Origin of the sequence: Micromonospora coerulea (assembly GCF_016598485.1) — a bacterium.
GTDB lineage: Bacteria > Actinomycetota > Actinomycetes > Mycobacteriales > Micromonosporaceae > Micromonospora > Micromonospora coerulea.
The window spans coordinates 57672-112841 of the sequence record NZ_JAEMUW010000015.1; the positions used below are offsets into that span (position 1 = coordinate 57672).

A 55170-nucleotide genomic window follows, 5' to 3' on the forward strand; every position below is an offset into this window, starting at 1 on the left:
CGGCCACGACCCGCTGAGAGGAGGCACCGACATGAAGATCATCCTGACTCAGGAGGTGTCCGGCCTCGGTGCCCCGGGCGACATCGTCGAGGTGAAGAACGGCTACGGCCGTAACTACCTGCTGCCGCAGGGCTTCGCGATCGCCTGGACCAAGGGCGCGGAGAAGCAGGTCACGGTCATCAAGCGGGCCCGTTCGGCCCGCGAGATCCGCGACCTCGACCACGCCAACGAGGTCAAGGCCCAGCTCGAGGGTCTCAAGGTCACCCTGAAGGCCCGCGCCGGCGACGGCGGGCGGCTCTTCGGCTCGGTCACCCCGGCCGAGATCGTCGATGCCGTGAAGGCGGCCGGCGGCCCGATCCTGGACCGCCGTCGGCTGGAGGTGCCCGGTCACATCAAGTCGACCGGCGGCTACCCGGTGCGGATCAAGCTGCACCCCGAGGTGTCCGCGAAGTTCGACCTGCACGTCGTCCAGGGCTGACACCCGACAGCACCAACGAAAGGGCCCGCACCGGCAACGGTGCGGGCCCTTTCCGCATCGCCCGCGACCGCGCCCCGCCCCGCCCCCAGCATCGCAGGGACCTCATGCTCCTCGACGCGGGCGGCGTGACGTGGGCGCGGCGCAGGTTGGGCCCGGGGGTCAGCCGATTGGTTGGCCGGTTACCGCGCTGATCAGCACGGTGGAGAGGCCGCCGCCGACCACGGCCGCCGCGAGCGCCACCGTCGCCGACCGCCAGGTCGTCCCGACCCGGCGCAGCAGCACGGCGATGACCAGGCTGCTCACCAGCGCCAGCCCGAACCGCGGCGCCCCCGCAATCAGCGAGCCGAGGGCGTGCGCCCGGGGCGAGTCGCAACCCCCACCGGTGATGTCGGTGACGCAGCCCGGCGGCGCCTGCCCGTCGAGTGTCAGCAGCCAGAGGAAGACCAGCACTGCGGGCACCAGATAGCAGGCGGCCGTGTAGATCAGCGGGCGGATCGGCCCACCCGGGTCCGGGTCGAGCAGGTCGTCCTCGAGGCGACGGGTCCACGACCCACCGCCGATCGTCTCCATCCGCCGCCGGATCGACGCCCCGCCGGCCGTGGTGACCGGTGCGACCCGGCGCCGCGGGGCGGGACGGGGGCGCGGGGCGCTGTAGGCCACCGCCGGTGAGCGGGGCGCCGACGACGGGGCGGCCACCCAGCGGGGGTCGTCCCCGGCCAGCCGCGTCCCGGACCAGAAGCCATCGGCCGGCTCCGTCGACGACCACCCCTCGGCCGCCCGGTCCCGTAGCGGTGTCGGCGGGACCGTCCGGTCCCACTCGTCGGCCTGCGCGTACCGGTCCCAGCGACCCGGGTCGCCGTACCGGTCCCACTGGCCCGTGTCGGTCAACCGGTCCCACTCGCCGGTGTGGTCGGAGCGGTCCCAGCGCCCGGTGCCGTCCGCCTGGTCCCACTGCCCGCCGGTCGCGGACCGGTCCCAGGCGTGCACTCCGGAGGCGTCCCACGGGTCGACCGCCGGCTGGTCGGCCGGATCCGGCCCGACCGTCCGGCCGCGCTCCCACGAGCCGGTCGCTGGGCGCGACCACGATTCGTCGGCGGTCCGTCGGCTGCGCCGGGCGGGCCGCCCGGTGTCCCACCGGTCGCCCTCCCGCTCGGACGGGGGCGCGTCCTCCACGCCCGACCAGATCACCTGGGGGCGACGGGACGGGGCACGTCGCGGCCGGCTCCGCGGGGCCGCCCCGGAGACCGGCTCGTCCTCGTCGAAATCGGCCCGCCGGCTGCCGACGTACCCCCGCTCCTGCGGCGCGTCGAGGGTCCACTCGGCGGTGTGTTCGGCGGCCGGGCCGACGCCGATGGCGCGCGGCTCGCGCTCCCGACGCCAGCCGGTGTCGGCAGCGGCGGGCCACCCGTCGTCGGTGGTCGGGCGGTCGTCGTCGTCGGGGGCGGCGTGCCGGCCTCCGCCGTCCGCCCGGCTGACGCCCGACTCGACGGCCCAGCGGGGCAGGTACGGGTCGACCGGTTCCGCCTCGCCCCGCTCGACGGCCGATCGGCGGCTGGAGGCGCGGCTGCGGCCGGCGGCGTACGGCTCGACCGGGCAGGGCTCGGCGGGATCGTCCCAGGGGGCGATCGGGTGATCGCGCGGGCTGCCCTCCCCGCTTCCCCAGTCCCGGTAACTCACGGCCGGAGCGTGACCCTTCTCAACCGAAAGTGCAATCCGCTGTCCAGGTGTAGCCGTTCGCTGAGATAGTACGGGACGATCGGCCCCGGAGCTCGACCCGAAATCTTCCGTCCACAGGGTGGGGATTGCAAAACCGCAGGTCAGGGCGGCAACGGCCGGAATTCCCCAGCTCTTGTCCACATGCTGTGCACACCCTGCGCACATGCCTGTGCACCGACGTCCACAGGTTGTCCCGAGGCTCGTCCACCGGCGTTGTTGAGTGGCTGACCTCGTGGTCCGTATCGTTGGCCCCCGACCGTCCGGCCGGTGGCCCCCGATCGACCGGAAGGTCGGCGGAAGTTGTCAGACGCCGGCGGTAGACCTGGACCAGATCCGAACGCAGTGAGGGGGACCCGTGTCGGTCACCGACGACATGCGGACGGAGCGGTCCGGTGGGCAGTCGCCCGCGCCGGCGCCACGGGACGGGCAGTTCGAGCGGACCCCGCCCCAGGACGTGGCGGCCGAGCAGTGCGTCCTCGGCGGGATGCTGCTCTCCAAGGACGCCATCGCCGACGTCGTCGAGATCCTGAAGTCCGCCGACTTCTACCGCCCGGTGCACGCCACGATCTTCGACGCGATCCTCGACATCTACGGCCGGGGTGAGCCGGCCGACCCGATCACCGTCGCTGCCGCCCTCGCCGACTCCGGTGACCTGGCCCGGATCGGCGGCGCCCCCTACCTGCACACGCTGATCGCCAGCGTGCCGACGGCGGCGAACGCCGCGTACTACGCGCGGATCGTGGGCGAGCGGGCGGTGCTCCGCCGCCTGGTCGCGGCCGGCACCAAGATCGTCCAGCTCGGGTACGGCACCGGTCAGGGCGGCAGCCGGGACGTGGACGACATCGTCGACCTGGCCCAGCAGGCCGTCTACGACATCACCGAGCGGCGGGTCAACGAGGACTTCGCGGTCCTCGCCGACATGCTCCAGCCGACCCTCGACGAGATCGAGGCCGTGGGCGCCCACGGCGGGGTGATGACCGGGGTGCCGACGGGCTTCAGCGACCTCGACCGGCTGCTCAACGGCCTGCATCCCGGCCAACTCATTATCGTGGCGGGCAGGCCTGGTTTGGGGAAGTCAACGGCAAGTATGGACTTTGCCCGAAATGCGGCTATCCGCGCCAACCAGGCCGCCGCGATCTTCTCGCTGGAAATGAGCAAGGTCGAGATCGTCATGCGACTCCTCTCGGCCGAGGCCCGCGTCCCGTTGCACGTGCTGCGCAGCGGGCAGCTCTCCGACGACGACTGGACGAAGCTGGCCCGGTGCATGGGCGAGATCAGCGAGGCGCCGCTCTTCGTCGACGACACGCCGAGCATGAACCTGATGGAGATCCGGGCCAAGGCGCGGCGACTCAAGCAGAAACACGACCTCAAGATGATCGTGGTCGACTATCTCCAGCTGATGACCTCGCCGAAGCGCACCGAGAGTCGGCAGCAGGAGGTCGCCGACCTCTCCCGTGGCCTGAAGCTGCTGGCCAAGGAGGTCGAGTGCCCGGTGATCGCGGTGAGCCAGCTGAACCGTGGCCCCGAGCAGCGGACCGACAAGCGTCCTCAGCTCTCCGACCTGCGTGAATCCGGTTCGATCGAGCAGGACGCCGACGTGGTCATCCTGCTGCACCGCGACGACTACTACGACAAGGAGTCGCCGCGGGCCGGCGAGGCGGATTTCATTGTTGCCAAGCACCGGAACGGCCCGACCGACACCGTGACGGTCGCCGCGCAGCTGCACCTGTCCCGCTTCGTCGACATGGCCATCGGCTGAGCCGCACCGAGCGACGGTGCCCCGGCCGGTCGGCCCGCCCAGCGGCGGTCAGCCGATCAGCGGGAACCAGCCGGCGGCCTCGCCCAGTTCCAGCCGGTCCCGGTCGCTGAGCGGTACCCGCCCGGCCGCCCGGAGCAGGTAGTCCCGGTCGTCCCAGCCGGCCGGGCGGACGGCCTCGTCACTGAGCAGGCCGTCCATGGTGGTGACCGCGACCCGGGTGGGCAGTTCGGCCGGCGGCGGCGCGTCGGGCAGACCCACCACCAGGTCGAGGTGGTGGATCACTGCCTCGGTGGTCAGCGTGGCCAGCAGGTCGGCGACCCGCAGCACGTGCCCCTGGGTGGTGACGAAGCCGTCCGGGTCGGCGGCGGCGGCCGCCCGTACGGCGGCGGGAGCGGTGTCCGACCAGATCCGGACCACCCCGCTGGGCCGGTCGAAGGCGGCCGCCGAGCGCCGGGCCCACCAGGCGTGCCGGGCGCCGTCGCCGCCGGTCGGGACGGCGCGCCAGTAGCTGACGTCGTCCACGTCGGCGGGGCCGGCCGCGGGGCTGGCCAGCGCGACCAGGGCCCGCTGGGCGTCGCAGAGGACGTGGAAGAGCAGGTCCGCCACCAGCCAGCCCTGGCAGCGTGTCGGTGTCTGCAACTCCGCGTCGTCGAGGCCGGTGACCACGGCGGTGATGCCCTCGTACGCCTGGCGCAGGGCTTCGTCCTGCCGGATGGCCGTCATGCGGTGCAGAATGCCACGGCCGGGGTCGCTCGGCACGGCGGCCGGAACGGGTGAGGGCCGGGCCGGCAGGTCGCCGACCCGGCCGTTCCGGGTTCAGTCGAAGAGTTCGCCGAGGAAGCCGCCGTGGTGCTTCTTCCGCTTGTAGTGGCCGTGGTAGCCGTAGTGCTGGCCCTGGCCGTACGCGGGCTGCGCGTAGCCGTGGCCGGGCGGCGGCGGGGGCGGCGGGACGGCACCGTACCCGGGCTGGTGCGGTGCGGGGGGCGGGGGCGGGTACCCGCCACCGGCGGGCTGGGCGGCCGGCTTGGGGGCGCCGTGCTGCTGGTTCCAGGTCGCCTCGGCCTCGAAGAGCTTCTCGAGTTCACCGCGGTCGAGGAAGATGCCGCGGCATTCGCCGCACTGGTCGATGATGACGCCGCTGCGCTCGTACTGGCGCATGTCTCCGTGACATTTGGGGCAGGTGAGCTGCATGACATCGAAGGTACCCGGTGAGTTCACGCGGTGGCGGTCAGCGCCTCCGTGACCTCGTCGTCGGAGACCTCGTGGAAGTCGTCGTAGTACGCCCCGACCGCACCGAAGTCCGGCGGGGTCTGGGCGCAGACCACCTGGTCGGCGTCGGCGGCCACCATCTCGTACGCCTGCTGGGAGCCGACCGGGACGGCGACCACCACGCGGGCGGCGCCCAGGTGCCGGGCCACCTGTACGGCGGCCCGCGCGGTGGCGCCGGTGGCCAGCCCGTCGTCGACGATGACCGCGGTCCGGCCGGTCAGCTCCAGCGGTGGCCGGCCGGCGCGGTAGCGGCGTTCCCGTCGGTCCAGTTCGGCCTGCTCCCGCTGCCGGACCTCGGCCCGGTCGTCCTCGCTCAGCCCGCCGGCGATCATCTCGTTGAGCACCTGCACCCCGCCGGGGCCGAGCGCGCCGTAGGCCACCTCGGGCGCCATGGGCATGCCGAGCTTGCGGACCACCAGCACGTCCAGCGGCGCGCCGAGCCGCTCCGCGACGACTTGGGCCACCGGGACGCCGCCGCGGACCAGCCCGAGCACGATGACATCCGATTGCCCGGTGAGTCCGCTGAGCCGGTCGGCGAGCATCCGGCCGGCCTCGGCGCGGTCGCGATAGGTGGTCATGTCCTCAGGTCTACGCCCTGCCGGCCGGCCGCGCCCGGAACTTTCCGGGAAAGGTCAGCCGGTGGGCACCGGGCGGCGGGCGGCCCGGGCCCCGGCGAGCGCCAGCGCGGGCGCCCAGACCAGCAGGGCCAGCGGGTAGAGCAGGTAGCCGAATCGGGTCGAGGGCATCAGCAGGATCGCCGCGAGCAGCCCGTACCCGCAGATCAGCGCCGCGGCGGCGGCCGTGCGTGGCGGGCGGCGCAGGAGCCGGACGGCGATCGCCACCCCGACGGCCACCAGCAGCGCGGCGGCGATCGCCCGGCCGGCGGGGAGCTGCGTGGCGATCAGGTGGCCGGGGAACGGCGACTGCGCCGGACTGGTCACCAGCCCGTGCCCGAGTGGGAAGCGGAGCACGTTCTCCACCAGGGCGTCCCGGTCCACCAGCAGCGCGGGCACCAGCGCGGCCACCGGCAGTCCGACCGCGCCGAGGGCGGCGCGGGCACCGGCCCGGCGGGTGCCGGCCCAGCAGATCAACACGACGGCCACCGGCCAGGCGAAGAGCTTCAGCGCGCCGGCCACCCCCACCGCGAGGCCGGCCCGGCCGGGCCGGTCGGCGGCGGCCAGGGCGAGGGCCAGCAGGCAGAGCGCCAGTACGGGCAGGTCGTCGCCGCCGGTGGCCAGGGTCAGCGCGCAGACCTGCAGCACGGTCGCCGCCTGTACGCCCCGCAGCACGGCGGCGTCCGGGCGTCCCGGCGCTGCGGCGGTCCCGGCCCGCAGGGTGCCCACGGCCAGGGCGAGCACCAGCGCGGTGGCCAGCGCGAACCAGACCCGCGAGTCGGTCCACCAGGCGTCGACGGCGGCCCGGGGCAGCCCGAACAGCGCCATCCCCGGCTGGTACGGGGTGTAGCCGAGCAGTTGCTCGGTGGGGGGCAGCGCGGCGATCGCGTCGTGCCCGAGGTACGGGGTGCCGTGCTCGGCGAGCCGAGCGCCGGCCTGCTCGACCACCACCACCTCCTCCTGCGCCCGGTCGGTACGCCCCGCCGCCCGCTGGATGCTGAGCACCGCCAACGGCAGCAGAGTGGTGGTCGCCCAGGCGACGGCGGTCACCGCCGCGCGGGCGGCGAGCCCGGCGGGCGCGGCGTCCGGTCGGCGCCGCCGGAGCAGCAGCTGACCGGTCACCGCGAGCGCCGCCACCAGGTAGCCCACGGCGGCGATGGTCCCCCAGCCGCGGTGCGGCGGGAGGGTGGAGGTGGCGGCGGTGACCGCGGCGAAGACCGCGGAGACCGCGTACAGGCCGAGGTCGAGGGCGAGGCCGCCGGCGGCGGAGTCCAGGGCCCGCCAGCGCTGGCGGCTGCGGGAGATCCGGTCGGGGGCGGCGGTCACGCGGGCAAGTCTGGCAGACGGCCGATTCGCCTCCGGTCAGCGTCGCCGGGGCTCGTCGGCGGTCTGGCCGGCGGCGGGTGCGGTGGCGCCGGCTGGGCGAGTGCGAGCGCCCTGGCGCCGGCCGGGGAGGCGGATCACGGCCCCCGCGTCGTGCAGCGCGGGCGCCAGGGTGCCCGGCCGTCCGCCCGCGCCACGCTGGAGGGCGGCGAGCAGCGCGCCGGCCGGCAGCGGCCGGGCGAAGAGATGACCCTGCCCGGCGGCGCAGCCCAGCTCCCACAGCGCGCGCCGCTGCGGCTCCCTCTCCACGCCCTCGGCGACCACCGCCAGGTCGAGGCTGCGGCCCAGGTCCAGGGTGGAGCGGATCACCGCGGCGGCCTCGGCCGAGGTCTCCATCGCGGTCACGAAGCTGCGGTCGATCTTCAGCTCGTGCACCGGGATGCGGGAGAGCAGGGAGAGTGACGAATAGCCGGTGCCGAAGTCGTCGAGGGCGAGCCGGACGCCGGAATCGCGGAGCCGGCTGAGCACCCGGTCGACCACGTCGAGCTGGCTCAGCGTCAGCGTCTCGGTCAGTTCCAGCACCAGCCGGTCCGGCGGCAGGTCGTGTGCCCGCAGCCGGGCCAGCACGGCGCCGGGGAAGCGGGCGTCGAGCAGGCTGCGCGGCGAGACGTTCACCGACACCGGCAGGTCGAAGCCGGCGGCGCGCCAGCTGCCGGCCGCGACGAGCGCCTGATCGAGGATCGCCTCCGCGAACGCGGGCAGCAGGCCGGAGCGTTCCACCGCCTCCAGGAAGCGCAGCGGGTCGATCAGGCCGTGCGTCGGGTGGTGCCAGCGGGCCAGCGCTTCCGCGCCGGTGACCTCGCCGCTGCCCAGGTCGACGATGGGCTGGAAGTTGACCGTGAATTCGTGGTCGGCCACCGCCCGGGGCAGCTCGCCGCCGAGGGTGAGCCGGCCCAGGTCGGCGGTGTCCCGCGTCGGGGCGTACGTGGAGATCCGCTGGCCGGCCCGTTTGGCCTGGTACATCGCGACGTCGGCGCGGCGCAGCAGCTCGGCGATCCCGCCGGTGGCCGGGGCGACGGCGATGCCGCCGCTGGCTTCCACGCTGATCCGCATGCCGTCCAGGTCGAGCGGCTCGTGCAGGACGGCCAGCAGGGCCTCCGCCCGGTGCGCGGCGACCGCCGGGGCCGGCAGTCCCCGCAGCAGTACGGCGAACTCGTCCCCGCCGAGCCGGGCCACCAGGTCACCCGGGCGGGTCGCGTCGCGCAACCGGTCGGCGACCTGCATCAGCACCTGGTCCCCGGCGCCGTGCCCGAGCGTGTCGTTGACCTCCTTGAAGTGGTTGAGGTCGATCAGCACCAGCGCGGTCACCCCGTCGGCGTGCCGGTTGGTGAGCTGCTCGGTGCCCTCGTCCAGCAGCTGACGCCGGTTGGCCAGCCCGGTCAGCGCGTCGTGCGCGGCGGCGTGGGCGTGCTCCTCGGCGATCCGGGCCAGCTCCGCGTACGCCTGCGCGTTGCGGACCGCCGTGCAGAGCGCGGAGGCGAAGGTACGCAGGGTGTACCGCTCCCGCTCGGAGAGCTCGACCGGGCCGGCGAAGCGCAGCCGCAGGACACCGAGGTCGATCGCCCGGTCGTGCCCCTCCAGGGCGACCGGGATGACCGTCCCGGTCACCGGGCTCGGCTCGTCGGCGTCCCCGTCGTACCCGATGCCGGCGGTGCCGCCGCGAACCGTTCGGCCGCTGTCCCGCAGCTCGATCTCGACCTGGTCGGCGGAGAAGAGTTCGGCGGCCTGGGTGACGGCGGTGGTGAGCACCTCGTCAAGGTCGACGACGTTGAGTGCGTCGGTGGTCCGGGCGAGCCGTTGCCAGGCCTGCTGCTCGGTGCGCGTGCGGATCCGGGTCGAGTACGCGAGGTGCAGGCTGAGCACCAGCGGCGGCACGGCAAGCAGCAGCCGGGCGTCGGCTCGGAGGATGACCAGGGTGCAGACGGCGACCACGAACCGGACGGCGAAGCCGGCGATCCGGAGGTCCAGGTTGCTGCGGAACTGGCGGGAGATCCGGGTCCCGGAGGCGAGCGCGATGACGGGAATGGCCAGCAGGTCGTCGAGGAGCGCGACCGCGAGATAGGCGATGCCCAGTGGCACCACCATGTCCAGCGGATCGCTGGGCGGCCAGGTCCAGCCCATGAGGGCCAGGGCGGTGCCGGCGCCCCAGGCGACCATGACGTTCTTGCCCACCCCGAAGGCCATCTTCATGGGTGAGAGGCGCAGCGAGGCGAGGGCGAGGCCGACGCCGGTGCAGAGCACGACCCAGGGAGTGGGCAGAATTGCGGCGCCGATGACGATGGCGGTCTCGTTCCAGCTGATCGACTGCGTGGTCGACCTGATCCGCACCCGGGCCTTCACCAGCGTGCCGACCGCGATCATGAAGGTCAGCATCACGAGCGTCGCCACGTCGTTCGCGGATCGCGGTGGGGCGTGGAACAGTGCGCCGGGTAGGGCGCCGGCGAGGACGACAGCGGCGACAACGACGACGAGACCGACTAGCAGCCTCAGCCGCCGATCGGTCTCATTCTTTCGCCGCTGCCGCTGGGAAAGAGTCATGCCGCCCCCAGAGCACTGCCTCTGCCGTATCCGCAGCCTACCGTCGGGGTACTCGTTCTCCCAGGCTCAGTTTCAGTTCCAGTCGGTGCCACGCATCGCGTTTCCCCCTTCATGACCCGGTGCCATTCGGGACCGTTTCGGAGGAGGGATGTTTCCCTCTGGCAAGCAGAGTAAGAGCGATCAGGGGAGTTCTGAAGCAATAAATGTCGCTATGCGCAACATTAGCCAAGCTCGGAGCGGTTTGTCACGGTGTGTCCACCGGTCCTGAGCGGAGCGAGAGGGCGTGTCTTCGCTCCGCGTCGGTGTGATCGCTCACCGCTGCCGTGACCGGTCCGGCCAGTGCCCTTCCTTCAGTGTCGCGGAAGGGAAAGGGTGTTCCATCCGCAGATCGGGCAGGTCGCCGGTCAATTCGGTCAGAAACGAGGGATACTCATTATCCCCTTCGATCCGTGGCTGCGCCGGTAACAACTCGAATCCGCACCATCGGCGGCTGCCGACGCTGACCCAGCCGGCGACGGTCGAGCGGCGCGGTGGGTCGTACCGGAAAGATAGGCTCGCGGCCGTGACCGAACCCGCGCAGCTCACCCACGTCGACCCGGCCGGCGCGGCCCGGATGGTCGACGTCTCCGCCAAGCCGGTCTCCGGCCGGCTCGCCGTCGCCGCCGGCCGGCTCCGCACCACCGCCGAGGTCATCGACCTGCTGCGCCGCGACGGCCTGCCCAAGGGCGACGCGCTCGCCGTAGGCCGGCTGGCCGGGATCATGGGCGCCAAGCGCACCCCGGACCTGATCCCGCTCTGCCACCCCATCGCCCTGCACGGGGTGACCGTCGACCTGCGACTGACCGACGACACGGTGGAGATCACCGCGACCGCGAAGACCGCCGACCGGACGGGGGTTGAGATGGAGGCGCTGACCGCGGTGGCCGTCGCCGGCCTCGCCCTGGTCGACATGGTGAAGGCCGTCGACCCGGCGGCCAGCGTGGACGCGGTCCGGGTGCTCCGCAAGTCCGGCGGCAAGACCGGCGAGTGGGTGCGGCCGGAGGACCGGCCGTGATCCGGGCCCGGGTGGTCGTTGCCTCCAACCGGGCGTCCGCCGGCGTCTACGCCGACACCAGCGGCCCGCTGCTGGTCGCGGGCCTGCGCGAGCTGGGCTGCGAGGTCGACGAGCCGGTCGTGGTGCCGGACGGCGACCCGGTCGGCGAGGCGCTGCGCGCGGCCCGGGCGGACGGCGTCGACGTGGTGCTGACCAGCGGCGGGACCGGCATCACGCCGACCGACCGGACGCCGGACGTGACTCGGGCGCTGCTGGACTACGAGATTCCCGGCATCGCCGAGGCGGTCCGGGCGCACAGCCGGGACCGGGTCCCCACCTCCGCGCTCTCCCGAGGAGTCGCCGGGGTGGCGGGCCGGATGCTGGTGGTCAACCTGCCCGGTTCCACCGGCGGCGCGAAGGACGGCCTCGCCGTGCTCGGGCCGATCCTGCGCCACGCCGTCGACCAGCTCCGCGGTGGCGACCACTGACGGCGCGGGGCAGCCGGCGATAGGCTCGCCGGATGAGCACGGAAACCGCAGCCGCCGCGGCCCAGCTGGCCGCGCCGCCGCCGGCCGGCTGGGAGGAGGCCCGCTCCCGGGTGTACGCCGTCGGCCTCGCCGCCGCGCTTCCCGCCGTCAACCGGCCGCTCGCCGACGCCGACGGCCACACCCTCGCCGAGCCACTGACCACCCGGACGGACCTGCCGGCCTTCCCCACCTCCAGCGTGGACGGCTGGGCGGTGCGCGGGGACGGGCCGTGGGAGGTCGTCGGGCGGGTGCTCGCGGGGAACACCCCGTCGCCGCTGACCGCCGACGGCACCACCGTCGAGATCGCCACCGGCGCGATGGTCCCGGAGGGCACCAGCGCCATCCTGCGTGTTGAGGAGTCCGACCGGACCGCCGACGGCCGGGTCACCGGCACGCCCCGCCCCACGCCGGAGTGGCGCCAGCCGGGCGAGGAGGCGGACGCCGGCGAGGAACTGCTCCCCACCGGCACCCCGGTCGACCCGGCGCTGATCGGGCTGGCCGCCTCCTGCGGCCACGACACCCTGCGGGTCCGTCGGCAGCCCCGTGCCGCGCTGCTGGTCTTCGGCGACGAGTTGCTGACCGCCGGCCCGCCGGCGGCCGGGCGGGTCCGCGACGCCCTCGGCCCGGCCGTGCCCGCCTGGCTGCGCCGGTACGGCTGCCAGGTGCGCCCGACCGACGTGGTCGGGCCGGTGGCGGACACCCTTCCCGCCCACGTGGCCGCCGTCCGGGCGGCGCTCGCCAACGCCGACCTGGTCTGCACCACCGGCGGCACCATGCACGGCCCGGTCGACCACCTGCACCCGACGCTGGAGGCGCTCGGCGCCGACTACGTGGTCAACACCGTCGCCGTCCGTCCCGGCTTCCCGATGCTGCTGGCCCGGCTGGTCGACGCCGACGGCCGGGTGCGGTTCGTCGCCGGCCTCCCCGGCAATCCGCAGTCCGCCATCGTCGCGCTGGTCTCACTGGTCGCGCCGCTGCTCGCCGGCCTCCAGGGCCGGCCGATGCCGGCGCTGCCGCAGGCCACCCTCGCCGAGCCGGTGCCCGGTCGCGGGGACTACACGCACCTCGCCCTGGTCCGGCTGGACCGGGCCGCCGGCACCGCCCATCCGGTACGCCACGTCGGCTCGGCGATGCTGCGCGGCCTGGCCGGCGCGGACGGCTTCGCGGTGATCCGGCCCGGCACCAGCGGCGAGGTCGGGGCGCGGGTGCCGGTCGTACCGCTGCCGTTGACCCCCGGGGAGCGGACGTGGTGAGCCCGGCCGGCACCATCGTCCACGGCACCGTCACCGAGCAGCCGCTCGACCTCGCCGCGCACGAGGCGGCGGTGGCCGACCAGCGGGCCGGCGCGGTGGTCTCCTTCCAGGGCGTGGTCCGCGACCACGACCACGGCCGCGCGGTGATCAGCCTGGAGTACGAGGGCCACCCGAGCGCCGGGACCGTGCTGCGGGAGGTCGCCGCCGAGGTGGCCGCGGACCCGGACGTCTACGCGGTGGCCGTCTCGCACCGGATCGGCCCGCTGGAGATCGGTGACGTGGCCCTCGTCGCGGCGGTCAGCACCGCCCACCGGGCCGTCGCGTTCGCGGCCTGCGCGCGGCTCGTCGACGAGGTGAAGGCGCGGTTGCCGATCTGGAAGCGGCAGGTCTTCGCGGACGGCACCGAGGAGTGGGTCAACTGCCCCTGACCGGCCGGTCGCGGCGGTGGCCGCCGGTGGTGGCCGTTCCGGGCGGGACGGTCAGCGGCGGCCGGTGAGCAGCCCGGCCCGGGCCAGCCGGTCGTGGTAGAACGCCGGCTCGGCGCCCGGCCGCCAGGGCAGCGCCGCGACCAGCACGATCAGCGAAATCGCCAGCGAGTTCTCCATCAGCGCGCCGAACAGGCCGTCCTGGTAGTGGGAGACCTCCGGCAGTTGGTGCTCGTACGGCCAGATGGGCGAGATCACGAAGAGCAGGTAGAGCCCGATCGCGGCGATGGCGTGCCGCAGGCCGGTGAGCGCCGGGTACCAGATCGGCGGGCGGAGCGCGGTGACCCCCGGCACCCCGCCGGCCGCGGTGGTGACCCGGGGCGGGAGGCCGCGGCTCGCGTCGCGGCGGCGGACCGCCGCGTCGGCCAGCACGATGATCGCCGGGATGACCCAGACCAGGTGGTGCGACCAGGAGATCGGGCTGATCACGTTGGCGGTGAGCCCGACCAGGGTGAACGCGGTCAGCTCGTCGCCGTCGGCCCGGGCGGCGGCCGCCCGGGAGAGCCCGAGCGCCAGCATCAGCACCGCGAAGGCCAGCCAGAGCAGGCCGGGCGTCTCGATCGAGTCGTAGAGCCGGGCCAGCAGGCCGGCGAGGGACTGGTTCGGCGTCATGTCCGCCGCGCCGACCCGCTCGGTCTGCCACAGCACGCTGCTGAAGTACGTCTGGAACTCCGTGCCGACCAGGGCGATCGTCCCCAGGGTGACGCCGACCGTCGTGCCGATGGCGGTCACCGCGGCCCGCCACTGCCGGGTGATCATCAGGTACCCGATGAACAGCGCCGGGGTGAGCTTGACCGCGGTGGCCAGGCCGATCCCCGCGCCGGCCCAGGCGCCGCTGTAGAGGAAGCGGGCCAGCGCCGAGTCGGCGGTGTCGTGGTGCGTGCCCCGCCTCGCCCGCCAGCGCAGCCCGACCAGGTCCGCCATGATCAGTGCGAAGAGCAGCAGGTTGACCTGGCCGTAGCCGAGAGTCTCCCGGGCCGGCTCCATGGCGACCGCCATCGGGGTGGCGATGCCGACGGTGAACCAGAGCGGCCAGCCCAGCCGATCCACGATCGGGCGCAGCAGCGCGGCCAGGACCACCGCCAGCGCACCGATGCTGGCCAGCGCGTTGAGCCAGCCGGCGGCCTCGACCGGCAGCCAGGACATCGGCAGCATGACCAGCCCGGCGAAGGGCGGGTAGGTGAAACCCAGCGTCGTCGAGGGTGCGATGAAGTCGTACAGCTCGTTGCCGCTCGCCCACCACACCACGGCACCGTGGTAGATCTTCATGTCGAAGAAGTTGTACGGCCGCCCGAACGCGCCGATGGCCAGCCATGCGGCGTAGGCGACGGCGGCCACGATGCCGGCCCGTACGACTGTCCTGCGATCGATCCCACGGGTCACGCGGTGGACTGGGGCGAGGCGGTTCAGCCGTCTACCGACGGTCGCCGGCATGGCGTGGCCACCCCCGTACCAAGGTCGTCCTACCCGTCCAGGTCCCGCACGGAGCCTAGAACGGCGCCTCACGTTGCTGCCTCCCGCGTTATGCGACCGTGTCCGATCCCACACATGTTTTTGACATTTCCACCGCGTTAACGGGTGTCTGGTGGTTCAGGTGATTCGCGGCCTTGCGGGGGGTGGTGGCCGTATTGATGCAGGTCAGCCGGGGATTCGGCGGGCGGTGGCCGCCGAGCGTACGGCGATCTTCGCCTCCCGGCGCGCGGTCCGGACGGCCCGCTGCACGGATCGTCGGGAGTGGCCGATCCGATGGCCGGCGCGCCAGCGCATCCCGGGCTTCCCCTCGGTGTCGGCCGCCGCCAGCAGCAGCCCGCCGAAGAGCCCGAGGTTCTTCAGGAAGTGGACCTGGTTGTTGTTTTGCGCCGCCGGGTCGTCGTTGTTCCAGAAGGGATGCCCGGCCGCCGTTGCCGGCACCAGGGTCCCGGCGAGGATCAGCGCGGCCGGACGGGTGAACTTGCCGGTGGCCAGCATCAGTCCGCCGATGAGCTGGGTGGCCGCGTTGGCCCGGACCAGCGTCTCGGCGTCGGTGGGGAACCGGGAGTGGACGTTCTTCTGGATCAGCGGGGCGACCCGGTCGGTCAGCGGCTTGGCGGCCGGGACCAGGCGACCGGGGTTCTGGAGGTTGCGGACGCCGCTGACCACGAAGATTCCGCTCAACATGACACGGGCGAGGGAGCGCACGGGTTTCATGGATCAGTCATACCCCGTGTCGGGGGCCGCTATCCCGGCAACACCCGAAAGGGATCGGCCGGCATGGACCTCCAGCACTACGTGCGGCACAGCGAATTCCAGCGACCGTCGCGGATGGACGTCTTTGGCCGGGTAAGGTCGCGCGGGTGACGACCCTGCGGCTGCGGCCCGAAGACCCGGCGGACGAGGCGCCGGTCGCCCAGGTGCTGGCGGCCGCCTTCGCGCGGCCCGACGTCGCCACCCCGCCCGAGGTGGGGCTGGTCGACGACCTTCGGCACAGCGAGGCCTGGCTTCCGCCGCTGGCCATGGTCGCCGAGTACGGCGGCGAGGTGGTCGGGTACGCACTGCTGACCCGGGTGCAGGTCCGGTCGGACGGTGGCGCGGCGCCGGCGCTGGCGCTCGGCCCGGTGGCGGTCGCGAAGCACCGGCAGCGGGTGGGGCACGGCACGGCGGTGGTACAGGCGGCGCTGGACGCCGCGACCGAGTTGGGCGAGCGGCTGGTGGTGGTGCTCGGTGACCCGGCCTTCTACCGCCGCTTCGGCTTCGAACGGGCCGACCGGATGGGGCTGACCAGCCCCTGGTCGGGGCTCGGGGAGCCGTGGCAGGCGCTGGTCCTGCCCCCGTCGGCCAGCGGCGACGCCCCGCCGCCGCGCGGCGAGGTGGTCTTCCCGCCACCGTGGTCGAAGGTCTGAGCCGCCCCGCCGGTCAGGCCGGCTGAGTGCGCAGGTACCGGCCGAAGTGCGGGACGGTGAAGGCGACCGTGCCCCGCTCCCCGGAGTAGATCAGCCCCTTCTTGATCAGCGCGTCGCGGGCCGGGGAGAGGCTCGCCGGCTTGCGGCCGAGCGAGCGGGCGATCTCCGCGGTGGGCACCGCCGCGTCCATGTCGTCGCGTCCGCTCTCCTCCCCCTCGATCAGGGAGAGGCTCGCCATTGCCCGCATGTACTCGCGCTCGGCGGGGGTGGCCCGCTCGAACCGGGAGCCGAAGAAGCCGACCGCCAGCTCGGCCTCCGCCTCCGGGGCGGCCACCCGGACGTCGGCGGCGGTGATCGGCGAGCGGGGGGCATGGTCCCAGGTGGCCTTGCCGTACGCCTGGACGAAGTAGGGGTAGCCGCCCGACTTCTCGTAGAGCAGATCGAGCGCCTTCTGCTCGTACTCGACCTCCTCGCGCTCGGCCGGCGCGCAGAGCGCCTGGTCGGCGGCGATCCGGTCCAGCCGGTCGATCCGCTGGTAGCGGAAGAGCCGTTCGGAGTACGACTTGGCGGCGCTCAGCACGGCGGGCAGGTGCGGCAGCCCGGCGCCGACCACGATCAGCGGCGCGCCGAGCTGCGACAGCTCGTGGCAGGCGGCGCAGAGCGCGGAGACGTCCTCCGCGCCGAGGTCCTGCATCTCGTCGATGAAGATGGCGATCCCGGTGCCCACGTCGGTGGCCACCGCCGCGGCGTCGGTGAGCAGCTCGACCAGGTCGATCTCGATGTCGCCGGAGTCGGCCCGGCCGCTGCTGGCTGGTACGTCGATGCCCGGCTGCCAGCGGTCGCGCAGCTTCGGCGCGGTGGCGCCGCGACCGGCCGGCGCGGAGCGCTGGGCGAACGCCTTCAGCACGCCGAGGAACCCGTCGATCCGGTCCGGCGCGCGGTGCCGGGGGGCGAGCTCGCGGACCGCCATGTGCAGGGCGGCGGCGACCGGCCGGCGCAGCGACTGGTCCGGGCGGGCCTCGATCTTGCCGGTGCCCCAGAGGTGGTTGATCGCCTCCGAGCGCAGCGTGTTGAGCAGGACCGTCTTGCCGACGCCGCGCAGGCCGGTGAGCATCAGGCTGCGCTCCGGGCGGCCCCGGGCGATGCGTTCCAGCACGACGTCGAAGACGTCCAGCTCCCGCCCCCGCCCGGCGAGCTCGGGCGGGCGCTGGCCGGCGCCCGGGGCGTACGGGTTGCGGACCGGATCCACGCATCGCACATTATCGGGCCGTCTAGCTGCGGGGCTAGACATGCATAGATGGGGCTACCGGCGTGTCGGCGTCGTCGAGATGAAACTAGGGCCGTCTAGCCAAAATGCTAGATAGCCCTAGTTTTGCCTACCGGTGGAATCAGCGCTGCTTGAGGCAGAGCACGAAGTCCAGGGTGTCCAGCTCGCTGTCGAAGAAGTACCAGTTGGTGTAGCCGGCCACCTTGGCGCACTTCGCCTTGGCGTCCTTCTCCCCGCTGGTGGCGCCGTCGAAGCGGCGCAACACCTGGTACGTCTTCGCGCCGCACTCGCTGATCAGCAGCTTGGGCTTGCCGCCGGCCGGGCCCTCGTTGCGGACGCACTGCCCCACCTTGACGAACCGGGGATCCGCCGAGGACGCGGGCGCCGGCGCCGTGGTCGCCGGGACCCGGGCGGCCGCCCCGCCGGACGGCTCGGGGGCCGGGGCGGCGGGCTGGGTCGGCCCGGCCGTCGGGGCCGGGTCGTCCCGGCCGAGCAGGTAGAGGGTGGCCGCGCCGCCGAGCACCAGTACCGCCAGCACGGCCAGCACCGCGATCAGCGGACCCTTACCGCGCTTGGGGGGCGGCGGATCGGCGTACGGCTGACCGTCGCCGCCGCCGTACGGCCCGGCCGGCGGGTAACCGGGCTGCCCGGCCGGCGGGTACCCCCGGTCCGGCGGGTACCCCTGGTCCGGCGGGTACCCCTGTGCGGGCGGGTATGGCTGGTAACCCGGCGTGGAGGCCGGCTGCGGGGCGGGCGGGCCCGCCCAACCCGTTCCCGCCGTCGGCTGGTACCGCTGGGTGGGCGGCTCGCCCCAGCCACCGGGCTGCGCGTCGTACCGTGGGTCGGCCGGCGGAGCGTAGGCGTCGTCGGGCCGCCGCCCACCCCACGGCTCCGAGGAGCCGCCGACCGGTGGTCCGAAGTTCGTCATGAACGCCCTCCTGCGTGCGCCAGTGTGAGAGGCCGGCCACCAACGGGGGACGCCGACGCCGTGGTCACCGTAGCGTGGTCCACCGATGAGCTCACGCCCAGCAAGTGCGACGCCGACCGGCCCCGGCCTCACCCCGCCCACCACGCCGGCCGGTCCGGGCCGCGCCGACCACTCCGTGAACCCGGCCCGACCTGCGCTGATCTGGACCGCGCTGATCCTGGTGTACGTGCTGTGGGGCTCCACCTACCTGGGCATCCGGGTCGCCGTCGAGTCGCTGCCGTCGCTCACCTCTGCGGCCGCCCGGTTCGCCGCCGCCGCCCTCGTGCTGGCGGCCGTGCTCCGGCTCCGGCGCGGTCCCGGCGCGCTCCGCGTGGACCGCCGGCAACTCGGCTCGGCCGCCCTGGTCGGGGTGCTCCTGCTGGCTGGCGGCAACGGCCTGGTGGTGCTCGCCGAGTCCGGTCCGGCCGGCGTCGCGGTCCCCTCCGGCATCGCCGCGCTGCTGGTGGCGACCGTCCCGCTGCTGGTGGTGTTGCTCCGGACGCTCGGCGGCGACCGGCCCGGGCGCTGGACCTTCGCCGGGGTGACCGTGGGCTTCGTCGGCCTGGTCCTGCTGGTGCTGCCCACCGGCGGCTCGCGGGCCGTACCGCTGGCCGGGGCGCTCACCGTGGTCGTGGCGGCCACCTGCTGGTCCGTCGGGTCGTACCTCTCCGGACGGCTCCGGATGCCGGCCGACCCCTTCGTGGCCACCGTCTACGAGATGGTCGCCGGCGCGGTGGCGCTCGCCGTGGCCGGCGCGGCCCGGGGCGAGTGGCGCGGCTTCTCCCCGGCCGAGGTGACCGGCCGTTCCTGGGCGGCGCTGGCGTACCTGATGGTCGCCGGCTCGCTGGTCGCCTTCACCGCGTACGTCTGGCTGCTGCACCACGCGCCGATCTCTCTGGTCTCCACGTACGCGTACGTAAATCCGGCGGTCGCGGTGGCGCTCGGCGCGCTGCTCGCGGCCGAGCCGGTCACCGCCCGGGTGCTGCTCGGCGGCGCGGTGATCGTCGCCGGGGTGGCGCTGGTGGTGACCACCGAACGACCGCGCCGCCCGGTGGACGGGACAGCCGTGCCGCCGGCCCGCCGGTAACCTCCGGCCCTGTGTCCGCCGGGCTGGTGAGCTGCGTGGCGCTGCTCGGCGCGCTGACCGGTTCGGTCGCTCCCGTGGTCGCGCGCCGCTTCGTGACCGCCTCGCGCCCGCCGGCCCGCACCCCGCCGGACGGGTCCACCGCCGGATTGGCACTGCTCGGCGCGCTGCTCTTCGGTGGTCTCGCCGCGACCCGCGACGCCGACCCGGCGCTGCCGGCGTACCTGCTGGTGGGGGCCGTCGGGCTGGTGCTCGCCCTGGTGGACCTGGCCTGCCTGCGACTGCCGGACCGGCTGGTCGGGGCGGCCGCACTCGGTGGCGGCCTGGGGCTGGCCGGGGCGGCACTCGCCGCCGGCACCCCGGCGCGGCTGCTCGGCGTACTCGCCGGGGCGGGCCTCTCCTTCGCCGGGTACGTGGTGCTGGCGCTGCTGCCCGGCTCGCGGCTCGGCTTCGGCGACGTCAAGCTCGCCGCCGCGCTTGGACTGCCGCTGGGCTGGCTGGGCTGGCCGTCGCTCGGGCTCGGTCTGCTCCTGCCGCACCTGCTCAACGGAGTGCTGGTGCTCGCCCTGCTGGCCACCGGCCGGGTACGTCGCGACACCGCCCTCCCGTTCGGCCCGGCGCTGCTCGTCGGCGCCTGGCTGGCGGTGCTGCTCGCCTGACCCACCGACCCGGCCGGTTCACCGGCGCGAGCGGTCACGGCCGTCAGATCAGCCGGAGCTGGCGGTCCCGCGGGCGGCGCGGCTCGGCGTCGCCGAAGCGTTCGAACAGGCCCGGGTCGATCACGTCGAGGAACGGGGACGGGCGGCCGTCGCGTTCCGCGCCGTGCCGGACCCGGCGGGCGGCATGGCTGACGTAGAGCCGGTCCTGGGCCCGGGTGAGGCCGACGAAGAAGAGCCGGCGCTCCTCGGCCACCGCGTCGTCGTCCGGCTCGGCGCCCGGCCAGCGCAGCGGCAGCAGCCCGTCCTCGGCGCCGACCAGGAAGACCACCGGGAACTCCAGCCCCTTCGCGGCGTGCAGGGTGAGCAGGGTGACCGCCTCGGCCCGCGGGTCGAGGGCGTCCACCTCCGCCCCGGTGGCCAACTGGGACAGGAACAGCTCCAGGTCGTCGCCGCAGCGCCGGGCCAGCGGCGTGAGCAGGTCCACCGCCGAGCGGACATCCTCCGGACGGACCGGGCTGGCGCCGTCCAGCGTCGGCACGGCGAAGCGTTCCGCCACCACCTGCCCGGCGAGCCGGACGCGGGCGGCCAGCGCGCCGTCGAGACCGTCGGCGTGCCGCAGCTCGCGGGCGATCGCCGCCACCCCGGGCCGGTCCCGGAGCCGGTCGTGCGAGCGCTTCTGCACCGGGATGTTCGCCCGGGCGAGCGCGTCCACGATCGGCGCGGCCTGCGCGTCGGTCCGGTAGAGCACCGCGATGTCGGAGAACGACAGCGAGGTCGACCGGCCGTCGATCCGACCGGTGTCCAGCGACCGGTGGGACAGTCCGCCGACCAGCTCGTCGATGGTGCGTACCAGAAAATCGGCCTCGTCGGAGACGGAGGCCGCAGCGTAGCGACCGACCAGCGGGGCTTCCGGGTCGAGCCGGGCCGGGTCCAGCCGGCGGCCGCGGACCAGCGACGACGGCGCGATGGCCTGCACCGCGGCGGCCAGGATGGGCGCCGACGAGCGGTAGTTGCGGTTCAGCCGGACCAGCCGGGCGTCGGTGAAGTCCTGCGAGAAGCGCAGGAAGTAGCCGACGTCGGCGCCCCGGAACGAGTAGATCGCCTGGTCCGGGTCACCGATCGCGCAGAGGTTGCCGTCGGCGGGGCTGAGCAGCCGCAGCAGCTCGTACTGGACGGCGTCGACGTCCTGGTACTCGTCGACGAAGATCCACCGCCACCGGTCGCGGTACTCGCGGACCAGCTTCCGGTCGGCCTTCAGCAGCGCGACCGGCAGGGTGACCAGCTCGTCCAGGTCGACCAGGTCCTGCTTGCGCAGCAACGCGGCGTAGCGGGCCACGTCGTCGCCGGCCTCCACCCGGGCCGCCGCCCGCTCCGCGTCGTCGGCGATCCGGAAATCCTTCGGCAGACCGGCTGCCTCGGCGTTCTCGCGCAGGATGCTCAGCCCGAGGGAGTGGAAGGTGCCCACCGTGACGTCCTCGGCGACCGGGCCGAGCAGGCCGTCCAAGCGGTGCCGCAGCTCCTCGGCCGCCCGCCGGGTGAAGGTGATCGCCAGGCACTGCTCGGGGAAGACGTTCAGCTCCGCGCAGAGGTAGGCGATCCGGTGGGTCAGCGTCCGGGTCTTGCCGGTGCCCGGGCCGGCCACGATCAGCAGCGGGCCGCCCGGCGCGGAGGCGGCCACCCGCTGCATCGCGTCCAGCCGGTCCAGCAGACCGGTACCGACCTCCTCCATCCCGGCGAGCATCGGCTCGAACGGCTCGTGCGGGGAGGGCGCCGGCGCGATCGGTGGCGGCGGGGGCGGGGCGGCCTTGCGCTTCGGCTCGCTCTTCGCCGCCGCCGTGCGCCGGGCCTTCGGCGTCGGCGCCAGCTCCGTGGGCCGCCGCGGCGCCGGCACCGGTACGTCGAAGAGCGTCTCCTGCGCTCCCGGGCTCCCGGCGCCGCCCAGCTCGGCCGGGTCGAAGAGGGTGATCACGCCGTACTCGCCGTCGTAGCCCGGCACCCGGCGCACGTCGCCGCGGCGCAGCCGGCCGAGGCCCTCGGCGAGCAGTTCCCCGCCCACCCGGCCGAGCTCGTCCAGCGGGGTCCGGGTCAGGATCTCCAGCTCCGGGCCGAGCGCGGCGACCAGCTCGTTGAGCTTGCCCTCGACCTTCTTCGACCGGGCACCCACCTTGTTGATCTCACCGAGGACCTCGGCCAGTGGCACCAGGTGGGTCACCTCGCGGGCGTGCGCCGGGCGGTGTCCCGCCGGCCGGTCGGCCAGCTCCGCGACCCGGCTCAGCACGCCCACCGTCAGCGGCTTGCCGCACTCGGGGCACCGTCCGCCGGTCTCCCGGGTCCGCTCGGGGGACCAGTTGACCCCGCAGAGCCGGTGCCCGTCGGCGTGGTACTTGCCCTCCTCGGGGAAGAACTCGATTGTCCCGGCCAGCCCGTCCCCGGTCCGCAGCGCCTCGCGGATGGCGAAGTAGTCGCGGGCCGAGTTCAGCACGGTGGCCTCGCGGGCCAGCGCCGGTGGTGAGTGCGCGTCGGAGTTCGAGACGAGCTGGTACCGGTCCAGGCTGCCGACCCGCCAGTTCATCTCCGGATCGGAGGAGAGGCCGGTCTCCACCGCGAAGATGTGGTCGGCCAGGTCGGCGTAGCAGTCGGCGATCGCGTCGAAGCCGGACTTCGAGCCGAGCGCGGAGAACCAGGGCGTCCAGATGTGCGCGGGCACCAGGTAGCCGTCCGGGCTGGCCTCGAGGGTGATCTCCAGGAGGTCCCGCGAGTCCAGGCCGAGGATCGGCCGGCCGTCCGAGCCCAGGTTGCCGATCCGGCCCAGCGCCGCGTTGAACCGGGCCACCGCGTCCAGATCCGGCAGGTAGATCAGGTGGTGCACCTTGCGGGTCCGGTCGTCCCGCTTGTAGATCGTCGAGATCTCCACGCTGAGCATGAACCGGACCGGGTCCGCCTCCGCCTCGCTCGCCAGCCGGGGCGGCAGCCGCCGGGCGATGTCCCGCTCCGCCTCCGGGCTGAGCCGGTACAGGCCCGGCTCGGCCGGGTGCAGCGTCTCGCGGAGGTGGTCGTACCAGGCGGGATGGGTGAAGTCGCCGGTGCCGAGGAGACCGATGCCCTTGCGCCGCGCCCACCAGCCGAGGTTCGGCAGCGTCAGGTCGCGGCTGCACGCGCGCGAGTACTTCGAGTGGATGTGCAGATCCGCGACGAATGGCGGGAGGCCACCGGGGGGTACGGCGCTGAACGGAGGCACGCCGCATCCTGTCACGGCCGGTCCACCGCCCGCCCGCCGCCACGCGTACGGGTGACCTGAGCAATCCGGTGCTGGACTGCGCGGCGCGGGCGCGCTATTGGGCGCGGAGCTCGACCAGGGTGATCTGCGGGTTCGCGCCGACCCGGACCGGCGGGCCCCAGAAGCCGGCGCCGTTGGTGACGTAGACCTTCGTGCCGTCCACCTCGCCCAGGCCGGAAACCACCGGCTGCTGGAGCTTGACCAGGTAGTTGAACGGGACGATCTGGCCGCCGTGGGTGTGCCCGGACAGTTGCAGGTCGACGCCGAACTTCGCCGCCTCGTGCGCGGCCACCGGCTGGTGCGCCAGCAGCACGACCGGGCGGCTCGGGTCGCGGTCGCCCAGCGCCGCGGCATAGTCGGCGGGGGCGGCCAGCCCGGTGCCCGCCGCGGTCACATCGTTCACCCCGGCCAGGTCCAGCACGCCGCCCCGGGCCCGGATCTCCTGCCGCTCGTTCTGCAGCACCCGCAGGCCCAGCCGGTCGACCTCCCGGACCCACTCCTCGACTCCGGAGTAGTACTCGTGGTTGCCGGTGACGAAGAAGCTGCCGTACCGGGAGCGCAGGTCGCGCAGCGGCTCCGCCGCCTCGCCGAGCTCGGCCACCGAGCCGTCGACCAGGTCGCCGACGACGGCCACCAGGTCGGCGTCCAGCCGGTTGATCATCTCGACGATCCGCTCGGTGTGCGCCCGGCCGCGCAACGGGCCCAGGTGGATGTCGGAGACGGTGGCGATCCGCAGGCCGTCCATGCTCCGGGGAAGCTTCGCCAGCGGGATCCGTACCCGGTCCAGCTGCGGCGGGCCCATCGCGGTGCGGACGCCGTACCCGGTGGTCCCGGCGGCGGCGAGGCCGGCGAAGATCGCGGCCCCGCGCGCGAGCAGCAACCGGCGCGCCGGGTCGTGGTCCGGCTGGTCGACCGCCGCGACGGCCGGCGGCTCGGCGACGCCGCCGGCCCCGACCAGCACCGGCTCCGGCGCGGCGGTGATCGGCTCGGCGACCGTCGCCCGGCGGCGCAGCACCAGCTTCGCCACCGCCATCGGCACTTCCAGCGTCAGCAGCAGGACCAGCAGATAGAACATCAGCGCCAGCCAGAGATAGCCGGGCCAGGCCAGCCAGTACGCCCCGCCACGGGTCCCCGCCATGGTCGCCGGCACCAGCAGCGCCAGGACCAGCGCGGCGATCCCGCCGACCTTCCGCCAGTGGCCGGGGCCGGTGGTGTCCCGGACCAGTCGCTTCCACAGGTAGAGGTGGATCAGGGCGGTGACGAGCACCGCGAAGCCCACGAAGGTCGCCATCGCCAGCACCGAGCCTCCTCAGCCGCCGGCGAACGGCGGCAGCACGTCGACCGTCGCCCCGGCCGGCAGCGGCACCCGACGATCATGGCAGGCGACGCCGTCGACCAGGAAACTCGCCACCCTCAGCACGGCGGCGAGCCGCTCGCCGTGTCGTTGCGCGAGCTCACCGACGAGTTCGTCGAGCGAGCGCCCGGCGGGTGCGGTCTCCTCGGTGCGGCCGGCGGCCGCCCGCGCGCCAGCGAAGTAGCGGACGGTGAGCTCCACCGGTCAGCCTCCGATCGCCGACATCGGCCGGACGGGTTGCAGGAACGACGGGTCGTCGATGCCGTGCCCGGCGCGCTTGCCCCACATCGCGGTACGCCAGCGGGCCGCCAGCTCGGCGTCGTCCGCGCCGCCGCGCAGCGCGCCGCGCAGGTCCGACTCCTCGGTGGCGAAGAGGCACGCGCGTACCTGCCCGTCGGCGGTGAGCCTGGTCCGGTCGCAGTCGCCGCAGAACGGCCGGGTCACGCTGGCGATCACCCCCACCCTGGCCGGGCCGCCATCGACGAGCCAGGTCTCGGCGGGCGCCGCGCCCCGCTCCGCCGGGTCGGCGCTGAGGTCGAACTCGGCGCGCAGGGCGGCCAGGATCTCGTCGGCGGTGACCATCGTCGTCCGGTCCCAACCGTGCTGGGCGTCGAGCGGCATCTGCTCGATGAACCGCAGCTCGTAGCCGTGGTCGAGGGCGAAGCGCAACAGCGCGGGCGCCTCGCCGTCGTTCACTCCGCGCATCAGCACCGAGTTGATCTTCACCGGGGTCAGGCCGGCCGCCGCCGCGCCAGCCAGCCCGGCGAGCACGTCGTCGAGCCGGTCGCGCCGGGTCAGCTCGGCGAAGCGGGCCCGGTCCAGGGTGTCCAGCGAGACGTTCACCCGGTCCAGCCCGGCGGCGCGCAGGCCCGGCGCCAGCCGCTGCAACCCGATGCCGTTGGTGGTCAGCGAGATCCGGGGCCGTGGCTCCAGCGCCGCCACCGCTTCGACGATGCCGACCAGCCCGGGCCGGATCAGCGGCTCCCCGCCGGTGAAGCGGACCTCGGTCACGCCGAGCCGCTGCACCGCCACCCGGACCAGCCGGACGATCTCCTCGTCACCGAGCAGCTGCGGCCCGGCCAACCAGGGCAGCCCCTCGGCCGGCATGCAGTACGTGCAGCGCAGGTTGCACTTGTCGGTCAGCGAGACCCGCAGGTCCCGGGCGACGCGGCCGTACCGGTCGACGAGGACGCCGTCGGTCGTCGGGGCGGCGGTCACCTGTCGACGGTAGCGCGTCGGGAGCCGCGCAGGGCAGCTCGGGCGGCGGTGCCGACCGCATCCTGGTACGCGGCGCCGAACAGGGCGGTGTGCACCAGCAGCAGGTGGAGCTGGTGCAGGGGCACCCGCTCCCGCCAGCCGTCGGCGAGCGGCCACGTCTCGTCGTAGGCGGCCAGGATCCGGTCCAGGTGGGGTGGGCCGCCGAAGAGCGCGAGCTGGGCGAGGTCGGTCTCCCGGTGCCCGCCGTGCGCCGCCGGGTCGACCAGCCAGACCCGGTCGTCGGCGCCCCAGAGCAGGTTGCCCGGCCAGAGGTCGCCGTGGATCCGGGCCGGCGGCTCGTCCCCGCCGAGCTCCCCGATCCGCTCGATCACCTGCTCGACCAGGGCGGCCCTGACCCCGGCGAGGGCGCCGTCGTCCACCGACAGCCGGAGGTACGGTGCGAGCCGGCGCCGGGCGAACCACGCCGACCAGGGGCCCGACTCGGGGGTGTTGTCCTGCGGCAGCGCACCGATGAAGCCGGGCCAGTCCGCCCCGAACGCGGGCGCCCCGGCCCGGTGCAGCACGGCCAGCTCCCGGCCGAACCGTTCGGCCGCCTCCGGCGTCGGCTCGCCGGGCTCCACCCAGTCGAGCGCCAGCAACTCCGGCAGCGCCACCACCACCTCCGGTACGGCCACCGCGCCGGCGTCGCGCAGCCAGCGCAACCCGGCCGCCTCGGCGGCGAAGAAGCCCTCCGGGACCGGGCCCCCGGCCGTCTCCGGCCAGGTCTTGGCGAAGACCGAGTGCCCGTCGTCCAGGGTGAGCCGGGAGGCGGCGCAGATGTTGCCGCCGGAGACCGGCGTCTCCCGGATTCGTTGGTGGGTCAGGAACGTCGGCAGGTGCTCCGGGTGCGCCCGCAGGTACGCCAGGTCCATGAGCGCAAGGTAGCCGCTCCCGCCGACATGCGCGGGCCGCGTCGCCGGGCCGATGCCCGCCGATCGTCGTCACCTGCACCGATACGCTCCGTGCCTGTGGACAACCCGCGTGTCGTCCACAGGGCCTGTCGACCCGGCCGCCGTCCGCCGCACGCTGCCGGCATGACTCCGACCGACCGCCCCCGGCTCGCCGTCCGCTCGCCCGCCGACCTCATCGCCGCCGTGCCGTACCTGCTCGGCTTCCATCCCGCCGACAGCGTGGTCGTGGTGGCGCTGCGCGGCCGGCAGGTCGTCTTCGCCGCCCGAGGTGACCTGCCCGGGCCCGGCGCCGATCCCCGTCCGCACGCCCGACACCTGGCCGACGTGATCACCCGCCAGGGCACCGAGTCAGCCACCGTGATCGGCTACGGGCCGGCGGCCCGGGTGACCGGTGCGGTGGACGCGGTGGGCGAGGCGCTGGACGCGGCGGGGCTGGTCGTGCTCGACGCCCTGCGGGTGACCGACGGGCGCTGGTGGTCGTACCTCTGTGTCGAGCCTGACTGCTGTCCGCCCGACGGCACCCCGTACGACGCGACGGCCAGCGAGGTCAGCGCGGCGGCCGTCTTCGCCGGCCAGGTCGCCCTGCCCGACCGGGCGGCGCTGACCGCGCAGGTGGCACCGTTCGACGGGCCGGTCCGGGTGGCCATGCGCCGGGCCACCGTCCGGGCCCGCGGGCGGCTGGCCGGGCTGACCGAGGAGTCGACGGAGACCGCCCTGGTCGGTGGCCGGTCGGTGCGCTCGGCCGGGGTGGCCGCGATCCGCACCGCGTTCCGCCGGCACCGGCGCGGCGAGCGGCTGGGTGACGACGAGGTGGCCTGGCTGAGCGTGCTCCTCACCCAGCTACCGGTACGCGACCACGCCTGGGAGCGGACCGACGGCCGGGACGGCGACATCAGCCTCTGGACCGACGTGCTGCGCCGGGCCGAGCCGGAGTTGATCGCCGCTCCGGGCAGCCTGCTCGCCTTCGCTGCCTGGCGCGCCGGGTACGGCGCCCTGGCCGCGGTGGCGCTGGAACGGGTCCTCGCCAGCCACCCCGACTACTCGCTCGCCCTGCTCCTCGACGACCTGCTCCGGCGCGGGGTGCCCCCGTCCGAGCTGGACGGCTGGCCGGCGGTCGGCTTTCCCGGGGTGGTCCGCCGCCGGGCCCGCCGCCGCCATCCCCGCCGGCGCGAGTGATGGGTCACCGCGACTCAGTCGAGGTCGGCCAGCCGGTGGGCGCCGGCGTAGACGTTCATGGTCGGGCCGCGCAGGAAACCGACCAGGGTCATCCCGGCCTCCTCGGCCAGCTCGGCCGCGAGGGTGCTGGGCGCGGAGACCGCCGCGAGCAGCGGCACGCCGGCCATCCACGCCTTCTGGGTCAGCTCGAAGCTGGCCCGACCGGAGACCAGCAGCAGGTGCCCGGCCAGCGGCAGCCGCCGCTCGCGCACCGCCCAGCCGATCACCTTGTCGACCGCGTTGTGCCGGCCCACGTCCTCGCGCAGCACCACCAGCTCGCCGGCCGGGGTGAACAGGCCGGCCGCGTGCAGGCCGCCGGTCCGGTCGAAGGCCCGCTGCGCCGCGCGGAGCCGGTCCGGCAGGGCGGCCAGCACCTGCGCCGGCACGGTCAGTGGGTCGTCCCGTACCGCGAACAGCGACCGAGTCCGAATCGCCTCGATGCTCGCCTTGCCGCAGACCCCGCACGAGCTGGTCGTGTAGAAGTTGCGCGACGGGTCGGTGGTGGGCTCCGGCACGCCCGGGGCCAGCACCACGTCGACCACGTTGTAGGTGTTCGGCGTCTCCGCCCCCGCGCAGAGCTGGGCGGTGCGCACGTCGTCGGTGGACCGGATCAGCCCCTCGGTGAGCAGGAAGCCGATCGCCAGGTCCAGGTCGTCCCCGGGGGTCCGCATGGTGACCGCGAGCGGGCGCCGACGGCCCGGGCCGGCCGGGCCGACCCGGATCTCCAGCGGCTCCTCCACCGCCAAGGTGTCCTGCCGGCGGACCTGGGCGCGTCCGTCCGCCGCCGCGTCGAGGTCGATCCGGAGCACCCCGCGCCGATCAGTCGCCCGTCCCATGCCGCCATCCTGCCCCGGCCGCCCACCGCCCCGCACGGCGACACCGGCTCGCCGGGGCCTGCCCCGGACCGGCCCGCCCCGGCCTGGCCCGCCCTGGCCCGCTCCGGCCTGGCCCGCTCCGGCCTGGTCCGCTCCGGCCTGGCCCGCCCCAGCGGGGCCCTACCCAGGATGCGCGGTCACGTCGGTACGGCGGCGGCGGGCCCGCGCGGTTACCGTGGCCGGGTGATGGCGTACGCGGCGGTGCTGCTCGCGGGTGGCGCGGCCCGCCGGATGGGCGGGGTGGACAAGCCCACGGTCCCGATCGGCGGCCGGCCGATGCTGCACCGGGTGCTGGTGGCGGTCGCCGACGCCGAGCCGCGGATCGTGGTCGGCCCGGCCGGGGCGGTCCCGCCCGACGTGCGGGTGACCCGGGAGGACCCGCCCGGCGGCGGCCCGGTCGCCGCCACTCGCGCCGGGATCGCCCTGCTCGACCCGGGTACGACCATCGTCGCCCTGCTCGCCGCCGACCTGCCGCTGCTCACCGCCGGTGCGGTCGACGACCTGCTCCGCCGACTCGACGGGCCATCCGTCGACGGGGCCTGCTACGTCGACGGCGACGGTCGCCGGCAGCAGCTCTGCGGGGTGTGGCGGGTCGACGCGCTGCGGGTCGCCCTGGACCGGCTCGCCGCGCGGCGGGGCGGGACGCTCGACGGCGCTCCGGTACGAGCGCTGCTGGACGGGCTGTCCGTGCGGGAGGTGGTCTGGTCCGGCTCCGGTCCGCCGCCGTGGTTCGACTGCGACACTGACGAGGACGTACGCCGGGCCGAGGAGTGGACACGATGACGGTGATGGACGACTGGGTCACGGCGGCCTGCGCCGAGCTGGGTCTCGACCCGGCTCAGGTGTCGGTGCCGGTCGTGCTCGACCTGGCCCGGGACGTGGCACACCAGGTGCTGCGCCCGGGTGCGCCGGTGTCCGCGTACCTGCTGGGGCTGGCGGTGGGGCGGGGCGCCGACCCGGCCGCGGCGGCGTCCCGGCTCAGCGAGCTGGCCGCCACCTGGCCGGTCGAGCTGGACGACACCGGCCCGGCCGAATAGCCCACACCGCTCGACGCTGCCGGGTCCGGCCCGGCGAACCAGGCGCCGGCCGGGGCCTGGCGAACCGGCTATCACCGGCGGATCTGGCAGCTCGGGGCCGATCTTCGGGCGGGCCACGGACCGATCGCGGTCGGCCTGATTCGACCCCCATCGTCCGTGGGTAGGGTGACCCTGACGGACGGAGGCGATCATGACGGCAGACCACCCCTCGGTGCCGGCTGGTGACCCGACCGGCGAGGCGCCGGAGCAGTACGAGTCGATCCTGCTGGACGAGCCGACCACGGCCGACCTCCGGGCGAAGGTGACGGAGGCCTGGCGGGAGTTCGCCCGGGCCCTGGCCGACCGGCTGCGCGCCCTGCCCGCCGGAGCGCACGTGGAGCTGACCCTCGACCCCACCGCCTCCGGCACCGGGGACGCCGTCTACTCGATCAGCGTGGACGTCGCGGCGGCGGGCGGGCTCTCCGCGCGGGCGGTCGGCAACGCCACCCTGCCGCAGGGATACCGGCTGGACCGGGCGGCCGTGGCCGACATGGTCGCGCTCGGCTGGTCCCCGCCCGGCGTGGTCGAGGGCTCCGGCGAGCAGTTCGGCCTGAACTGCGACGTCTCCGAGTCCACCCGGCTGGCGGCCGTGCTCTCCCGCACCCTCCGTGACGTGTACGGCGCCCCGCACCCGGCCTTCCTCGTCTACCTGATGCACGACGCCGAGGGGGAGCCGCTGCCGGCGGAGCCCCTGGGCACCGCGCGCGAGTTCGGGCCGGACCGGGACGTCGAGTCCGACCTCGACGAGGCGCTGGCCGCCGCGGCCGCCGCCCAGGTCGACGAGAACGACGTGCTGGCGTTGGAGGAGCGGGTCCGTACGGTCGTCTCCACCCTGATGAGGTCGAGTTCGGACCAGTTGCAGGTCGACTCGGACGGGGACATCAACATCCGCGCCGGCTCCGCGATGGTCTTCGTCCGGGTGCGCGACAACCCGCCCCTGGTCGACGTCTTCTCCCCGGTGCTCACCGAGGTCGAGCCGACCGAACGGCTCTACGTGAAACTCTCCGAGCTGACCAACCGGATGCCGATCGGCCGGCTCTACTGCGCCGACGACACGGTCTGGGCCTCGATCCCGGTCTTCGGCCGGAACTTCCAGGCCACCCATCTGATGCTCGCCGTCCAGGTGATGACCGGGCTGGCCGACGAGCTGGACGACCGGTTGCACGGCGAGTTCGGCGGCAAGCGCTTCTTCGGCGAGGGCGACAAGCCGTCCCGCGCCGAGGGCGAGCACCGCACCGGCATGTACCTCTGACCCCCGCCGGGCCGCCGCCGCGGCGCTCCGGGCGGGTACCGGTCAGTGGACGTCGAGGAGGGTCTTCCCGACGGTGGCGCGGGATTCCATCGCGGCGTGCGCCTCGGCGGCCCCGGCCAGCGGGAAGCGCTGCCCGATCAGGGGTCGCAGCCGGCCGGCCGCCGTCTCCGCCAGGGCCCGCTCGGTGAACGCGCGCAGCGCCGCCGGGTCGGCGGTCGGGCGGATCAGGCTCACTCCCCGGGCCGCCGCCAGTTCGGCGGGCAGGTCGGCCCAGGCGCCGCTGGCCAGCCCGAAGCTCAGCATCCGACCGCCCGCGCCCAGCAGGTCGAACGCGTCCCGGGCGAGCGGGCCGCCCACCCCGTCGAAGACCACGTCCACCCCGCCGGTGGCCGCCCGTACCCGGTCGGTCCAGTCAGGCTGTCGGTAGTCCACCACCACGTCGAGTCCCCGCTCGCGGAGCAGGGCCACCTTCCGGGTACCGCCGGCGGCGGCGACGACCCGCGCGCCGGCCGCCGCCGCGAGCTGTGCCAGCAGGATGCCGACGCCGCCCGCGGCCGCCTCGATCAGCACCCGGTCGCCCGGGCGCAGCCGCGCCGCGTCCACCAGCATGGTGGCGGTACGACCGTCGGCGAACACGGCGACCGCCTCGTCCAGCGGGAGCCCGGCGGGCACCTCGATCGGCAGCTCCCGGTCCACCACCACCCGCTCGGCGTAGCCGCCCGAGCCGCCGGTCCCGCTGACCACCCGCTGCCCGACCAGTCCCGGGTCGACGCCGGGTCCCACAGCGGCCACCACGCCGCCGACCCCGTTGCCGGGAATCAGCGGCGGCGCGGCCCGGAACGGCCCGAAGCCGGTCGCCCGGAACATGGTCTCCACGAACGTGAGGTTGGCGTGCGCCACCTCGATCAGCACCTGCCCCGGCCCGGGTGCCGGGTCGGGCGCCGGCCCGACCACCAGCACCTCCGGACCCCCGAACTCCCGCAGCCACACCGCGCGCACAGATCCCCCTTCCGCAGCCCCGGCCTCCACCCAACAACCTCAACCGGAATTGAGGTCAACCCCACCGCCCCGAGCGCACGGGACGGCGGGTGGGGTCCGGGGCCGTGCGGCTCCGGTCCCCACCCGCCGGGGGAGGGAGGTGTCAGGTCCAGGGCAGCCAGGCGAGGCCGCGGGCCGTGGCGGGGTCGGCGACCGCGAGTCCGTCGTCGGCGACGGTCCACAGCCGGCCGTCGACCAGCAGGGACCGGCTGACGGCGCCCCGCGGCGCGGCGACCGCACCAACGTCGGTGATTCCTCGCTCGGTGACGGTGAGCAGGCGGACGCCGCCGGTGTGCAGCGGCAGCGCCACCAGCCCGGTCGCCGGGTCGAAGAGGAACGCGTGCGGGTCGAACTCCGCCACGGAGCCGTTGCCGGGCAGGTGGTGGCGGGCCAGCCGGGCGGGCCGGGCCGGGTCGTGCACGTCGAAGAGCGAGACCTGGAGGCCCTGCGCCCGTCCCCGGTCGTCCGCCTCCTGGCCGACGCCGAGCAGGCGGTCACCAGGCACCGGGTGCAGGTACGCCGACCACCCGTTGATCTTCAGCTCGCCGGTCCGCCGGGGTGCGGCCGGGTCGGTCAGGTCGAGCGCGTAGAGCGGGTCGGTCTGCCGGAACGTCACCACGTAGCCGGTGCCGCCGAGGAAGCGGACGGAGAAGATCCGTTCACCCCGGCCGAGGCCGGCCACCCGGCCGGTCTCCGTCAGCCGGTCGCCGCGGCGGGCGAGCACGTACACGGCCGACTCGCTGGTGCCGGATGGCGAACCCGAGCGGGTGGTCGCCACCCGCAGGTGGCCCTGCCACTGCGAGAGGGCGTACTGGTTGAGCAGGGTGCCGGGGACGCTGCCCGCGCCGACGTACCGGGGCCGGCCCGGGCCGGCGGTGTCGAACTGGAAGATGTCGGTGCGCTCCGGCCCGGGGCGCGGCATCCCGCCCCAGCCGTCCCGCCATCCGGCACCGCCTCCGCCGGCGAGGTAGAGGCTGTCGGCGGTGCCGTAGACGGTGTCGGCGTCCGAGGCGACGGTGACCGGGTCGCCGTCGCCGAGGCGGCGGGCGGCGAGGTCGAAGCTGAGCACGGTCAGCAGGGCGGTGCCGGTGCCGGTGGCCGGCCGGCTCAGCCGGTCGCAGCCGACCCGGCCGGTGTGGGGCGCACCGTCGGCGGTCCAGTCGTAGCGGGGCAGCCAGGCGTCCAGCCCGGCCTTCGCGATCACCGCCCGGTTGGTGGCGGTCCGCTCGGCGTCGGTGCGCCGCTCGTCGTACGGGAAGGAGAGCCGCGGCTGGGTGCGGACCACGACCCGGGCGGTCGCGCCGGTCTGGCGCGCGTCGAGCAGGCTGCCCTCGATCCGGTACGTCCCGACGACCGTGGGCCGCCCGGCCAGGTCGACGAGGAGCAGCCGGGGACCGTCGGGGGCGGCCGGCCGGCCGGGATCGGCGGGGCGCTCGGTCGCCGGCAGCACCTCGGGCGCGGCCCGCCGGACCAGCACCAGCGCCCGGTCCCCGTGCAGCAGCAGGTTGCTCTCCGGCCACCACCGGCGCTCCGCGTCCCCGGCGGAGAGGTCGAGCTGCCCGGTGACCTTCCGGCTGGCGGCGTCCACCACCCGCAGCACGCCCTGGCTGACCACGACGATCCGCCGGCCGTCGGTCTTCACCAGGTCGGGCTCGTCCGCCCCGGGTTCGTGGCTGTTGGTGGTGGAGTGCTCGGGTGCCGCCCCGTCGGCCGCCCTCGCCCCGCCGGGCGGCGCGGCCCCGGGCCGCGCCGCGGCGTCGGCGGGCAGCGCCCCGTCGAACGCCATCCCGGTACGCCACCCGGGCCCGAAGCCCCACGGTCCGACGGCGGCGGTGGCGGCGGCGCGCAGCCCGGCCAGCGCCGCGGCGCAGGAGTCGTAGGCGACCAAGCGGGGTGCGGCGGCGAGGGGCGTCGGTTCGGGCGCCACCGGCCGGGGTGCGACGGCGCTCCCGGCGAGCAGGCTCAGGGCGAGCAGCGTCCCGGTCGTGGCGTAGGCGGTCACCGGTCTCATGCGCCCTTGGACGCCGCCCCCCGCCGCCCGGTTCCCCTCGGCGGGACGGTCAGCCGCCGGAGGGGCCGACGCCGGGCGACTCGACCAGGCGGGACAGGACGATGGTGCTGCGCGAGGAGGTCACGAAGGACTCGGCGCGCAGCCGCTCCAGCGCCTCCTCCAGGTGGGAGATGTCGGCGGCCCGCAGGTGCACCAGCGCGTCCGCCTCCCCGGAGACGGTGTACGCGCCGACCACCTCGGGGTGTCGGCGGGCGGCCGCGCCGATCTGCGCCGGGGTGGTCCGGCCGGCGCAGAACAGCTCGACGAAGGCCTCCGTGGTCCAGCCGACGGCGGCCGGGTCGACGACGGCGGTGAAGCCCCGGATGACCCCCGTCGATCGGAGCCGGTCGACCCGCCGCTTGACAGCGGGGGCGGAGAGTGACACCCGGGTTCCGATGTCCGCGTACGACGCGCGGGCGTCGGCAACGAGCAACGCAATGATTCGCTGGTCAACCGCGTCGATCTGCAACGTTCCGCCTCTGGGAAGCAATGGTTGTGGCTGTTACCAAAGTTGTACCGTACCTACTCTTGGTGACCGTGAACCAGCAGCGAGTCCCGCGAAAGCGGACATATCTCATGTGCTCGCCCGAGCACTTCGCGGTCGAGTACGCCATCAACCCGTGGATGGACGTCACCGCGCCGGTCGACGCGGAGTTGGCGGTCAAGCAGTGGGACCGCCTGCGCGAGACGCTCGTCGGCCTCGGCCATGAGGTGCACCTGCTCACCCCCGAGGCGGGGCTGCCCGACATGGTCTTCGCGGCCAACGGCGCCTTCATGGTGGACGGCACGGTCTACGGCGCCCAGTTCAAGCACGAGCAGCGGGCCGCCGAGGCCGCCGTGCACCGGGCGTTCTACGAGTCGCGGGGCTGGCGGTTCATCGCGCCGAGCGAGACCAACGAGGGCGAGGGCGACTTCGCGTACCTGCCGGAGGCGCACGGCGGCCTGGTCCTGGCGGGGCACGGCTTCCGCACCGAGCTGCCCGCGCACGCCGAGGCGCAGGAGGCGCTCGGCCGGCCGGTGGTCTCGCTGCACCTGATCGACCCGCGCTTCTACCACCTGGACGTGGCGCTCGCCTCGATCGACGACGAGAACATCGTCTACTACCCGGGCGCCTTCTCGGCGGCCAGCCAGAAGGTGCTCGCGCAGCTCTTCCCGGACGCGGTGGTCGCGGACGACGAGGACGCGCTGGCGTTCGGCCTGAACCTGGTCAGCGACGGCGCGAACGTGGTGCTGAACAGCGAGTCGACCCGGCTGGCGGGCAAGCTCAAGGCGGCCGGCTACACCCCGGTCCCGGTCGAGCTGGCCGAGCTGAAGAAGGGCGGCGGCAGCGTGAAGTGCTGCATCGCCGAGCTGCGCCACTGAGCCGAACGCGCGTAGCGCCAACGAACGACGGGCCGGCCTCCTCCCCACGGGGAGGCCGGCCCGTCGGCGTACGGGGGTGGCGGCTCAGCCGAGCGTCGACAGCTCGCTGATCACCACGTTGGAGAGCAGCTGGCCGTCGCGCTGCACCCGACGCAGGTACCACTTCTGCTGCGGCGTGCGCGGCTGGTTGAACTGCCACGGACCGCGCGGGCTGTCGATCTGGCCGATCTTGCCGAGCGCGAGGTTGAGCTGCTGCGGGGTGGGGTCCGACCCGACCAGCCGGATCGCCTTGTCGAGCACCTGCGCGGCGTCGTACGAGGCCATCGCGTAGGTGGTCGGGGAGACCCGGTACGTCTTGCGGTACGCCGAGGCGAACACCCGGTTGGCGGTGTTGTTGAGGTCGGCCGAGTAGTTGAGCGCAGTCTCGAGGCCGGACCGCTCGATCGACGCGATCTCGCTTTCCAGCTCGTCGAGCACCGTGCCCTCGGTGAGGAACCCGGGAGCGTAGATCGGGCCCCGGTAGCCCTCGTCGTACAGCTGCTTGATGAACTGGACCGCGGCGGTGCCGGCGTAGTGGCAGAAGATCACATCGGCGGGTTTCTTCGGGTTCAGGGCCTGGCGGATCGCGCCGGTGTACGTGCCCTTGCGCGGGTTGGGCACGTCGACGGTGAGGATCGGCTCGTCGTCGATGTGGCGGCCGTTCACCTCGTAGCCCGCGCGGAAGCCGGCGATGACGTCCCGGCTGCTCCGGTTGTTCGGGGCGAGGATGGCGATCCGCCTGCCCGCCAGCAGCGTCTGGTTGAGGTACTGGCCGAGCGCCCGGCCCGGCTCCTCAAGGGCGTACGAGGTGCGCCAGATGTAGACGACGCTCTGCAGGCTGGTCGGGGAGGCGTTGGAGCAGACCAGCGGCACCCGGGCCTGCTCGACCATGTCCCGGATGCCCAGGATGACCTCGGGGCTCACCACGCCGGTGAGTGCGAGCGCGCCCTCCTTGAGCAGGCGGTCGACGGCGGCCTGGCCGCTCTTGGCGTTCTCGCCCTCCTCGGCGCTGACCAGCGTCACCGGGTGACCGCCGAGCCGCTGGTCGTTGAGGCTGAGGAAGAGCTGGAAGCCGTTGCTGATCTCGTCGCCGATGGCCTTGTTCGCGCCGGCACCGGGCACGATAAGCCCGATCTTGATGGGTTTGCCCGAGCTGGCGCCGGCGTTCTCGGAGTCCGAGCCGCAGCCGGCCGCCAGTCCGGTGGTACCCAGCGCGGCCAGGAGTTGAAGGGCCCGCCTGCGGTTCATCTGCGACACCGATTTCCTTCCCAAAACGTTGCAGGGCTCATCGCCCCTCCGGCGTTCTACCTGCTTGGCGACGCTGCGTCAATGCCGGGAAGATCATCGTGCAGGGACCGCAACGCGGCAACCACCCGGGGCCAGGCCGCCGAGTCCGGCGCGATCAGACCGAAATGCTCGCATTCGGGCAGCTCGATGAGGGTGGCGGGAGAGCCGGCGGCCCGCGCCGCGGCGACCCACGAGCGGCTCATGGCCACCGGCACCTGGCGGTCCAGGGTGCCGTGCATCACTACGCTGCGTACTCCGATCGGCACCAACGCCGACGGATCGGCCGCCGCGTACCGGTCGGGGAATTCGGCGGGACCGCCGCCGAGCAGCGCGGCCACCGCCCCGGCGTCCAGGTCCAGCCGGTACGCCTCGGCGAGGTCCGCGACCGGGGCCAGCGCCAGCACGGCAGAGACCGTCCCGGGCGCCTGCGCCGCCACGTAGAGCGCGAGGTGGCCGCCGGCCGAGTGTCCGACCAGGACCGGCGGTACGGGCGCCACCCGGCCGGGCAGCGCGGCGGCCGCCAGCCCCGGCAGCGCGGCCACCCCGGCCAGCACGTCGGTCAGCGTGTGCGGCCAGCCGCCGTCGGGCTGCCCGGTACGCCGGTACTCGATCTGGGCGACGGGGTGGCCCTGCGCGGCCAGCGCCGCCGCCATCGGGCCGGTGTGGCTCCGGTCGTACTCGGCCCGCCAGAACCCACCGTGCACCACCACGACCAGCGGGCGGGCTGGCCCGTCACCGGCGGGCCGGCGCAGGTCGGCGACCTGCTCGGGATGGTCGCCGTAGGCGACCGTGGCGTCCGGCGTCGGGGCGGGCCGGGTCAGTACGGCGCGCGGGTCTGCGGGCATGACGGCGACGGTAGCCGCCCCGGCCGGGTGGTTCCGGCGCGGGACCCGGTCCCGCCGCGTGTGGGTGGTGGGCGCTGGGTAAAGATGGGTCCCATGACCGAAGCACGTTCCGCTGGACAGGACGACGAGCAGGGCACCGACGGGATCCCCGGCACCGTGGTGGTGGTCGGTCCGGACGGCCGGCCGGTCGGCACGGTGCAGACCGATGAGGCGCAGGGTGAGGATCCGACCCGCCTGGTCGAGCAGCCGGCCAAGGTGATGCGAATCGGCAGCATGATCAAACAGCTGCTCGAGGAGGTGAAGGCCGCGCCGCTCGACGACGCCAGCCGGCACCGGATGCGGGAGATCCACGAGCGCTCGATCGTCGAGCTGAAGGAGGGCCTGGCCCCCGAGCTGCGCGAGGAGCTGGAGCGGATCTCGCTGCCCTTCACCGAGGAGAAGGCGCCCAGCGAGAGCGAGCTGCGGATCGCCCACGCCCAGCTGGTCGGCTGGCTGGAGGGGCTTTTCCACGGCATCCAGGCCGCGCTGGTGGCCCAGCAGATGGCCGCCCGGGTGCAGCTGGAGCAGATGCGTTCCGGCCGGCAGGCCCTGCCGAGCGGGCCGGGCGGGATCATGCCCGGCATGCCGGGCGTGGGCCAGCCGCAGGGCGGCGAGGGGCCCAGCACCGGCCAGTACCTCTGACCGGGCCGGGCGCCGCGCGCACGCGGGCGCCCGGTCCGCTCAGCCCAACCCGAAGACCTGCTCCAGGTACGCGGCCACGCCGTCGGCGGTGTTCGCCGCCGTCACCTCGTCGGCGATCGCCAGGACGGCGGGGTGCGCGTTGGCCACCGCTACCGCCCGCCCGGCCCAGGTCAGCATCGGCACGTCGTTCGGCATGTCGCCGAAGGCGAGCACGTCCCGCTCGTCGATGCCGAGTCGGGCGCAGTACCAGGCCAGGCCGGCCGCCTTGGTCACCCCGGCGGCGGAGATCTCCACCAGCCCGGTGTACGACGAGTGGGTCGCCTCGGCCAGTCCGGCCAGCGCACCGGCCACCAGCTGGAGGAACGCGTCCGGGTCCTGCTCGCCGGCCCGGGCCAGCAGCTTGACCGCCGGGGCGGCGAGCAGCTCCTCGGGGGACTCCACCGCCCGGATGGCGTCGTGGTCGGCGTCCCAGCGCAGCGGGTAGTGCGCCTCGTGCCGCATCTGCCGGCTGTCCACGATCTCCACCGCGAAGCTGACCCCGGGCACCTCGGCCCGCAACCGCCGGGCCACCTCCGCCAGCAGCTCGGGGGCGAGCGGGTCGGCCCGCAGCACCTCGTCCGTGACCGGGTCGTAGACCACCGCGCCGTTCGCGCAGATCGCCGGAAGCGGCTCGGCGAGCTGGTCGTACACGAGCTGGAGCCAACGGATGGGGCGGCCGGTGACCAGCACGATCGGCGTGCCCTGCGCGGAGATCCGGGCCAGCACCGCCGCGGTGTGCGGGCTGAGCGTCCGGTCGTCGGTGAGCAGGGTGCCGTCGATGTCGGTCGCGACCAGCCGGGGTGCCTCTCCCATCACCGGGAGAGTAGTCGGTCCAGGTAGACCGCGACGCCGTCGTCGTCGTTGCGCAGGGTCACCTCGTCCGCCGCGGCGCGGACCGCCGGGTGGGCGTTGGCCACCGCCACCCGCGCCCAGCCGGCCCAGGCGAACATCGGCAGGTCGTTGGGCATGTCCCCGAAGACCAGCACCTCCCCCGGGTCCACGCCGAGGCGCTGCGCGACCACGGCGAGCCCGGTCGACTTGTCCACCCCGGGCGGGCAGATCTCGATGAAGCCGAGGCCGGCCTGGGTGAGTGTCGCCGTCTCCGCCGGCACGATCCGCCGGGCGACCTCCAGCAGCTCGTCGACGTGGTGGTCGGCGGTCCGGGCGAACGCCTTGATCACGTCGCCGGAGAGGCACTCGGCACGGCTGCGCGCCTCGAACCGGTCCTGGTACGGCCAGCTCGGGTGGTAGTCGCCCCAGAGCGGGGCGTCGTGCTCGTCGGACGCCTCCACCATCACGGTCAGCGGCCCGACCTCGGCCTCCAGGTCGGCGAGGAGCCCGGCGAGCACCTCCGCCCGGAGCCGCTCGTCCCGCAGCACCACCGGGCCGGCCGGGTCGCTCTGGTCGACCACCCGGCCACCGCCGGCCATCACCAGGAAGTCGGCGGCGCGGATGTCGTTGCGGGTCAGCTCCGTCAGGCGCGGCCCGCGACCGGTCGCGCCGACCACCGGGATCCCGGCGGCCCGCACCCGGTCGAGCACCTCGTGGGTGTACGCGGAGACGGTGTCGTCGCTGCGCACGAGCGTCCCGTCGAGGTCGGTGGCGATCAGCTTGGGCAGTCCCGGGCGGGTCATGGTTCCTCCTTCGCCCGCCGCCGTCGTGCCAGCCGTTCTGGTCGTCGGTGCCTCGGCCACGAACGGCGGGCAGCAACCGTACCTCGCGGAACGGGTCGCAACCATGGCTTCCTGGCGAATCGGGCACCCACCCGCGGCGGCCACCCGGTGCCGGCCCGCGGCGTCGGCCGGCCGGGCTCAGGCCGGCGGCTCGGGCCGGGCGAACGGCACGGTGGGCTGGACCGTCAGGTCGGCCGGCGCCGGCGGCCGGTCGTCCCTCCGCGCCCGCTCCCGGCGGTGTCCCCGGCCGAGCGGCCGGGGGCCCGGCGCCTCGTCCGATTCCGCTTCCGCCTCCGGCTCGGCGGCGGTCGGTGGCGCGGTCCGGCCGGACAGGTGCAGCGCCGCCGCGAGCAGCACGGTGGCCAGGAACGCGGTCACCAGACCCCGGCCGTGGTCGACCCGGATTCCCGCCTCGGAGGAGTAGAAGAGCGTCCGCCGGCCCGAGTCGTCGAGGGAGAACGCAGTCGCGGTCAGCACGGCGAACACCGCCACCGCGAGGGCCAGACCCGCCACCCGGGCGTTGGGCCGGACCGCGGCGGTGCCCCGCAGGGCCAGTGCCACCGCGGTGGCCAGGCCGAGCAGGCCCACCAGGTAGCCGACCCCGAAGCCGCTCACGTCGGCCACCCCGCCGGGAACCCGGATCGGGGTGTTCCCCTCCGGGCCGCCGTTGGGCACCGTGATCACCAGCCATTCGCCGATCAGGGAGGCGACCGCGGCCACCGCGCCGAGGCCGGCCAGCACCAGCGGCAGTCGGCGGTCCCGCCCCAGCCCGGCCAGCGACCGCCCGATTCGCCCGGGCGGCGCCGGCTCGGCGTCGCCCCACTCCACGACGGTCGTCCCGTCGGACCGGTTGTCCTGCCTGGGGATGGGGAGATCCTGGGACATCGGCCACCCTTCCGCGCGCGGGCCTGCGTCGAATCATGACACAGCCGGCACCCGGCGACGCGGAGCGCAAGTCGGTACGGCGGGCAGGTCCGGGCCACTCGGTGCGTCCCCGCCCGGTTTCGGTTAGCGTCGGGGGCATGCCTATCCGTACCGCTTCCGCTAGTTGGCAGGGCAACCTCACCGAGGGTTCCGGGACCGTCCGCACCGGCAAGGGCGGAATCCAGGGGAACTACTCCTTCAAGTCGCGTTTCGAGGAGGGCGAGGGGACCAACCCGGAGGAGCTGATCGGCGCCGCGCACGCCGGCTGCTTCTCGATGGCCCTCTCCAAGCAGCTCGCCGACGCCGGCGCGACCGACATCTCGGTGGATACCACCGCCACGGTGCACCTCGACAAGACCGACGCGGGCATGTCCGTGACCCGGATCGACCTGGAGACCGTGGGTCAGGTGCCGGGCATGGACGGGGCCCAGTTCACCAAGCTCGCCGAGGCGGCCAAGGAGAACTGTCCGATCTCGCGGCTGCTCGCTCCGGGTGCGCAGATCACCCTGAACGCCCGCCTCGCCTCCTGAGCCACGACCACCTCCGCCCGGCCGGTCCCAGCGCACCGGCCGGGCCTCGGTGCCGTGCGCCCCGGTCGGTGGGGGTCGGCCGTCGGGCACAATGGGGTCCGTGCCGGTCAAGATGAGCCGTGAGCGGTTCGAGGAGCTGGTCGGCGAGGCCCTCGACGAGGTGCCCGAGGAGCTGCTCGGGCTGATGAGCAACGTGGTGATCCTGGTCGAGGACGAGCCGCCCCCCGGCGAGCACCTGCTCGGCCTGTACGAGGGGCACGCGCTGACGAATCGGGGCTGGGACTACTCCGGGGTGCTCCCGGACCGGATCCTCATCTACCGCAACCCCATCCTGCGGATCTGCGACAGCGACGACGACGTCGTCGAGGAGGTCGCGGTGACCGTGGTGCACGAGATCGCCCACCATTTCGGCATCGACGACGAGCGGCTGCACGGGCTCGGCTGGGGCTGACCGGGCTCGCCGCGGCGCCCCGCTCGGCCGATGCCAGCCGTTGCGTGGGTCCCCTAGCCTGCTGGGGAGGCACACCCCGATGCAGGAGGAAAATCCATGCGCAGCGCGCTCTTCTCCGCGGAGAACCTTGAGAAGGAGTCCCAGCAGCCGGGCATGCGGCTGCAGAACTCCAAGATGCTGAAGATCGAGCTGAACGGCGAGGCGATGGCCCGGGTCGGGTCCATGGTCGCCTACCAGGGGCAGGTGCAGTTCCAGGCGCTGGGTTCGGGCGGCATCGGCAAGTTCATCAAGCAGCGCCTGACCGGTGAGGGCGTCCCGCTGATGAAGCTCTCCGGCCAGGGCGACGTCTTCCTCGCCGAGCTGGCCAAGGACGTGCACATCATCGACCTGGAGCCCGGCGACGCCCTGTCGATCAACGGGTCCAGCGTGCTCGCCTTCGACGCCACCCTGCAGTACGACATCAAGATGGTCGGCGGCGCCGGGATGGCCTCCTCGTCCGGCCTGTTCAACTGCGTCTTCACCGGCCACGGCCGGATCGCCATCACCACCAAGGGCACCCCGGTGGTGCTCAACGTCGACCAGCCCACCTACGTGGACCCGCAGGCGGCGGTCTGCTGGTCGGCCAGCCTCCAGACCGGGTACCACCGGGCCGAGCAGCTCGGCCTGGGCACGCTGCTCGGGCGCAGCACCGGCGAGGCGTTCACGATGAGCTTCGCCGGTCAGGGCTTCGTCGTGGTGCAGCCCTCCGAGGAGCCGCCGGTGCAGGGCAGCGGCGCCCAGCAGCAGCAGCAGGGTGGCCTGCTCGGCGGCCTGCTGCAGTGACCGTCCGGTCCGTGGGGTGCCCGGTCCGGGCGCCCCGCGACCGTCAGCTCAGTTCACCGGCGCGCAGCCGGGCCAGCCAGGCCGCCGCGTCGGCGTAGTCGGCGTCGGAGAGGCCGGCCGGTGCGGGGACCGGTCGGTCGGCCGCCGCCGGGCTCCAGCGGTGCCGGGGGTACGACCCGAGGAAGCGCACGTCGGCGCAGACCCGGCGCAGTCCCCGGAGTGCCTCCCCCAGCCGGACGTCCGCGACGTGCCCGGTGCAGTCGAGGAAGAAGACGTACCGGCCGAGCGCCTCGCCGGTGGGGCGGGACTCGATCCGGGTCAGGTTGACCCCGCGGACGGCCAGCTCCATCAGCACCGAGAGCAGGGCACCCACCCGGTCGTGCGCGATGTAGACGGCCAGCGAGGTGACGTCGTCCCCGGTCGGCGGCGGGGGCGGGCCGGGGCGGGACACCAGCACGAAGCGGGTCACCGCGTCCGGATGGTCGGCGACCTTGTCGGCGAGCACGGTCAGCCGGTGCCGGGCCGCGCCGATCGGGGCGCAGATCGCCGCGTCGTACTCGCCGCCGGCCGCGCCCGCCGCGGCGGCGCCGTTGGAGAGCACGTCGAACACCGTCGCGTCGGGCAGGTGATCGCGGAGCCAGCCTCGGCACTGGGTGGACGCCTGTGGGTGGGCCGCCACGGTGCGGACCTGGGCGAGGCCGGTCCCCGGGCGGGCGGCGAGCACGAATTCCACCGGCAGGATCACCTCCCGGGTGATCACCAGCGGCTCGCCCTCGGCCATCTCGTCGAGGGTCACCCCGACCGCGCCGCCGATCGAGTTCTCCAGCGGCACCAGGGCGGCGTCGGCGTCCCCGGCCCGGACGCTGTCCAGCGCCTCGCCCACGCTGCGGGCCGGCGTGCGGCTGCCCCGCTCGGCGGCGGGCACGCTGCGCAGCGCCTGCTCGGCGAAGGTGCCCTCGGGCCCCAGGTACACGAAGCGGGTCGGCGGTGTTCCGGGCATGGCGACCAGCCTACGCACCCGGGGTGCCGTCGCAGGCCAACGTCCGGATGCCGGGCGGTCCGGCGGCGCGTACCTCGACACCGCAGACGTCGGTGCCGGCGGTGACGAGCTCCAGCGCCCCCGGCCGGCCCCGGGTGACCACCTGCAACTCCTCGTGCCCGGTCACGTCGAGCACGGTGTACTGCCAGCCGTCGGCACAGAGCGGCCCGGTCCGTACCGTGACCCGGACGTCCCGGGGAAGCACCTGGGCCGGGCCACGCAGCAGGGCGACCACGTTCTGGCCGGTGGGCCCGGCCGGGCAGGGGGTGGCGACCAGGCCGGCGGGGGTGCGGGCGGGCGTCGGCGTGGTGGGCGCGGTCGGCGTGGTGGGCCCGGCGCTCGGCGTCGGTGCGGTGGGGGTGCCGGTCCCGGTCGGTGTGCTGGCCGTCTGCCCGGGGGGTTGGCGTAGCTCGGGCGGGGTGCCGCAGGCGGTCAGCGGCAGCAGGGTGAGCAGCGCCGCCGGGACGGTGAGCCGCCGGAGCACGGTGGGACGGGCTGGGATGGGTGGCACGGTCCGATCCTCGGATCGACGGAGGTCGTTGTGGCCGGGTGGCCGAGCCCATCGTAGGAGGATCCCGCGGTGGGGTGAAGCTCACCTGTGGACGCGATGCCCGGCGCGCTCCAGGGCGGCCGTCGCCTCGGCCAGCCGAACCGCTGGGATCAGCACGTGGTCGGTGTCGTAGGTGGAGAACGCCACCACGTTCACCCGGGCCCGGGCCAGCGGCGCCACCAGGGCGGCGAGGGTGCCGGTGGTGGCGGGGTCGAGCGGGGCGAGGATCCGCAGGCAGCGCCAGTCCGTCTCCACGGCCGCCTGCTCCGGTGCGCGCGGGACGGGGCAGATCAGCGAGATGCCGTCGGCGCACCAGCTCACCGTTACCACGTCGTGGTCGCCGAGCTCGACCCACACGGCCGGGGGCAGCGCCGAACCGGCCGGCAGCCGGCACATGGCGTACTCGCCCGGCAACAGAGCGACATCGAGCATGAGGGCACCATACGGCCTCGCCGTGGGTCCGCCCCAGCACCGTCGCGCGCGGCGAACGCCACCCGCCGTCGCAGGTCAGACGGCGGAGAAGAAGGTGAGCGAGCCGGCCACCGATCCGTCGGTGAGCACCGGGGTGGAGATCGCGTCGACGGTGACCCCCGGCCCGTCGTCCCCCGGGCCCTGGACCCGGAGCAGCCCGCGGGCGAGCCGGCCGGAGTGCAGGGCGAGCAGCGGCGGGATCTTGTCCGTGTCCTGCTCGGTCAGCTCGCTGCGGTTGGCCGTGAAGTCGACCAGGCGCAGGCCGCCCTCGAGCAGCGGATGCCCGATCACGTCCTCCGGCGCACCGAGGCAGAGCAGCTCGCAACCGGACGAGGAGATCGCCATCACCGTGGTCTCGGCGTCGATCAGCAGGCAGGGCTCGGCGGCGTGGGAGACGGTGCTCGACCACTGCCCGAAGTTGTCGGACTCCTGCCCGGTCGGTGTCCCTGCGGTCGGCGCGAACACTTCCGAGAGCGAGAGTTCGACGTGGGCCACCGCGCCTCCTATGTACACCGACGGTCTGTCCACGCTAGCCGGTCGCCGCCACGACCGCCCGACCGCGCTGGGTGAGCCGGCCGTGAGTGCTCTTGCTCGCCCGGGTACCCATGGTGCGGAGGGGCAGGTGCCGGTGCGACGGGTGCCCGGTGACCGGGCGGCCGGCGACGGCGCGGGCCGTCGGACCTGCCGAGGCGGATCCCCGGACCGCGTGGCGTCGCCGGTGACGTTACCGGCGGGCGGCCCGCTTGTCAGCGGCCGTTCGGCCCTCGTCGTACCACCGGTAGTCGGCCGCTGGACGGTACGTGCCGTTCAGCCAGGTGTGTGGGTGCTGGGCGACCCGGGAGAGCTTCTCGGCGGTGGCCGGGCTGATCCGGTTGCCTCCGGCGACGAGGAGCCGGTCCAGCTCCCGGTGGGTCGCCATCAGGCAGTCCTTCGGCAGGCCGTACACGCTGATCACGCCGGAGCCGACGAAGGTCAGCACCGGACTCACCGGGATCGGCAGGCCGACCGCGTCGGAGAGGGCCTTGCTGGCCCGCTTGGCGTCCCGGCGCGCCTCGGCCACATAGGGCGGACGCTTGCCGTTGATCTGCACGACGTCGCCGGCGACCAGCACCCGGGCGCGGCCGTGGTCGGCGATGGTGACCGCGAAGAGGCCGCTCGGCCCGATGGCCAGGAACCCGGCCCGGTCGTCCTGGCCGCGGTCGAGCAGGACGTCGGCGACGTCGGTGCGCGGCCACTCGATGACGTGCCAGGCGGGACCGAGGTGGTCGAGCTGGCCCAGGGCGCGGGCCCCGGCCGCCTCCAGCCGGCGGGCGCCCCGCTCGGCCCGACGCCGGCGAGCCCATTCCAGTGGAGTCGGTCGGGCCGGTTCGAGCACCGAGGTGGACTCGGCCCGGGGCTGTGGCACTGCGGCGGGCGGCAGGGCCCGGGTGGGTACGGCTCGACGAGCGGGAAAGACAGTCATCGCGACCTCCGGCAAAAGGTCCCTCGAAGTTATGTCTTCACTACCCTACGTTGCGGACCCCGGTATTCGGCAAGGTGGAGCGCCGGAATGAGTGCGGATGAATGCCATATTCATTCACACTTCTTTTCCGGATGGTGCCCAAGCCCTGTCCTACGCTGCGAGGGTGACCCACTACGTGGACAGCGAGGTGGCCCGGCTCGGCACGGTGCTGCTGCACCGCCCGGGGCCGGAACTCGCCCGGCTCACCCCACGCAACAACGACTCTCTGCTCTTCGACGCTATCCCATGGGTGGGACGGGCGCAGGAGGAGCACGACGCCTTCGCCGCCGCGTTGCGCGAACGCGACGTCGAGGTGCTCTACCTCGCCACCCTGCTGGCCGAGACGCTCGCCGTGGCCGACGCCCGGGCCGAGCTCACCGACCTGGTGCTGCGCTCGCCCCGGCTCGGCGACACCCTCCGCCGCCGGGTCGCCGACCACCTCGCCTACCTCGATCCGGCCGCCCTGGCCGACGTGTTCATCGCCGGGCTCGCCCACGAGGAACTGCGGGTCGGCCCGGACCGCCCGGGCGGTCTGGTCTGGACGCTGATGGACCGGCACGACTTCGTCGTCGACCCGCTGCCCAACCTGCTCTTCACCCGCGACTCCTCGGTCTGGATCGGCGACCGGGTCGGGGTGACCAGCCTGGCCATGCTGGCCCGGCGGCGGGAGACCACGCTGACCGACGCGATCTACCGGCACCACCCGCGCTTCGTCGGTACCGAGTTCGTCTACCACCCGGAGATGGAGCACCTGGAGGGCGGCGACGTGCTGCTGCTGGCACCGGGCGTGCTCGCCGTCGGGGTGGGCGAGCGGACCACCCCGGCCGGGGCGGAACGCCTCGCCCGGCAGGTCTTCGCCGCCGGCCTGGCGCACACCATCCTGGTGGTGCCGGTCGCGCAGCAGCGGGCCACCATGCACCTGGACACCGTGTGCACCATGGTCGACGTGGACGCCGTGCTGATGTACCCGAACATCGCCAGCACGCTGTCGGCGTACACGGTCATCGCCGGGGCGGACGGCGACGAGCCGCGGGTGGACGGGCCGGCACCGTTCCTGCGCGCCGCGGCCGACGCGATGGACCTGGACCAGCTCCGGGTGATCGACACGGGCCTCGACCCGGTGACCGCCGAGCGCGAGCAGTGGGACGACGGCAACAACACCCTCGCCCTCGCGCCCCGGCTCTGCGTCGGCTACGAGCGCAACGTCGAGACCAACGCCCAGCTCGAGCGGGCCGGCATCGAGGTGATCGCGATCGCCGGCTCCGAGCTGGGTTCCGGCCGGGGCGGCCCGCGCTGCATGTCCTGCCCACTGGTCCGCGAGCCCCTGGTCCGCGAGCCGGCGCGGCACTGACCCCGGCGCGCCACCGAACCGGGCGCGTCACCGACCCGAGCGGGCTGGCGACCGGTTCGGGCCCGCCCGGCGCGGGGCGTCCGGCGGACCCGTCAGGGTCGTCGGGTCAGCGGAGGGTGAGCTGCCGGCCGACCAGGCCGTGCCGGGCCCGCCGGCCCGCCGCGTCCAGCGGCTCGGACTCCTTCAGCGCCTCGGCGTACCGGTCGGCGAACGCCGCCACCGGCGCCTCCCACTCGGTCGCCGGAGTCTCCTCGGGCAGGTCCCACACCGGCACCAGCCGGCCGTGCGCCCGGAACATGCCGGCGAAGCGGGTGTGCTCGCCGAGGGTCAGCGTGCCGGCCACGCTCAGCCGGGACAGCGCGTCCAGCGCGGCGTCCTCGTCGTCCGGCAGCACCCAGCGGACGTGGGCCTTGTCCGGAACCTGGCACCAGTACGCGGCCCGCGCGGCACCCAGCCGGACGGTCGGGTAGACCGCGGCGTTGGCCCGCTCCAGGGACGCCTGCACGGTCGGGTCGTCGGTCGCACCCGGGTCGAGCCAGAACTCGAAGCCGTCGTGCATGGTGATCTCCAGCGGGCCGTCCACCAGGATGTCCTGCAGGCGGGGGCCCGGCCCGGGCAGCGGCGGCACGGTGACCTGGCCGCCCGGCTCGGTACGCAGCGCGCACAGCAGCGCCTCGGCCAGGTCCCGAGAGACGTCGCCGGACTGCTGGTGGCGCTGGAGGCCGACGAAGACCCGACCGTCCGCCTTGGTCATCGCCGCGGCGGCCATCGGCAGCACGGTGGCCAGGGTGACCGGCCGGTCGCCGTACTCCTCGACCAGCTCGGAGGTCAGCCGCAGCGGCGCGGACGCGGCCGGGACCAGCTCACGCAGGGCGATCCACTCCGGCTCGTCCGCCAGCCCCTCGAACGGACGGGGCACGAAGATGTCGCGCACCTTCTCCCGCTTCGGGGTGCCTTCGCTGGCCCGCTCGCTCTTTCGACGCTTCCTCACGGCGAGACAGCCTAGATGCCGGGCCGGGACCGGGTGGGGACGACCCGCCCTCGCGGCCCGTTCAGCCGGCCACGACCAGATCCGACCGGGGCGTGGTGACCGGGTCGAACTCGGCCCAGACGCTCTGGCCGAGGCCGTCCCGCTCGACCCCCCAGCGGCTCGCCAGGCCGGCGACGATGTGCAGCCCGCGCCCGTCGACGGCGTCCGAGCTCGCGGCCCGGATCAGCGGTCCCGAGGCGGCGCCGCCGTCGGTGACCCGGAGCTGGACACACTGCCCCTCGGCGACCGACCGCAGCCGCCAGGCCACCCGGACCACCCCGCCGGGCAGCGGGTCGGCGTGCCGGACGGCGTTGCCGACCAGTTCGGCGAGGACCGCGACCAGATCGGCGAGCAGGACCCGCGGGACGACCTCGGCCAGCTCGGTGGCGAGTCGGTGCCGGGCCAGCCGTGCGCCGGTGGCGTGGTGGGGCACCACCACACACCATGATCGTTCGGTCGAACCCGTCGGCACGTCGTCCCTTCCCCGCCCCCGTCGGCGCCCAGTTCATCCGCGCGGCAGCCGCACCTCTGCGACGGTACCGCCACCGACCCTCGGTCGAAGGGATACCCATCCATTCTGCTGTTCAACGATCTGGCGGACGAGATAGAGACCGAGCCCGGCCCCCGGATAGCGTCGCCGGTCGCCGGACTCGCCCTGCCAGAACCGGTCGAAGGCCCGTTCCACGTGCTCCGGCCGGATGCCGATGCCCCGGTCGGCGACCCGGAAGGAGACCGTCCCCCCGCTGGCCGTGGCGCTCACCTCGATCGGCGTGTCCGGCAGCGAGTACTTGCCGGCGTTGGTGCTCAGCTCGGTCAGCACGGTGGCCAGGCTGCGCCGGTCGCCGAGCACCTTGGGCAGGTCGTCCGGCAGGTCGAGGACGATCCGGTGCCGGAGGTCGGCCGGCAGGTCGGGCAGCGCGCCGCGGAGCGCGTCGGCCAGGTCGAAGGGGGCCGCCGGCTCGCCGCCGGGCCGGCTGTCGGTGGCTGCGGAGAGCAGCCGGTCGACGAGCCGGGCCAGCTCGTTGGCCCGCTGCCCGATGATCCGGGCGGCCTGCCGCCGGTCGTCGTCGCTGAGCGACTCCCAGTGGTCGGTGAGGGTGTCCGCGTACCCCTTGATCACCGTGACCGGGGTACGCAGTTCGTGGCTGGTCACCGCGACGAAGAGATCCCGGTCGTGGTCGCGCCGCTGCTGGTCGGTGATGTCGCGGAAGGTGACCACCCGCAGCGCGCCGGGACCGGGCAGCTCCCCGGAGGTGATCCGCAGCCAGCGGCCGTCGGGCAGCCGGTGGTCGAGCACCTGCCCCGGCGGGGGCAGCGGGAAGGGCAGCGGGCGGCTCAGCGCCTTCCCGGCCGGGCGGCCGGTCACCTGGGCGGCGGCCGGGTTCCAGAGCCGGACGTGGTGGCCCCGGTCCACCACCGCCAGCCCGTCGGCGAGGGCCGCCACCACGGGGCCGTCGCCGTGCACGGGCAGGCCGGTCTGGTCGCCGTACATGTGGGCGATGCAGGCGGCGATGTAGCCGAGGACCGCGTGCCGGGCGGCATCGACCGGTTCGCCGTCGGGATAGAGGGCGTGCAGGCTGCCCACGGTGAGGCCGCCGATCTCGGCGCGGGCGACGACCATCCGGCGCAGCCCCCGCTCGGCCACCTCGTCGGCGAGCTGGCCCGGGATGAGGTCCACCCGCACCTCGCGCACCGGCGGGCCGGAGAGGAGGCAGACGACGGCCGGGTCGCTGGCCGGCAGCGGCCGACCGATGATCCACTCGGCGGCGCCCGTCGCCGCGATCACCCGTCCCCCGGCGGGGGCGTACTCCACGAACGCCAGGCTGGCGGCGCCGACGGCCGGCTCGACCACGCTGAGCAGCCGGGTGAGCACGGGCAGGCCCGAGTCCCCGGAGTTGATCATTTTGATCACGCTGGTGTGGCCGGCGATGAGGGCGGGGTAGTCGGTTCGCTCCGGCATGTCCCGAGTGTGCCTTGGGCGACCGGTCCGGGGACACCCCCGGGCGGTCGAGGCGTATCGGCCAGCGGCGGACCGGGACCGGGCACCGGTGGGGCTCAGCGGCCCAGTCGGGCCAGCGTCCGTGCCGGGCGGTCGGTGATCACCCCGTCCACCCCCGCGTCGAGGACCAGTTCCAGGTCGTCGGGCTGGTTGACGGTCCAGACGTACACCTGGTTGCCGGCCGCCCGCAGCGCGGGCACGAGCTGCGGCCGGGCCCGCACCAGGCCGATGCCCGGGCCGGCGATCCGGGTGCCGAACGGCAGCCGGCCCAGCCGCAGCCAGCGCGGCAACACCTCCAGCAGCAGCACGGTGGGCAATGCGGGGGCGAGGTCGCGGATCCGGCGTACGGCCAGCGGGGAGAAGGACATCACGGTGACCCGGACCGGGGCGTCCGGCACCGGCTCGGCGAGGCCGTACCGGCGCAGCAGGGCGACCAGCCGGCGTTCCACGTCCCCGCCGTACCGGGACGGGTGCTTCGTCTCGATCAGCAGCCGGACCGGCCGGCCGGCGGCCAGCACGGCGTCGAGCAGCCGTTCCAGGGTGAGCAGCCGGGTGTGCGACTCGTCGAGCCGCTCGTCGCCGTCGGCCGGCACCCCGCCGGGGTGCCAGGAGCCGAAGTCGAGCGCCTCCAGCTCGGCGAGCGTCCGCGCGCTCACCAGCCCATGGCCGTTGCTGGTCCGGTCCAGCCGGCGGTCGTGCACGCAGACCAGATGCCCGTCCCGGGTCAGCCGGACGTCGCACTCCAGGCCGTCGGCGCCCTCGTCGAGGGCGCGCAGGTAGGCGGCGAGGGTGTGCTCGGGCAGGTCGTACGAGGAGCCGCGGTGCGCGAAGACCAGGGGATCGCCCATGCCGCCCGGTCCCTAGACGACCCGGCCCGGCTGCCCGTCGTCGGTGACCACCGGCCGGCCGGCGGCGGCCCAGTCACCCATCCCGCCCTCGACGTTGCGCACCTCGTCCCAGCCGTTGCGCATCAGGTACGCGACGACCTGCGCGGACCGCCCGCCGGAGCGGCAGATCACTGCCACCTCGCGGTCGTTCGGTACCTCGGCCAGCCGGGCGGGCAGCTCCATCATCGGCAGGTGGTGGGCCGCCGGCGCGTGGCCGGCGGTCCACTCGTCGTCCTCCCGGACGTCGAGCAGGTAGGTGTCGTCGGCGACGGCCGACGCGGGCACGCTGGGAACCTGGGGTCCGAACACGGATACCAAGCCTAGTCGGCCCGCCCGGCCTACAGCCGGTTGACCCAGCGTGGATTGGCGCCGGCCCACTCCGGCACCCGGGTGCCGCGGACGGCGTCGAAGAGTCCGTTGCCGCCGTCGTCGAGCACCACGTAGGAGACCTCGTCGATGGTCTGCGGGTACGACGGGACCCGCACCCCGCTCAGCGCGTCCGCGGGCAGCGCGCGGAACGCGAGGAGCAGATCCTCCAGCGGTACGCCGTTGGTGTCCACGGTGAGCGAGCCGCCCACCGCCCGGAGCACCTGGTCGAGCTTCACCGGGTCGCTGCGCAGGTGTGTCTCGCCGGCCTTGTCCAGCACCGCGCGGAGCATCTGCTGCTGGTGCAGCTGCCGGTCGTAGTCGCCGCCGGGCAGGTCGTAGCGCTGCCGGACGTAGTCCAGCGTGCGGGCGCCGTCCATCTGCTGGCAGCCGGGGGTGAAGAGGGTCTTCGTGTGAATCGAGCGGACCTCGATGTCCACGCACATCCGGATGCCGCCGAGCAGGTCGATGACCTCCTTGAAGCCGGAGAAGTCGACCAGCGCGGCCCCGTCGAAGCGGATGCCGGTGACCCGGGTCAGGGTGGCGGAGAGCAGCCGGGCGCCGGCCTGGCCGCCGCCGCCGTGTTCGTACGCCGCATTGATCTTGTCCTGGCCGCCGCCCCAGCCTGGCGCGGGCGGGATGGCGACCAGCAGGTCGCGGGGAATGGAGATCAGGTACGCCTGCCGCATGCCGGCCGGCACGTGCACGATGAGGATGCTGTCCGAGCGCTGGTCCTCGGCGCTGGCGCCGGTGCGGTGGTCGGAGCCGACCAGGAGGTAGTTGAGCGCGTCGGAGAGGTCGGTGCGCCGCTGGCGGGCGGCCGGGTCGAGCAGCTGCTCCTTGATCACCGCGCGGTCGTACCGGTTGGTCAGCCAGTGCAGCCCGGCCACGGCGAGCGTGGCGAGCAGGACCAGGGCGAGGCCCGCGCCGAGCAGGAACCGGGGCAGTCGGGCGGCTCGTCCGGCCCGCCCGCGTGTGGTCCGTGCTGGCCTGGACGTGACACCCCTCCCGCAGCCGCGAGGTGAGACTTGCTCACGTCAGGTTACGGGGGAAACACGCCGGCGGTGGCTGCTTTCGCGCAGCCACCGCCGGGGTGCGGGGATCACTTCCGGGTGGACAGCACGCTCGGGTTTGCCACCACGAACTCGGCGAGCTTGTCGTCCTTGACCGCCTGGAACATCTCCATGGTCAGCGAGTTGAGCGTCTCCCGATGGTTCGCGTTGGAGCTGTAGGTGCCACCGTTGGTGCGCAGCGTGGTCAGGTCGTTGCCGCTGACGCCCTTCATCGTGTAGATGAAGTCTTCGATCGGCACGTTGCCGGTGTCCAGGACCAACGCCTTGCCGGCCGCATTGATCAGCTGGTTCAGCTTGATCGGGTTGGTCAGCGTGCCGTTCTGCGTGGCCTTCTTGGCCATCGCCTTGATCAGCTGCTGCTGGTTCTGCTGCCGGTCGTAGTCGCCGCCGGGCAGGAGGTAGCGCTGGCGGGCGAAGTCGAGCGCCTCCCAGCCCTCCATCTCCTTGCAGCCCTTCTTGTGCACCACCGGGCTCATCGGCTTGCCGGTCTTCTTGGCGTCGGCGTTCCACATCGGCTTGCCGTCGACCATCATCATGTGGTGCGACGGCACCTCGTGGCTGACGCAGATCCGCACGGTGCCGAGGGCGTCGATGACGCTCTTGAAGCCACCGAAGTTGATGATCGCGGCACCGTCGAAGCTGATCCCGGTCATCTTCTTGATGGTCTTCGCCATCAACTGGGCACCACCCTCCCAGCCGCCGCCGTCGCGGGCGCCGAACTGGAAGGCCGCGTTGATCTTCTCGGTGCCGTGTCCGGGGATCTGCGCCTCGGTGTCCCGGGGAATCGAGATCAGGTACGCCTGGTCGTGGCTGGCCGGGATGTGCAGGATGATGATCGTGTCCGAGCGCACGTCGTCCGCCGCCCAGCGGGCCCGGGCGTCGACGCCGAGCAGCAGCATGTCGATCGGGCCGTCCAGGCTGTTGCCGCCCTCGGCGTCCGTCTTGCCCGCGTCGCCGAGCAGGTTGCGCTGGGCGATGTTGCCGGTGGCCTGGCCGATCACGGCCTTGCTGCCGACGATGGCGAGGCCGCTGGTCATCATGAGCACCGCGCCGAAGATCAGCGTCAGTCGGGCCCAGAGCGGGTCCTTGCGACGGCTGCGCTTCTTGGCGCCGCCGTTGCCACGGCCGGGGCCGGGCTGGGTCGGGATGATCGGCGGCACTCGCCCGGGTGCTCCGGGATCCAGTGACTGAGGGCGACGGCTGGTCTGAACCGGCATGCGTGCTCCAGCTCTAAAGATCGGGGGCTCGACCACTGTACGTACCGGCTCCCGTTCTCGCGACCTCCCCCCCGAGACTATTCCCGCCAATCTCGGCATCCGCTGCGGTGAATTGCCCGAACGGACAATTGAAAAGAACCGGTCGGCGGTTGGCTCACCATGGAGGAGCCCTTGACCGCCGACCGGTGGGATGTTCCGCGGGGTCAGCCCCCGTTGCCTGTGCCGCTCTGCTGGTTGGCCCGCACCCAGTCGGTCATGGTGTCCGTCGACATCGCCCGGTACATCGCCAGCGCCTTCTCCCGGTCGGAGACCACCACTGACTCGCCGTTGATGGTCTGGCTGCCGACGTTGGGACTGGTGATGAAGGTCAGGTTCTCACCGCGCAGGCTGCGGAACTGCAGCCCCATGTCGACCAGCGAGAATCCCTGGTCGACGGTGACCGCGTCGGTCACCGAGTTGAGGAACGAGGTCAGCTTCTTCGGGTTGGTCAGGGTGCCGGTGCTCGCCGCTTTGTCCATCAGCGCCCGGAGGAATTCCTGCTGGTGGCGCATCCGCGCGAAGTCGCCCTCGGGGAACTGCTTGCGCTGCCGGATCCAGTCCAGCGCCTCCGCGCCGTCCATGTGGTTCACGCCCTTGGTGAACGTCCGGTACGGCTTGTGGATCGAGGTGACGGTCCGCTCGACCTTCAGGTCCACCCCGCCGAGGGCGTCGGTGACCTCCTTGAACCCGGCGAAGTCGATCGCCATCACGTGGTCGATCCGGACGTCGCTGAAGCACTCCACCGTCTTCACGGCGAGCGGCAGCCCGCCGAACGCGA

General features: G+C 74.1%; 57 protein-coding genes (2 of these 57 running past the window's edge). 20 read left to right on the plus strand and 37 right to left on the minus strand.

Annotated elements, in window-relative coordinates; translation table 11 throughout:
- On the plus strand, nucleotides 1–17 hold the final stretch of the coding sequence (gene rpsR, locus I8N68_RS19775) for a 30S ribosomal protein S18 (protein ID WP_013289355.1). 223 nt of this gene lie to the left of the window's left edge; only the last 17 of its 240 coding nucleotides appear in the window; the start codon falls outside the window, past its left edge; it ends in the stop codon at nucleotides 15–17.
- 14 nt (nucleotides 18–31) lie between these two features.
- Entirely contained in the window at nucleotides 32–478 is a 447-nt protein-coding gene (gene rplI, locus I8N68_RS19780) for a 50S ribosomal protein L9 (RefSeq protein WP_200212149.1), read from the plus strand.
- Nucleotides 479–637: 159 nt separating this feature from the next.
- On the opposite strand, the gene I8N68_RS19785 is transcribed toward rplI, so the two are convergent.
- A complete protein-coding gene (locus I8N68_RS19785; RefSeq protein WP_200212154.1) occupies nucleotides 638–2155 on the minus strand; it encodes a hypothetical protein in 1518 nt (505 codons plus the stop codon).
- Nucleotides 2156–2567: 412 nt separating this feature from the next.
- On the opposite strand from I8N68_RS19785, the gene dnaB reads away from it, so the two are divergent.
- Nucleotides 2568–3953 (plus strand): replicative DNA helicase, encoded by a 1386-nt coding sequence (gene dnaB, locus I8N68_RS19790; RefSeq protein ID WP_234040215.1) that lies wholly within the window; start codon nucleotides 2568–2570, stop codon nucleotides 3951–3953.
- A 48-nt stretch (nucleotides 3954–4001) separates the two neighbouring features.
- On the opposite strand, the gene I8N68_RS19795 is transcribed toward dnaB, so the two are convergent.
- From I8N68_RS19795 to I8N68_RS19815, 5 genes are all read right to left on the minus strand, one after another.
- A complete protein-coding gene (locus tag I8N68_RS19795; protein WP_200212164.1) occupies nucleotides 4002–4676 on the minus strand; it encodes a maleylpyruvate isomerase N-terminal domain-containing protein in 675 nt (224 codons plus the stop codon).
- Nucleotides 4677–4769: 93 nt separating this feature from the next.
- On the minus strand, nucleotides 4770–5144 hold the full coding sequence (locus I8N68_RS19800; RefSeq protein ID WP_200212167.1) for a TFIIB-type zinc ribbon-containing protein: 375 nt from the start codon (nucleotides 5142–5144) through the stop codon (nucleotides 4770–4772).
- Nucleotides 5145–5167: 23 nt separating this feature from the next.
- The gene (locus I8N68_RS19805) at nucleotides 5168–5800 is read right to left on the minus strand and encodes a phosphoribosyltransferase (protein WP_200212169.1); all 633 of its coding nucleotides are present in this window, start codon (nucleotides 5798–5800) and stop codon (nucleotides 5168–5170) included.
- Between the two features lie 54 nt (nucleotides 5801–5854).
- Nucleotides 5855–7162 (minus strand): glycosyltransferase 87 family protein, encoded by a 1308-nt coding sequence (locus I8N68_RS19810; protein WP_200212177.1) that lies wholly within the window; start codon nucleotides 7160–7162, stop codon nucleotides 5855–5857.
- 36 nt (nucleotides 7163–7198) lie between these two features.
- Nucleotides 7199–9757: a putative bifunctional diguanylate cyclase/phosphodiesterase gene (locus tag I8N68_RS19815; protein ID WP_200212180.1), complete on the minus strand. Its 2559-nt coding sequence runs from the start codon at nucleotides 9755–9757 to the stop codon at nucleotides 7199–7201.
- Between the two features lie 562 nt (nucleotides 9758–10319).
- On the opposite strand from I8N68_RS19815, the gene moaC reads away from it, so the two are divergent.
- The 4 genes from moaC to I8N68_RS19835 are packed head-to-tail and all read left to right on the plus strand — an operon-like array spanning nucleotide 10320 to nucleotide 12998.
- Nucleotides 10320–10811, plus strand: coding sequence for a cyclic pyranopterin monophosphate synthase MoaC (gene moaC, locus I8N68_RS19820; protein ID WP_200212187.1), 492 nt, complete (start codon nucleotides 10320–10322; stop codon nucleotides 10809–10811).
- Nucleotides 10808–11278 (plus strand): MogA/MoaB family molybdenum cofactor biosynthesis protein, encoded by a 471-nt coding sequence (locus tag I8N68_RS19825; protein ID WP_200212188.1) that lies wholly within the window; start codon nucleotides 10808–10810, stop codon nucleotides 11276–11278. Before moaC ends, I8N68_RS19825 begins: the two co-directional genes overlap by 4 nt.
- A 32-nt stretch (nucleotides 11279–11310) precedes the next feature.
- Nucleotides 11311–12570: a molybdopterin molybdotransferase MoeA gene (locus I8N68_RS19830; protein ID WP_200212190.1), complete on the plus strand. Its 1260-nt coding sequence runs from the start codon at nucleotides 11311–11313 to the stop codon at nucleotides 12568–12570.
- Nucleotides 12567–12998, plus strand: a complete 432-nt coding sequence (locus I8N68_RS19835; protein ID WP_372433774.1) for a molybdenum cofactor biosynthesis protein MoaE — start codon at nucleotides 12567–12569, stop codon at nucleotides 12996–12998. Before I8N68_RS19830 ends, I8N68_RS19835 begins: the two co-directional genes overlap by 4 nt.
- A 51-nt stretch (nucleotides 12999–13049) precedes the next feature.
- Here the strand turns inward: I8N68_RS19835 and I8N68_RS19840 are convergent, their stop codons facing one another.
- Both I8N68_RS19840 and I8N68_RS19845 read right to left on the minus strand, forming a co-directional pair.
- Complete coding sequence (locus I8N68_RS19840) at nucleotides 13050–14489, minus strand: glycosyltransferase 87 family protein (RefSeq protein ID WP_200212200.1); 1440 nt, start codon at nucleotides 14487–14489, stop codon at nucleotides 13050–13052.
- A 204-nt stretch (nucleotides 14490–14693) separates the two neighbouring features.
- Nucleotides 14694–15242, minus strand: a complete 549-nt coding sequence (locus tag I8N68_RS19845; RefSeq protein ID WP_200212202.1) for a DoxX family protein — start codon at nucleotides 15240–15242, stop codon at nucleotides 14694–14696.
- A gap of 146 nt (nucleotides 15243–15388) precedes the next feature.
- Here I8N68_RS19845 and I8N68_RS19850 point away from each other — a divergent pair, with 146 nt between their 5' ends.
- Nucleotides 15389–15934, plus strand: a complete 546-nt coding sequence (locus I8N68_RS19850) for a GNAT family N-acetyltransferase (RefSeq protein WP_200212204.1) — start codon at nucleotides 15389–15391, stop codon at nucleotides 15932–15934.
- A 13-nt stretch (nucleotides 15935–15947) separates the two neighbouring features.
- On the opposite strand, the gene I8N68_RS19855 is transcribed toward I8N68_RS19850, so the two are convergent.
- On the minus strand, nucleotides 15948–17183 hold the full coding sequence (locus tag I8N68_RS19855; RefSeq protein WP_200212206.1) for an ATP-binding protein: 1236 nt from the start codon (nucleotides 17181–17183) through the stop codon (nucleotides 15948–15950).
- Between the two features lie 139 nt (nucleotides 17184–17322).
- Complete coding sequence (locus I8N68_RS34290) at nucleotides 17323–18129, minus strand: LppU/SCO3897 family protein (RefSeq protein WP_200212209.1); 807 nt, start codon at nucleotides 18127–18129, stop codon at nucleotides 17323–17325.
- A gap of 85 nt (nucleotides 18130–18214) precedes the next feature.
- Between I8N68_RS34290 and I8N68_RS19865 the strand changes: the two genes are divergently transcribed.
- A complete protein-coding gene (locus tag I8N68_RS19865) occupies nucleotides 18215–19255 on the plus strand; it encodes an EamA family transporter (protein ID WP_200212211.1) in 1041 nt (346 codons plus the stop codon).
- 11 nt (nucleotides 19256–19266) lie between these two features.
- The gene (locus tag I8N68_RS19870) at nucleotides 19267–19911 is read left to right on the plus strand and encodes a prepilin peptidase (protein WP_200212213.1); all 645 of its coding nucleotides are present in this window, start codon (nucleotides 19267–19269) and stop codon (nucleotides 19909–19911) included.
- A 43-nt stretch (nucleotides 19912–19954) separates the two neighbouring features.
- On the opposite strand, the gene I8N68_RS19875 is transcribed toward I8N68_RS19870, so the two are convergent.
- From I8N68_RS19875 to I8N68_RS19895, 5 genes are all read right to left on the minus strand, one after another.
- Entirely contained in the window at nucleotides 19955–23149 is a 3195-nt protein-coding gene (locus I8N68_RS19875) for a UvrD-helicase domain-containing protein (RefSeq protein WP_200212215.1), read from the minus strand.
- Nucleotides 23150–23243: 94 nt separating this feature from the next.
- Entirely contained in the window at nucleotides 23244–24479 is a 1236-nt protein-coding gene (locus I8N68_RS19880; protein WP_200212217.1) for a metallophosphoesterase, read from the minus strand.
- A gap of 18 nt (nucleotides 24480–24497) precedes the next feature.
- Nucleotides 24498–24743 carry a MoaD/ThiS family protein gene (locus I8N68_RS19885; protein ID WP_200212218.1) on the minus strand — a complete coding sequence of 82 codons (246 nt, stop codon included), beginning with the start codon at nucleotides 24741–24743 and terminating at the stop codon, nucleotides 24498–24500.
- Between the two features lie 3 nt (nucleotides 24744–24746).
- Nucleotides 24747–25760: a GTP 3',8-cyclase MoaA gene (moaA, locus tag I8N68_RS19890; protein ID WP_200212219.1), complete on the minus strand. Its 1014-nt coding sequence runs from the start codon at nucleotides 25758–25760 to the stop codon at nucleotides 24747–24749.
- Nucleotides 25757–26671: a fructosamine kinase family protein gene (locus I8N68_RS19895; protein ID WP_200212220.1), complete on the minus strand. Its 915-nt coding sequence runs from the start codon at nucleotides 26669–26671 to the stop codon at nucleotides 25757–25759. The genes moaA and I8N68_RS19895 overlap by 4 nt, the downstream gene beginning before the upstream one ends.
- Before the next feature lie 162 nt (nucleotides 26672–26833).
- Between I8N68_RS19895 and I8N68_RS19900 the strand changes: the two genes are divergently transcribed.
- Nucleotides 26834–27886 (plus strand): DUF4192 domain-containing protein, encoded by a 1053-nt coding sequence (locus I8N68_RS19900; RefSeq protein ID WP_200212221.1) that lies wholly within the window; start codon nucleotides 26834–26836, stop codon nucleotides 27884–27886.
- Nucleotides 27887–27900: 14 nt separating this feature from the next.
- Here I8N68_RS19900 and fdhD read toward each other — a convergent pair whose 3' ends face one another.
- Entirely contained in the window at nucleotides 27901–28761 is an 861-nt protein-coding gene (gene fdhD, locus I8N68_RS19905) for a formate dehydrogenase accessory sulfurtransferase FdhD (protein WP_200212222.1), read from the minus strand.
- Nucleotides 28762–28986: 225 nt separating this feature from the next.
- On the opposite strand from fdhD, the gene mobA reads away from it, so the two are divergent.
- The 3 genes from mobA (at nucleotide 28987) to I8N68_RS19920 (ending at nucleotide 31128) form a co-directional block, all read left to right on the plus strand.
- The gene (gene mobA / locus I8N68_RS19910; protein ID WP_372433775.1) at nucleotides 28987–29583 is read left to right on the plus strand and encodes a molybdenum cofactor guanylyltransferase; all 597 of its coding nucleotides are present in this window, start codon (nucleotides 28987–28989) and stop codon (nucleotides 29581–29583) included.
- Nucleotides 29580–29837, plus strand: a complete 258-nt coding sequence (locus I8N68_RS19915) for a DUF6457 domain-containing protein (RefSeq protein WP_200212225.1) — start codon at nucleotides 29580–29582, stop codon at nucleotides 29835–29837. Before mobA ends, I8N68_RS19915 begins: the two co-directional genes overlap by 4 nt.
- Nucleotides 29838–30027: 190 nt before the next feature.
- Nucleotides 30028–31128, plus strand: coding sequence for a T3SS (YopN, CesT) and YbjN peptide-binding chaperone 1 (locus tag I8N68_RS19920; RefSeq protein WP_200212228.1), 1101 nt, complete (start codon nucleotides 30028–30030; stop codon nucleotides 31126–31128).
- A 42-nt stretch (nucleotides 31129–31170) separates the two neighbouring features.
- Here the strand turns inward: I8N68_RS19920 and I8N68_RS19925 are convergent, their stop codons facing one another.
- The 3 genes from I8N68_RS19925 to I8N68_RS19935 form a co-directional block, all read right to left on the minus strand.
- Nucleotides 31171–32127: a zinc-binding dehydrogenase gene (locus tag I8N68_RS19925; protein WP_200212233.1), complete on the minus strand. Its 957-nt coding sequence runs from the start codon at nucleotides 32125–32127 to the stop codon at nucleotides 31171–31173.
- A 142-nt stretch (nucleotides 32128–32269) separates the two neighbouring features.
- Nucleotides 32270–34177, minus strand: a complete 1908-nt coding sequence (locus I8N68_RS19930) for a beta-propeller domain-containing protein (RefSeq protein WP_200212237.1) — start codon at nucleotides 34175–34177, stop codon at nucleotides 32270–32272.
- Between the two features lie 49 nt (nucleotides 34178–34226).
- Nucleotides 34227–34685, minus strand: a complete 459-nt coding sequence (locus I8N68_RS19935) for an Lrp/AsnC family transcriptional regulator (protein ID WP_200212239.1) — start codon at nucleotides 34683–34685, stop codon at nucleotides 34227–34229.
- 59 nt (nucleotides 34686–34744) lie between these two features.
- On the opposite strand from I8N68_RS19935, the gene ddaH reads away from it, so the two are divergent.
- Nucleotides 34745–35578, plus strand: a complete 834-nt coding sequence (gene ddaH / locus I8N68_RS19940) for a dimethylargininase (RefSeq protein WP_372433770.1) — start codon at nucleotides 34745–34747, stop codon at nucleotides 35576–35578.
- A gap of 84 nt (nucleotides 35579–35662) precedes the next feature.
- On the opposite strand, the gene I8N68_RS19945 is transcribed toward ddaH, so the two are convergent.
- Nucleotides 35663–36874, minus strand: a complete 1212-nt coding sequence (locus tag I8N68_RS19945; protein ID WP_200212241.1) for an ABC transporter substrate-binding protein — start codon at nucleotides 36872–36874, stop codon at nucleotides 35663–35665.
- A gap of 47 nt (nucleotides 36875–36921) precedes the next feature.
- Nucleotides 36922–37749 carry an alpha/beta hydrolase family protein gene (locus I8N68_RS19950; RefSeq protein ID WP_200212243.1) on the minus strand — a complete coding sequence of 276 codons (828 nt, stop codon included), beginning with the start codon at nucleotides 37747–37749 and terminating at the stop codon, nucleotides 36922–36924.
- An 84-nt stretch (nucleotides 37750–37833) separates the two neighbouring features.
- Here I8N68_RS19950 and I8N68_RS19955 point away from each other — a divergent pair, with 84 nt between their 5' ends.
- Nucleotides 37834–38430 (plus strand): bacterial proteasome activator family protein, encoded by a 597-nt coding sequence (locus I8N68_RS19955; RefSeq protein WP_200212245.1) that lies wholly within the window; start codon nucleotides 37834–37836, stop codon nucleotides 38428–38430.
- Between the two features lie 39 nt (nucleotides 38431–38469).
- Here the strand turns inward: I8N68_RS19955 and I8N68_RS19960 are convergent, their stop codons facing one another.
- The 3 genes from I8N68_RS19960 to I8N68_RS19970 all read right to left on the minus strand — a co-directional run bounded on the left by I8N68_RS19960 (nucleotide 38470) and on the right by I8N68_RS19970 (nucleotide 41027).
- On the minus strand, nucleotides 38470–39282 hold the full coding sequence (locus tag I8N68_RS19960; RefSeq protein ID WP_200212247.1) for an HAD family hydrolase: 813 nt from the start codon (nucleotides 39280–39282) through the stop codon (nucleotides 38470–38472).
- Nucleotides 39282–40103, minus strand: coding sequence for an HAD family hydrolase (locus I8N68_RS19965; RefSeq protein WP_200212249.1), 822 nt, complete (start codon nucleotides 40101–40103; stop codon nucleotides 39282–39284). The genes I8N68_RS19960 and I8N68_RS19965 overlap by 1 nt, the downstream gene beginning before the upstream one ends.
- Before the next feature lie 177 nt (nucleotides 40104–40280).
- Nucleotides 40281–41027, minus strand: a complete 747-nt coding sequence (locus I8N68_RS19970) for a hypothetical protein (protein ID WP_200212252.1) — start codon at nucleotides 41025–41027, stop codon at nucleotides 40281–40283.
- A 137-nt stretch (nucleotides 41028–41164) separates the two neighbouring features.
- Between I8N68_RS19970 and I8N68_RS19975 the strand changes: the two genes are divergently transcribed.
- The 3 genes from I8N68_RS19975 (at nucleotide 41165) to I8N68_RS19985 (ending at nucleotide 42869) form a co-directional block, all read left to right on the plus strand.
- On the plus strand, nucleotides 41165–41596 hold the full coding sequence (locus tag I8N68_RS19975; RefSeq protein ID WP_200212255.1) for an OsmC family protein: 432 nt from the start codon (nucleotides 41165–41167) through the stop codon (nucleotides 41594–41596).
- A 91-nt stretch (nucleotides 41597–41687) separates the two neighbouring features.
- On the plus strand, nucleotides 41688–42047 hold the full coding sequence (locus I8N68_RS19980; RefSeq protein WP_200212257.1) for a metallopeptidase family protein: 360 nt from the start codon (nucleotides 41688–41690) through the stop codon (nucleotides 42045–42047).
- A gap of 96 nt (nucleotides 42048–42143) precedes the next feature.
- A complete protein-coding gene (locus tag I8N68_RS19985) occupies nucleotides 42144–42869 on the plus strand; it encodes an AIM24 family protein (protein WP_200212258.1) in 726 nt (241 codons plus the stop codon).
- A gap of 43 nt (nucleotides 42870–42912) precedes the next feature.
- Here I8N68_RS19985 and pheA read toward each other — a convergent pair whose 3' ends face one another.
- The 5 genes from pheA to I8N68_RS20010 form a co-directional block, all read right to left on the minus strand.
- Entirely contained in the window at nucleotides 42913–43869 is a 957-nt protein-coding gene (gene pheA / locus I8N68_RS19990; protein ID WP_200212261.1) for a prephenate dehydratase, read from the minus strand.
- Nucleotides 43870–43879: 10 nt separating this feature from the next.
- Nucleotides 43880–44419, minus strand: coding sequence for a hypothetical protein (locus I8N68_RS19995; RefSeq protein ID WP_307812889.1), 540 nt, complete (start codon nucleotides 44417–44419; stop codon nucleotides 43880–43882).
- Between the two features lie 81 nt (nucleotides 44420–44500).
- A complete protein-coding gene (locus tag I8N68_RS20000; protein WP_200212267.1) occupies nucleotides 44501–44890 on the minus strand; it encodes an ACT domain-containing protein in 390 nt (129 codons plus the stop codon).
- 75 nt (nucleotides 44891–44965) lie between these two features.
- Entirely contained in the window at nucleotides 44966–45424 is a 459-nt protein-coding gene (locus I8N68_RS20005; RefSeq protein ID WP_200212270.1) for a PAS domain-containing protein, read from the minus strand.
- Nucleotides 45425–45653: 229 nt separating this feature from the next.
- Nucleotides 45654–46391: a hypothetical protein gene (locus I8N68_RS20010; RefSeq protein WP_200212272.1), complete on the minus strand. Its 738-nt coding sequence runs from the start codon at nucleotides 46389–46391 to the stop codon at nucleotides 45654–45656.
- Between the two features lie 163 nt (nucleotides 46392–46554).
- Here I8N68_RS20010 and I8N68_RS20015 point away from each other — a divergent pair, with 163 nt between their 5' ends.
- Entirely contained in the window at nucleotides 46555–47781 is a 1227-nt protein-coding gene (locus I8N68_RS20015) for an arginine deiminase (protein ID WP_200212274.1), read from the plus strand.
- Nucleotides 47782–47887: 106 nt separating this feature from the next.
- Here the strand turns inward: I8N68_RS20015 and I8N68_RS20020 are convergent, their stop codons facing one another.
- The 8 genes from I8N68_RS20020 to I8N68_RS20055 form a co-directional block, all read right to left on the minus strand.
- A complete protein-coding gene (locus tag I8N68_RS20020) occupies nucleotides 47888–48772 on the minus strand; it encodes a DUF5926 family protein (protein ID WP_200212276.1) in 885 nt (294 codons plus the stop codon).
- Between the two features lie 61 nt (nucleotides 48773–48833).
- On the minus strand, nucleotides 48834–49250 hold the full coding sequence (locus I8N68_RS20025; RefSeq protein ID WP_200212279.1) for an ATP-binding protein: 417 nt from the start codon (nucleotides 49248–49250) through the stop codon (nucleotides 48834–48836).
- 66 nt (nucleotides 49251–49316) lie between these two features.
- Nucleotides 49317–50771, minus strand: coding sequence for an ATP-binding protein (locus tag I8N68_RS20030; RefSeq protein WP_200212281.1), 1455 nt, complete (start codon nucleotides 50769–50771; stop codon nucleotides 49317–49319).
- Between the two features lie 95 nt (nucleotides 50772–50866).
- Entirely contained in the window at nucleotides 50867–51658 is a 792-nt protein-coding gene (locus I8N68_RS20035) for a glycerophosphodiester phosphodiesterase (protein WP_200212283.1), read from the minus strand.
- A 12-nt stretch (nucleotides 51659–51670) separates the two neighbouring features.
- Complete coding sequence (locus I8N68_RS20040) at nucleotides 51671–52006, minus strand: rhodanese-like domain-containing protein (protein ID WP_200212285.1); 336 nt, start codon at nucleotides 52004–52006, stop codon at nucleotides 51671–51673.
- A gap of 29 nt (nucleotides 52007–52035) precedes the next feature.
- Nucleotides 52036–52953, minus strand: a complete 918-nt coding sequence (locus tag I8N68_RS20045) for an LCP family protein (RefSeq protein ID WP_307812890.1) — start codon at nucleotides 52951–52953, stop codon at nucleotides 52036–52038.
- A gap of 212 nt (nucleotides 52954–53165) precedes the next feature.
- The gene (locus tag I8N68_RS20050; RefSeq protein WP_200212286.1) at nucleotides 53166–54353 is read right to left on the minus strand and encodes an LCP family protein; all 1188 of its coding nucleotides are present in this window, start codon (nucleotides 54351–54353) and stop codon (nucleotides 53166–53168) included.
- A 203-nt stretch (nucleotides 54354–54556) separates the two neighbouring features.
- Nucleotides 54557–55170 carry the final stretch of an LCP family protein gene (locus I8N68_RS20055; protein WP_200212287.1) on the minus strand. 628 nt of this gene lie beyond the right edge of the window, so only the last 614 of its 1242 coding nucleotides appear in the window; its start codon lies off the right edge, out of view; its stop codon occupies nucleotides 54557–54559.

Excerpts from the sequence above, each read along its gene's own strand:
- I8N68_RS19975 (WP_200212255.1), top strand. The coding sequence starts at position 41,165 with ATGCCTATCCGTACCGCTTCCGCTAGTTGGCAGGGCAACCTCACCGAG.
- I8N68_RS19960 (WP_200212247.1), bottom strand. The coding sequence starts at position 39,282 with ATGGGAGAGGCACCCCGGCTGGTCGCGACCGACATCGACGGCACCCTG.
- I8N68_RS20035 (WP_200212283.1), bottom strand. The coding sequence starts at position 51,658 with ATGGGCGATCCCCTGGTCTTCGCGCACCGCGGCTCCTCGTACGACCTG.
- I8N68_RS19805 (WP_200212169.1), bottom strand. The coding sequence starts at position 5,800 with ATGACCACCTATCGCGACCGCGCCGAGGCCGGCCGGATGCTCGCCGAC.
- I8N68_RS19895 (WP_200212220.1), bottom strand. The coding sequence starts at position 26,671 with ATGGACCTGGCGTACCTGCGGGCGCACCCGGAGCACCTGCCGACGTTC.
- rplI (WP_200212149.1), top strand. The coding sequence starts at position 32 with ATGAAGATCATCCTGACTCAGGAGGTGTCCGGCCTCGGTGCCCCGGGC.
- I8N68_RS20000 (WP_200212267.1), bottom strand. The coding sequence starts at position 44,890 with ATGCTCGATGTCGCTCTGTTGCCGGGCGAGTACGCCATGTGCCGGCTG.
- I8N68_RS19970 (WP_200212252.1), bottom strand. The coding sequence starts at position 41,027 with ATGTCCCAGGATCTCCCCATCCCCAGGCAGGACAACCGGTCCGACGGG.
- I8N68_RS20010 (WP_200212272.1), bottom strand. The coding sequence starts at position 46,391 with ATGACTGTCTTTCCCGCTCGTCGAGCCGTACCCACCCGGGCCCTGCCG.
- I8N68_RS19795 (WP_200212164.1), bottom strand. The coding sequence starts at position 4,676 with ATGACGGCCATCCGGCAGGACGAAGCCCTGCGCCAGGCGTACGAGGGC.
- I8N68_RS19815 (WP_200212180.1), bottom strand. The coding sequence starts at position 9,757 with ATGACTCTTTCCCAGCGGCAGCGGCGAAAGAATGAGACCGATCGGCGG.
- I8N68_RS20030 (WP_200212281.1), bottom strand. The coding sequence starts at position 50,771 with ATGCCGGAGCGAACCGACTACCCCGCCCTCATCGCCGGCCACACCAGC.
- mobA (WP_372433775.1), top strand. The coding sequence starts at position 28,987 with ATGGCGTACGCGGCGGTGCTGCTCGCGGGTGGCGCGGCCCGCCGGATG.
- I8N68_RS19845 (WP_200212202.1), bottom strand. The coding sequence starts at position 15,242 with ATGAAACCCGTGCGCTCCCTCGCCCGTGTCATGTTGAGCGGAATCTTC.
- I8N68_RS19830 (WP_200212190.1), top strand. The coding sequence starts at position 11,311 with ATGAGCACGGAAACCGCAGCCGCCGCGGCCCAGCTGGCCGCGCCGCCG.
- dnaB (WP_234040215.1), top strand. The coding sequence starts at position 2,568 with ATGCGGACGGAGCGGTCCGGTGGGCAGTCGCCCGCGCCGGCGCCACGG.
- I8N68_RS19900 (WP_200212221.1), top strand. The coding sequence starts at position 26,834 with ATGACTCCGACCGACCGCCCCCGGCTCGCCGTCCGCTCGCCCGCCGAC.
- fdhD (WP_200212222.1), bottom strand. The coding sequence starts at position 28,761 with ATGGGACGGGCGACTGATCGGCGCGGGGTGCTCCGGATCGACCTCGAC.
- I8N68_RS19920 (WP_200212228.1), top strand. The coding sequence starts at position 30,028 with ATGACGGCAGACCACCCCTCGGTGCCGGCTGGTGACCCGACCGGCGAG.
- I8N68_RS19980 (WP_200212257.1), top strand. The coding sequence starts at position 41,688 with ATGGGGTCCGTGCCGGTCAAGATGAGCCGTGAGCGGTTCGAGGAGCTG.
- I8N68_RS20050 (WP_200212286.1), bottom strand. The coding sequence starts at position 54,353 with ATGCCGGTTCAGACCAGCCGTCGCCCTCAGTCACTGGATCCCGGAGCA.
- I8N68_RS19915 (WP_200212225.1), top strand. The coding sequence starts at position 29,580 with ATGACGGTGATGGACGACTGGGTCACGGCGGCCTGCGCCGAGCTGGGT.
- I8N68_RS19965 (WP_200212249.1), bottom strand. The coding sequence starts at position 40,103 with ATGACCCGCCCGGGACTGCCCAAGCTGATCGCCACCGACCTCGACGGG.
- I8N68_RS19865 (WP_200212211.1), top strand. The coding sequence starts at position 18,215 with ATGAGCTCACGCCCAGCAAGTGCGACGCCGACCGGCCCCGGCCTCACC.
- I8N68_RS34290 (WP_200212209.1), bottom strand. The coding sequence starts at position 18,129 with ATGACGAACTTCGGACCACCGGTCGGCGGCTCCTCGGAGCCGTGGGGT.
- I8N68_RS19930 (WP_200212237.1), bottom strand. The coding sequence starts at position 34,177 with ATGAGACCGGTGACCGCCTACGCCACGACCGGGACGCTGCTCGCCCTG.
- I8N68_RS19880 (WP_200212217.1), bottom strand. The coding sequence starts at position 24,479 with ATGGCGACCTTCGTGGGCTTCGCGGTGCTCGTCACCGCCCTGATCCAC.
- I8N68_RS19840 (WP_200212200.1), bottom strand. The coding sequence starts at position 14,489 with ATGCCGGCGACCGTCGGTAGACGGCTGAACCGCCTCGCCCCAGTCCAC.
- I8N68_RS19985 (WP_200212258.1), top strand. The coding sequence starts at position 42,144 with ATGCGCAGCGCGCTCTTCTCCGCGGAGAACCTTGAGAAGGAGTCCCAG.
- I8N68_RS19955 (WP_200212245.1), top strand. The coding sequence starts at position 37,834 with ATGGGTCCCATGACCGAAGCACGTTCCGCTGGACAGGACGACGAGCAG.
- I8N68_RS19950 (WP_200212243.1), bottom strand. The coding sequence starts at position 37,749 with ATGCCCGCAGACCCGCGCGCCGTACTGACCCGGCCCGCCCCGACGCCG.
- I8N68_RS19800 (WP_200212167.1), bottom strand. The coding sequence starts at position 5,144 with ATGCAGCTCACCTGCCCCAAATGTCACGGAGACATGCGCCAGTACGAG.
- pheA (WP_200212261.1), bottom strand. The coding sequence starts at position 43,869 with ATGCCCGGAACACCGCCGACCCGCTTCGTGTACCTGGGGCCCGAGGGC.